Here is a 57,671-nt window from a genome sequence, read left to right as displayed (position 1 = left end):
CCGCTACATTCACTTTAGTGAAGATGTCACCTTTAGCGCTAGCAGTTGTAGCCACAACTTCTTTAGTAGCTGTGGTTGTGTCAATCTCTTTATTGATATTATATAAAAAGATCAAATCTGAAAGGCGTAAAAATAGAGCAGCTATTAACAGTTCGACAGCAAGTGCTAATCTTGAAGAGGTAGCAATTAATTTATTTAGTGAGTTGGGTTCCATACCAGAAAGGCTAGCAGAAGCAGGTGCGTTATATTTAGAGATGCGAAAGAGTGCTGAAAGCATATCAGAAAGGATAGGACATAAGCAGGAGTTTATTGAATCAAGATTTCAAAACATACAACAGAGCTTTGGTAGTTTCCAATCATTTAATAACACTAGAGATTCTAATATCTTTAAACGCATTTCTTCAGCGATTAAAGACGCTTTAAATGTATATTCAAACCTTCCTGTTTCCAATTTGCATTTATTGTCACTGTCCTATCATCTGTCATGGGAAATATTTAATGCCATTTTTCACGCAATAACTGACCCAACTCTTGCAAGCACAGTTTTAACTGCAATCAGAGAAAGAAGATGGCCTGAAGACAAGCATTGGTGCGACATATTGAGAAATACGGTACCAAATTTAATAAGAAATCAAGAACTTATGCAAAATGTTATTGTACCAACTCTTACTGACATTTTTAAGAGTTTGTCAGAGTCAGAAGAAGAAAGAAAATTCATGATCTATACTTTAGTTTGTCTTAAGGATGTGATCGATGAAGTTTATACAGCTTCAGCACAAGAATCATTACCTAGAATCTTAGGTACAGAGCTTGCAGGTAGCATTGATAATATAGCAGTAGCTATAAATGACTTATTAAATTGCTATGGTGAAGAAGAAATAGAACAAGCAAAAATTTCAAATGAATTGGACTATTTTATAGGAAAACTTACTTCTGAAGAAACAAGACAGTTTGTTACATATTTAGGAGGGGTGGTAAATACACTCGCAGAATTTCAAGGCCAAATTACGAATAGAGATAAACAGTCTATACGTAAATTAGTAGATTACTGCTTAGATCCAGAGCCTAATGACAAACCAGCCGCTGAGGAATTGTTAAAGTCTATACGTACATATGTAAAAAACAATGTTCGCATTGAACCCAATATCAACAGTAATTTACCTAGTAGTAGTATTGAACAGCTCAATACTACTACACGTGAAAATGTTTCTCTAGTTGCTGGTTTTAGATGTGCCGGTTAATTTTAAATATCTGTTGCTCATAGCGAACACTTCTTCATTTTTAGAAGTTAGTTTCAATATAGCAAGTATGTTGATAAACAATAACGCTGCTATTGAAATGTCAGCAACATCCCAGAGTAATTGAATCTTACCTATGGAGCCAAGCGGGATAATCATGGTAAAAATTACAATCCAGATCTTGGTGTATTTATCATTCATGGACAAATAGCGTATTGTCTGCTTTGAGCAAAAAAACCAAGTGAAAATAGTGGTAAATGCAAAGCAAAACATTATGGCCATAATTAAGTAACCAATATAAGGAGAGCTTATTGCCTTTTTAAAAGCAAATATGCACATATTAGTGCTTTCTAAATCAGTGGTCCAGGAATCTGTCACAAGTAGCACCATTGTTGTGACGAATGCTATAAGCGCAACTATAAATGGTGATATTATGGTGATTAAACTCTGCTCAATAATAAATTTATTATTATTTTTCTTCGGAATTATTGAAGAATGCACAATTCCTTCAAGACCAAGACCTATATCCGTTGCAAAAATGCCTCGCAAAGTTCCTACTTGAACTATAACTAATACTTCCAGAATTAATCCCAAAGATAAACCTGACTTAAAACTACTGGTTGTGAGGAAATTACTAATTATCAACTCTAGAGAAGGCAAGATATTTTCACTGAATTTAAATAATACGGCACCGCAAAGTGCAAGGTAACTTATTGTCATTATTGGAATCATAGCTGATATGACAATTTTAATTTTTTTTAAACTCAGAACTGTAATAATAAAAAAAATTGCAGCCATTGTAATTCCGCCAACAATTACAGGCACACCTATCATATCAAGTGGTATTGAAAGTGAGTTTACCTGTACGAGACTACCAACAGTGATTGAAGCTATCATCATAATAATTAGAAACGCAATTGTAGCTTTTCTAGAATTAAATGCATCAGCCATGTAAGTTATAGGGCCACCTATGAACCTTTTATTTTTTTCCTTTCTATTTTTTATACTCAGGTAACAGGTGACATATTTTATTACAGAAGTGATAACAATAATTATCATCATCCACAAAATGAACCCAGGCCCTCCTGTTTTGAGAGCAATAGCTGTGCCTGAAATGTTTCCTACCCCTAAATTTCCACCTAAAATTGTAAATAGAGCAGCTATGGAAGAAAACTTATTTTCTCCTCTTTTGGCTCCAATAAGCGAAAGTGCGTATGGTAATCTAAATATCTGCAGCCACTTTAGCTTAACAGAAAGGTAAATACCAGTGATTAACATCAGTAATACTGTCGGCAGTAGTAAAACAAACTTTACTATATCCATCTACGTACTAAAAACTAGGATTTTCACTCAGTATACAGGTAAAGTCTAGAAATACCTAAGCTTATTTTTACGAAAATTTATACCATAAAAGCTATGTAAGATTGATCACTCTTTCAAGTGGAGTTCAGATGTATTGGAAAATATTATTGACAGCTTATGGTAAATTATACTAGCATTACAAATTTAATAAACGAGGTAGTATAGTATGGATAAAGTTAGAGTGAAAAAACTGGTATTATCATTAGGGATTGGTATTGTAGTAGGAACTTTTTCATGGTACTTGATAAATTTTACAAGCCCATGCACAGTTGCCAGTGCAATTACTGGCGGGACTATTGGCACTTTGATGACAATGTTGATTATGTCTCACATTACAGAAAACACCACTAATTCAGAACAAGATTGGTTTGTTTTATCTGGAATGGGAGTGACAATTCTTGCCTTTGGTACGGCTGTTATTCTTAATCAAATTGCAAATTCTCTTTTTCCTAATGCTATATTATCAGGATGGCAGGGAGCTTTAACATGTGCAGTGGTAGGTGCTATAACCATGATGGTAGCACAATATATTGAGCACTTGGTTGAAGAAACAATTCTCCCTTTTCATCCAGAAAAAGAGCAACAAAGTTCATTAAGCGAAGTAAGAGTTGAAGCTGTCAATATTTCTCCAGTCAAAAAGTAGTACCACTAATTCTGGATGGATCAACGTGGAAAATTTTCCGGATTATGGCACTTCTTTTTATGCAGAAGTATTGAATTTTTCGCTTATACAGATCTTAATTTTGTATTTCAAGCATTCGGAAAGTTGAGTTGGCATACCATAATTTTTAATAAAATTAGTGCTAATATTAATCTATTAGAGGCAAGAAATATATATCATTCGCACTAGTTTTGGCTGGTATATACTAATTATGGAGGTAAAAAATGACAGATTTTACATTAGAGACTGACAAAGAACTAATCAGCGTTCTCAATAAAATATTCGCTGTCTCGGGTGGTGTAGTAAAGAATATAACCAATGAACAAAAGAACGCTTTATATGGTATTCTAGCTACACAATCGAAAGGCAATGTGCCACCGCCACCACCTCCTCTACCTATATCACTACCTAAAGGCGGTAGAGCTTCTTGGCCTGTTGTTGAAGGGGTGGAAGTGAAAGCAAAAGAGGTTAAAGCAGGAGAAAATGCTATAAAACCTCCTAAACCCACTTGGAAACAGCGTAACAATGAAACTGTGAATTCTATTGTACAGCAAATAAATCAAGGAATTAAGCTTAAGCCTGTAAAAACAAAAGAAAAAGATGGCAAAAAAGAAGAAGTTAATACGGTAAATAAGAAAATATCCACCCTTTCTATCACAACTGTACAAACGTCTAATTTAGCGAGAAAGTAAACTAAAAACATTAACCCTTGGTGTCATTCCAGCGCGTGACGCTGGAATCTAGCCTTTTCGTTATAGACATTATTTTAACATATGCTTCCACAATCTGTTGTTCATTTGTAAGGATTTTTATACCTGGATCCCAGTGTCGTAGCACTGGGATGACAAAAGGAAGATACTGGAATGACAAAAGGAGGAGACTGAGATGACACCCGGTAGTTGATACTTGACACACATCCTATCGCTTCAGGGGATGTTCTTACAGTTGTGCCCTTTCTATTAAGGATCACTGTAAACTGTGGAGACAAAGGATGATAATATGATAAAGGGGAAGTATGGCTTCCCTTTATTCTTAAAATTGTTTATCAAGTACAAGCATCAGCTCATCCCATTCTCTTTTGCTAATTCCACTTTCCTCTCTGGTGATTTTCTCTCCTTTAATTAACTTTCGAACTACTTCTAGCCCTTTTTTTGAAATACAGGCAGAGTCTAAATTGTATTCAACAAAGGCGCTGTAAGCCAATGGAACCCATTTTTTTACTATATCCAGCATAATTTTAGCATAGACTCTGATTTCATATTGGGCATGCTCATCAGCTCTGAGCCTCAAAAAATGAAGAAGATTATGCAGATCTATTTTCCAATAAAATTGTGTATAGTAATTGAGTGTTAGATTTGTACGAGCTATTTCTCTTGCAAGCCCTTGCTCAATAAGTTTTTCATAATGAGAATATACTAAATTAGAGTCAGTTGTGATAGAATCTATTATTTCACTTGAAGTATTCGAATCAAAAACTTCACCGCTACCTTGTTTATTATTATCAGATTGTTTTGCAACCTGCTCTGGTTTTGGTATATAAAATTCATTATCAAGTATTGAATACCTCGCTGAATATTCATTTACATTTGCAGTTCTATGCCTTATCCATTGTCTTGCAATAAAAATAGGAAGTTTCACGTGAAACTTAATTTCACACATTTCAAATGGTGTGGTGTGATGGTGCCTCATTAAATATTTGATGAGCGCTTCGTCTTGACTAACCTGCTTCGTTCCCTTGCCATATGAAACACGAGCAGCCTGAACTATAGCGCTATCAGAGCCCATATAATCTATTACTCGAATAAATCCATGATCCAGTATTTTGTGTTCTTCATATAGAATTTCATCTATCTCTTTTACTGTAGCGCGTTTAGTTGTATAAAATTCTTCATCCATAAAGTGACCTCACATAAAAACAGAAATATCAGCTCCACATGAATTGAGCTTTTCGTGCATTGCCTCATATCCCCTCAATAAGTGATTAGCATTGCTTATTACAGTCTTTTCTCCTGCTACCAAAGAAGCAAGAATCAAAGCTGCTGTTGATCTTAAGTCAGTGGCGCATAAACTAGCCCCAAACAAGCTTTTTACTCCAATTACAGTAGCTTTATTTTTTTCTATACTAATATTAGCGCCCAATTTTCTCAACTCATTTATATGGGTGAATCTATTTTCAAAGATATTTTCCTCAATTGTTGAAGTCCCGTCAGCAATACACATTACAGACATAAGCTGAGGCTGCATATCACTGGGAAAATTTGGATAAGGGTTTGTTGCAACATTAATAGAGTTAATATGGCCATTTTTTCTAGAGATGACAATACAGTCATTATGCGATTCAATGAATTTTTGCGGCTCTAACAAAAGATCAGTAGCTTGGTTTGATGTCATTCCAGTGCGTGACACTGGAATCCAGATGTTTTCTTTTTCTTGGATCTCAGTGTCAGCTACTTGGATGGCAGAAGATTCTGCAATAGGCTGGATATTAGCACCAATAGCCTCCAATTCATTTAAAATGCATTTTATATCTAATATACTTATTCCTTCTAATTTCAATTCACCACCAGTTATTATGGCAGCGAGTGCATACGTGCCTGCTTCTATACGGTCTGGTATTATTTTGTGGGTGCATCCGTTTAATTTTCCCACTCCTTTTATTGTGATGCTATCGTCATAAACATTTATATCTGCTCCCACTTTTTTTAGAAAGTCTATAAGATCAAGCACTTCCGGCTCAATTGCAGCATTATTTATCGTTGTTGCTCCTTCAGCAAGAGTCGCTGCCATGATTATATTTTCCGTTGCTCCAACACTGATTTTCTCAAATGTTATTTCTCTTCCTTGCAATTTTCCTTTTGCTGTTGCGACTATATTATTGCCGTCTATTGCAATCTTAGCTCCCATTTCTTCTAATGCCTTGACGTGCATGTCAACAGGACGCTTTCCGATGTTGCATCCTCCAGGAAGTGTTATCTTTGCTTCACCAAATTTGCTAAGCATTGGACCTAGCATTAAAAAAGATGCTCGTAATTGATTTGCAATTTCATGTTGTGCTGAGTAACTTCTGATATTGCTGCAGTCAATTTCCAAAGTATGATTTGCTTTATAATCTTTATTGTGAGTAAATTTCACTTCTGCTCCAAGGTTTTGTAGTAGGTTAATCATTATCTGCACGTCAACCAAGTCAGGAACATTAAACAAAGTAATCGGTGAACTACATAGCAAACTTGCTGCCATTATAGGCAAAACTGCATTTTTTGAACCATTAATCTTGATTTTTCCGACCAATGGTTTGTAGTTATTTCTTATGAATATCTCGTGCATTTAACTAAGCTAGTCTTATTAAATAAGTATAGTGTGTATATCATACCATCATACTCTGCGGCTGTATACCTTGGAAGGATACAAAAATCTGTGTAGCTGAATATTTATTAGATAGTAGGCTACATTAGCATGAAAGTATTGACTATTACATAAGCCCCATAGCGTGCCGAATGAAGCGTTTTTTAAGAAAATCTGAATTTTCAACTGCGGCCAAACCAAAATTTCTGAGTGCTTTAGCACAGAATATCCTATTGGAAAATATTCTATTTAAACCATCAGTTGCAAGCGCCATTGTGAAATTATCCAAATATCTATCACGTGATATTCGCTTTAATAAATAATTGCTACCAATATCAACACCAGCAGCTTTTGCAGCAGTTATGTGTCTTATAACACTTTCTACATCTCTCATTCCAAGATTCAGCCCTTGACCTGCAACAGGATGAATTGAATGCGCTGCATCACCAATCAGTAAAACTCTACTCCTATATAAATGCTTTGCAAAAGCAAAACTTAAGGGATAGGATTTTCTTTCACCCTCTAATTTAATTTCCCCTAAATAAGAACCAAATCTTTTTTTAAGCTCTGTAACAAATTCCTCTTCAGATAAATTCATGAGCATTTTTGAAATTTCAGATTTTTCCGTCCAAACTATAGAAGAAGTATAGCCACCTTTCATTGGTAAAATTGCAAATGGACCACCAGGGAAAAAACGCTCCACTGCAAGATTTTGGTGATGAAGTTCGTGTGCTACATTACATACTATACTGCTTTGTTTATAATTAAATTTTGTCATTGATATGGAAAATAACTCTGGTAGCTTAGAGTTTTTACCTTCAACGCAGATAAATAGCGATGATATTAACTTCTGATCGTTATCAAGCACAACTTCCACATACCCTGAATCACAAGCAACCGTTTTATAGGAATGCTCAGAATACACATTTAGTTTATTCAAAAAATTACTATTGATTGCATTCCATATAGCAGCATTATTCACCACATAACCCATTGGTTCTTCGCTAACCATCTTATGGTCATAATGCACAGTAATTGGGCTATTTCCATCCAGTATGCATATATCAAATATAGGTTCAGCTTCATCTTTAACAAATTGCCAAATCCCTAAATTTTCCAATATTTTTTTTGAACCTTGAGAGATAGCAAATGCTCGATTGTCATTAACTGCGCGCGGTAAGATGTTTTTTTCAATCACAGCAACTGATATTGAGTTATTACTGAGGCCAATGGCGGTAATCAGACCAAGTAATCCGCCACCTGAAATTATTACATCGTAATTCATCTTATCTGCCAATCTACTAAATAGATAATACTGAATATAGATGTAAATGATTTCAATTGAAAAACAATTTTTTTGCTATATATATCTACTATTCTAATTTAGGTAGTAAAAAATGGAAAGTGAGAAGTATAGCTTAGCTTTAAGAATAATACATTGGTTAATGGCTGTCTTCATGATAGGCATGCTTTCTGCAGGATTTTACATGAAAAGTTTACCAGTAAGCAACGAAATCAAATTCAGTATTTACGCTATTCATAAAGCTTGTGGAATTACTCTCTTAGGTCTAATTATAATACGCATACTCTTTCGTATTTTTACTTATGTACCTCCGTTTCCTGCAAATTCCCCAAAATTTATAATTACTATAACAAAAATAGTGCACTTAAGTTTATATTTTTTGATGGTATTAATGCCGATATCTGGTTACGTTATGTCTTCAGCTTCCGGTATAAAGATTAAGTATTTTTTTCATATTCCTTTAATAATCAATAAGAATAAAGAATTAGCTATTGCAGCAAATGAGCTACATTCGTTGCTTGCATATTCTATGATATTCTTTATAACATTACATATACTTGGTGCTTTAAAACACACACTAATAGACAAACAAAACATTTTTAAACGTATTATATAGAACGTATGGAGAAATTAAGTAATCTATGGAGAAAAGGAACAGATTTTCTCGGTAGTGAGTTTGCAATAATGGGTGGTGCTATGAGCTGGGTTTCAGAAAGAAACTTGGTTTCTGCAATATCAAATGCTGGAGGGTTTGGCGTTATTGCATGTGGTGCGATGTTTCCAGACCTATTAAAGATAGAAATTACAGAGACACAAAAATTAACTAGCAAACCATTTGGTGTAAATTTGATCACTATGCACCCAAGCTTGAGCGGATTGATAGATGTATGCATTGAAACGAAAGTTAGCCATATAGTGCTTGCTGGTGGGTTGCCTACAAAACCTAGTATAGAAAAAATCAAAAATGCCGGAATAAAAATTTTATGCTTTGCTCCAGCACTCAGCATTGCAAAAAGACTCGTCAAAATGGGAGTTGATGCATTGATAATAGAAGGCATGGAAGCAGGTGGACACATAGGTCCGGTTAGTACTTCCGTGCTAGCACAGGAAATATTACCTCATTTTAAAAACGAACAAATACCAGTGTTTGTTGCAGGCGGAATAGGAAGAGGCGAGATTATGATGAATTACCTTGAAATGGGAGCAAGTGGCTGCCAAATAGGCACATTATTTGTTTGTACAAATGAGTCAATTGCCCACAAAAATTTTAAGGAAGTATTTATAAAATCAGCTGCGCGTAATGCGACACCTTCTGTGCAAATAAGTGCTGATTTTCCTGTAATTCCAGTAAGAGCTATAGCTAACAAAGCAAGTGATGATTTTATAAAACGTCAAAAAGAAGTTATTGATGAATATAACATGGGAAATATTTCAAGAGAAGATGGGCAACTTGAGATAGAAAAATTCTGGGCTGGGGCTTTAAGAAGAGCGGTAATTGAAGGAGATATTGAAACAGGGTCTTTAATGGCTGGTCAAAGTGTTGGTATGGTTGATAAGGAGAGGCCTGTAAAAGAAGTTATAGATATGTTAGTTCAGCAGGCGAATGAATAGATTAGACTTCTTTCGAAGCTCTACTTCTGTGAGCAATTGCGTTGTTGCTCCGGTGCTCAAATCCTCATGTATGTTCAATACACTCCGGTTTTCCGCTCCGTGTGCTCCTAACACTTGCCTCTCAAAAGCGAGTTTCGAAAGAAGTCTATTGCTTATACACTGTATAACTTAAGGTCCACTCTACATCAGATCAAGTTATGATCTGCGAAATACTCAAGCAGGCCAAATTCACTGGTTACAATCGGATTCACATCATGTGCAACTTTTGCATTATTTTCTCCACAAACAATACTAACCTCAACTTGATAATTTTCACTTTGATTTAGTGATAAATAGTGTTCATGAGATGAAGAATGGTGAATTTCACTTCCTGTATGGTAATTCACATAATGGAACTGGCCATTTTGGTAGTAGCAAAACTCATCACTCAGCGTCCCAATTTTTTCGTTGGATGCAATTTCGTACACGTCAACTGCATAACATTGAGAACTAACTGCACCTGGTTTTAATATAAAATACGATCCATTCTGAAAATTAATCTTATTCAGAGTTTTAATTTGTTGTAAATCTAGAGATTTAAACTCGCCTGCAAGAGAAGAAAAAGCTGGGTCGTATTTCTTATATTCAAAAAGCTCATTACCCAATTGATTTGTGAGCACCAATATATACTGTGTGGGCATTTCTAGATTTTCCACAACTTTTAGAAGGTTAAATTCTGAAGGAACAGCTATGTCAACTCTAGTTTCAGGGTTATGTATGTGTAATTGGCCATTGCAAAAGTAATATCCGACCTTAGAGAATTTACCAATAACGCCTTTATCTTCAATTGCTATTTCGGTTGAATTATCATCACTTTGAATTATTTTTAGCTGATATTTTTTTTCTTGATATGCATTAGAATAAGGTGTTGTAGGTAGTATTCGCTGCTCTATATCTTTAATTTCTTCTTCTATATCCTTGATAGCTTGAGCGGCTTTTTCTGCATTTCCTTGAGCTTCACTTGCAGAGCTTTCTGATTTTTTCGCAAAATTTTGAGACTCATCTCTTGCATCTGCTGCTTCTTCTGCAGCATTTTCCGCTTTGATTCTTGAATCCTCCACTCTTTGTGCAACTTTCCTGCTTGTTCGTTGTGCATTCAGAGAGTCAGATCCTATTTGCTGAATACTTTGTTCAATTGCTTGAACTATTTCTTGAACCTTTTGTTGTTCTTCATTTACTTGCATAGAAATATCCTTAACTTCTGATTCCATGTGTATTACCTGCGAATTTATTTTTTCTATCTCTTTTACTGTTTTCTCTTCACTTGAGTCTACCATATTTTTTGTATCTCTTTTCACTCTATTTACTGATTCACTCATATCTTTTTCCAAAATCCTGCGTATATCGTGCATCGTTAGAATTTCTGTAGCTTCTTCACTCGCATTTTCTTCTTCCATACTTCTTTTGACTCTGTGCGCTTTTCTTGAGATATCGCTCTTATCTCTGTTTAAATTTGAGTAGCGCTGGGCAATTTCATGTAATGAACTTATTGACGAATCTCTTGCTGATGCGGCTACCTCTGCTGAACTCTTTGCTTGGCTTGCAAAACCTTTAGCTTCATCTCTAGCAGCTTCTGCAGATTTTTGTGCAGTTTCTGCTTTTTGCGCTGCAGCTTCAGCTTGCTTTTTTGCATCTTCAATATCTTTTTGGTTTGCACCAACTTGAGCTGGGCTTGCAGTGTGTGGAGCAGACTTTTGAATATCATCTTTCAATTCTTCAATAGCTTCTTCTGTCTGCTTTAAGCTACCACGTACATTTATGGCTTTTTGTGCATGAGATCTTTGAAAATTTCTTATAATAGATTCAATATCAACTTCAGGATATTTCTCCGCAAATGCTTTGATTATTAACTCAGTGTTGTTTGGATCTGTCAGAATTCCTATGATCTTTTGCTCAGCACTTGGACTCTTTTCTAAAAGCTTATCAATAAGTAGCAATGGATCGGTGATTTTATCACTAACAATATCTTTAGCGTTATTGCTTCCAACCTCTTGGACAAGTTTATCAGCAAATCTGTTTTTATTAACACCTTGAATCTTATCGTGAATGATTTGCTCAGCAGCATTGCCACCAATAGCTCCTATCAGCTCTTCTACAACTTTATCTGGATCTACTTTATCCACAACAGCCCGCATATCAACCTTATCTGTTACCTTCCTTACAGCTCTATCTTCTACTGACCTTTTATTTATTCTCTTTGCAACTTCTAACACTATGCTGTTGCCGCTGGTTCTATCAAGCAATTCATCAGCAACATTTTCTTGAAAATTTTGATCACCTTTGAGCAGGTCTTTAAGCCAATATGTTATTCGAGTTGACAAAGATTTATTTCGACCACTTGATTCTACGTCTATTATTGCTTCGCCCAGCTCACTTACCTTCTGAGTAACTAGTTCATCAGCTACTGCTTTAACAGTTGGACTTATTCCATCTCTTCCTGAAGCACCTTTTTGCCCCTCTTGTCCTCTTGGGCCTTGAATACCTGGATCTCCTTTTACGCTATCTCTAAAGCCTTGATCACTTTTTAGCAAATCTTTTATATTATCTTTAAAAACTTCATCTTCTTCAACTTGACGTTTAACTCTATTTACAATTGTGGATACTCCTTTTTCTTTAACTTGTGCAGTACTGAAAGCTGCAGAGTGTGAGTCTTCCAATTCTAATTTTTTTTGTGCGTAGTCTTCAATGCTTGCAAGTAGCGTTAATTGCAAAGGCTCTATATCTGGCAATGGAAATTTATAAAAATCTGATTTGCTAGTTTTATTACCATTTTCATCTGAAAAATAACCATATCGATTGCCATTTTTTGATTCTATAGTGAAATATTCACTATCAGCACCTGCATATTTTATAGCGGCATCACTAGCGTTTCCACCTCCTATAAACTTTATTTGAGAAGTTGCCGTATCAAAATAAGGATATACAACAGGCAATTCTCCTATTATTCCGTTATTTGATGGTGTCTTTTCATCAATATGTTGGACTTGTATAACATATTTACCTTTGCCAGATTCAAGCTCATTTCCTTGTACAAGTTTTAAATATTTTTGTGTGTGATCATAATCATACTGATCTACACCAACAAGTTTTCCATCCTTGCTTAGTATATTTCTCGTGTCAAAAGCGATTGAGACTAGTGCTTTAGTTCCCATTGTTACTGTATTCTGCGGTATTAACGAGCTGAATCTATATATTGCTAGCAATTCTTGCTCTTTTTTTACCCACAAGTAATCTGTGCCCTTATCAAGTAGATAAGATTGTATATCTTTTTCATCTGTTGTACTTGGATAACCACCAAGAAATTCATCTTTTCCTGGGTCTGAGTTGTCAAAATACCCCGGAGAAAAATTGAATATATCGCTAATACTAACGTTGCTTGCTAATGTGGTGATTTTTACCTTATCATGGTTCTCTTTACTTTGGTTTAAAGGTGTAATGCCAATCGTACTCGCACTATCCTGCTCTAACTTACAAACAATTTTGATATTATTGTTAGGAATGAACATTTTTTTAATCTATTCCCTATTAGCTTAAGAGAACTATTTAATATATAAATTGCTATGAAATTTTTATGAATGCTGTTTGTCACATAGCTTAGCACCATATGCGTGAAAGCGAGTGCGAAGCTTTGTTAAAACGCTAAGCAGTTTCAGAACTGTGCTTTATTTTCACGTTTACGTCTTGACCCAATACAACTAACAGATTAATCAAATATTCTAAGGAAAAACCCTCAATTTTTGCCCTATTGATCTGAGACACCTTAGGTTGATCGATGTTTAGAGCACTTGCTGCCTTTTTCTGTGTTGAATATTTCTTATTTATCAACCGTGCAACAAGCTTTATTAACTTTAATTTTGTATCTCTTATATCACCCAATTCTATTACTACAGGACAACCTGATTGTGAATCTTGCATAATAACCCTCAATTATGAAAAAATTACTTTAATTTTTCTTCTTTAAACAACACATGCTTTCTGACAACTGGGTCATACTTTTTGAATTCTAGTTTTTTAATAAGTTTTTTTGGGTTACGCTTTTTGACATAAAAATAACCTGTTAATTTTTCTTCACCATTTCTTGCTATTTTGGTTGCAGTGCTAACCAATTTGACAAGTAGAGAAGCATTTTTTTTAGCCATAGTTATATAATATAATGAATTTCACAAGAGTTTATTGGGCAAAACGCCAAAAGTCAATCGCTTTATACTATTGCAATAATGTGAATTGCAAAATTCTTGACAGTAAGCAGCGCACTCGGTAGTATACTCATTAATTTCAATGAGCAAAAGCAGACGGTATATAAGTGGGAAATAAGGGTAAAAGGTTACTATTGATAGAAAATTCTATCTGTTCTGATGAGGTAAGGGTTGTCTTATCTGTCAATAATAGGGTTGTAGAATTTGAACAGGAATTTAAGGAGAAAAAACAATTAAGGGGTAATATATATGTTGCTTATGTAAAGCGTATAGAGCCTTCTTTGCAAGCTGTATTTATTGAATATGGTAAAAATAAGCAGGGTTTTTTGTCTTTTTCTGAAATAGCCATGGATTATTTCAACATTCCAGAAAAAGAAAAGGAAGCTCTTTTTGAGCATTATTCAAGTGATAATTCTGCAGAAGAAGGTAATGACACTAAGGCAACTACTTCTTCAGATTCTGCCACTAGTAGTAAGAGCAGCAATGAATCCGGTAATGGTTTTGTTAGAGAGGTACCTTTATACAAGAAATATAAATTACAGGATGTTATTTCAGTAAATCAAAAGGTATTGGTTCAGCTCACTAAGGAAGAGCGGGGTAATAAGGGAGCATCGTTTACAACATACATAACTTTAGTTGGTAGATACTGTGTGTTTATGCCCAATTCGATGAGTAAAGGTGGGGTGTCGCGTAGGATTGAAGACTCTAATGTCAGAAAGCAATTAAAGGATGTGCTTGATTCACTAACTTTGCCAAAAAGGTCAGGTTTAATAATACGAACTGTTGGCTCAGGAAAAAGTAAGAAAGAAATTGAACAGGATTATAATTACTTATCTTCGTTGTGGCAGAATATCCAAAAAAATGCTTCTTCTATAGGGGTTTCATCATTAATTTATAATGAGGCAGACATAATTATGAGGTCTGTCCGTGATTTTTGTGGTAATGATGTAGAAATCATAATATCTGGTAAAGAAGCTTTCGAAGAAGTAAGAAAGTATGCTCAAAATGCATTAAAAGGTAGCAAATTACGCTATAGGTTATATAAGGGTTCTATTCCAATATTTACTTATTACGGGATTGAAGATCAAATTTCTGAACTCTATAGCAATAGAGTAAAGCTTCCATCTGGTGGGTCTCTGATAATAACTTTAACTGAAGCATTTGTTTCAATAGATGTAAATTCAGGAAAAATGACAGGAGAAGATAGTATAGAGGAAACAGCTTATAGAACGAATATGGAAGCAGCACCTGAGATATCCAGGCAAGTGAGCTTAAGGGGGTTATCTGGGTTAATAGTGGTCGATTTTATCGATATGCTAAGATATCAATATTGCAGAGCTGTTGAATCTGCTATAAAACAAGCATTTAAGGATGACAAAGCTAAGGTTCAATTTAGCTACATAAATGACTTTGGTTTAATGGTCTTTTCAAGACAGAGAATTAAACCAAACATACAGGAAGTTAACACTACAGAGTGTTCTTACTGCAAGGGACTTGGAAGGGTAAAATCCAGCGAAGCAATTGTGACGTCGATACTCAGGGAATTACAACACATTGCTAATAAAAATCGAAATAGATCATTTGATTTAGTCGCGCATGGTGCAGTTGTTGGGCATATTTTTAACAATAAACGGCAAACTGTTGCTACAATAGAAAGTGAATTCAATATTACACTGAATGTTAGTGTTGATAATAGCATGGATGTTGATGTATTCGTTTTAAAACAAGGAGACGACGTTCATTTACATGGCCACTCTGAAACAAACAAACCATTGGAAAATTCTGGATACCAAATTGAGAATAATAAAAATGTCAGCAACGAAAAGCCTTCTGATTTAAATAAGCTACAAGAAAAAACTGGCAGCTTTTGGTTAACCAAATGGCTTTCACGTCTTTTGAATTCGAAAGGCTAGATATACAGCTTTAGGTCTCAGTTTCATGATTGAGGCCTAAGATGTGGTTCATAGAGCAATACAAAATATTAGAGAAAATAGATAATTTTCAAAATGTTTAGTGACAATAGAAGCAATATGCTTATATCATAATTATAGCGCTAATTGAAAATTTAACTTATGAAATCGTTTCTAAAAAAGCTGATCAACAAGTTCCATCAGTTAAAGATGAGGAATAAAGTGATCATCATTTCTAGCATTGCTTTTATTCTGCTATTTTTTATCAACAATGTGTTTATAAAGAAAGATCAAGCGAGTCATAGTGATAACTCTGCTAGAAACTTCTCAGTAAAAATTCAAGAATGCAAACCACAAAATCGTATTATATACTTAAATTTTTCTGGTACGGTAAATCCAATGCATAGGGCCAGCGTTACCTCAAAAACAAGCGGTAAAATTACAGATGTTTATTTATCTGATGGGGAAAAGATAAAAAAAGATGATGTAGTACTAAAAATAGAAAATTATGACAGGATTGAGCAAATTGAGAAAGCCAAGGCTTTGCTGAGCCAACGCGAAACGGAGTATGATTCATCTAAAAAACTTAATAGAAAAGGCTATAAAGCACAAATATACGTAGATGCAGCTTTTACTGCGCTCAAAAGTGCAAAAGCTGACCTAAAAAGACTAGAGCTAGATTTAGAAAATACTGAAATTAAATCCCCTATAGATGGTTATATCGACAAAATTAATGCAAATGAAGGGGATTTTGTTAATGCTGGACAGAAAATAGCTGACGTAGTTAATTTTGATCAAGTCCTTACTGTGTTGTACGTTTCAGAGAGTGAAGTAGATAAAATCAAGCTAGGAAGTATAGCTAAAATTGATTTGCTGGACGAAAGAGAATTAGAGGGTGAAGTAAGTTTTATTAGTAAAATTGCTGAACCTAAAACTGGATCTTACAGAGTAGAGTTAAAGGTTAATAATAATGAGATGATATTTTTGCAAGGATTAACTGCAAACGTAAAGCTGCCTTCAGGTGAAAAATTTGCTTATAAAGTACCTTCTTCAGCTTTAAGCTTAAGTGATGATGGCACCTTGGGGATCAAAATAGTTGGCGACGATAATCGTGTAATCTTTACGCCAATTGAAATTGTTGATCATGAAAGTGATGGGGTTTGGGTGGTATTAAACAATGAAGATAAATCTATAAAGTTGATTGTGCTGGGTCACTTATTTGTTAGGGCTGGTGATAAGATTTAACATTTTATGCCACTGGTCTTCATCTAAAATTTCTATACCTAATTCCACTGCTTTTTTATATTTTGACCCAGGATTTTCTCCTGCAATTAGATAGTCGGTTTTAGCAGAAAGGTTTGAGCTGACTATTGCTCCTAGTGTTTCGGCTTTAACTTTTGCTTCACTTCTACTTGTAGTTGTTAATGTGCCGGTAAATACTACAATTTTATTGTTGAACATAGAATCTTTGTCGTAGGTATCCACAGGTAGAATTTTTATATGAGAAGTAAGGTTATTTAATGTTTCAACATTACGTTTCTCAGAAAAAAACAGCATTAAAGACCCTGCCATTTTTTTTCCTATTCCATCGAGGCCCACTAGTTCGGACATAGCTTCACTAGAACTCTCACAAATAGGTTCCGTAATAGATCTATTATCAGATGATAATTTTATCATAGAGTTATACCAATTTTCATAAAGCATATAATAGTTTGCAAGCAATTTTGCTGCACCTTGACCGATAAATCTTATGCCCAAGGAAAATATGAATCTATCTAAAGCTATTACTCTTTTATTTTTTATGGAATTGAGCAACCCAGTTATTGATTTTTCTCCCCACCCATGTTGTTCTTCCAAGTTAAACTCGCTTAATTTTTCTTCTAAAATGAAAATATCAGGAATTTGCTTTATCAGACCAAGATTGTAGAAAAATTCTATCTGTTTTTCACCAAGACCAACGATATCAAATGCGTCTTTAGACACAAAATGCTTTAGTTTTTCTATAATTTGAGCTTTACAGGTGAATTCTCCAGAACATCTTACTGCTGCTTCTCCTTCAATCTGGTGTGCTGCACTTCCACATTCAGGGCATACCTTAGGAAATAAAAACTCAGGTGAATTTGCAGAACGAGAATCTTTATCTACTTCAACGATTTGAGGTATCACATCACCTGCTCTTTTGACTATTACAATATCTCCTTCCCTTATGTCTTTACGCCTTATCTCATCTTGATTGTGAAGGCTTGCTCTACTCACTAACACTCCACCAATATTGATTGGCACTAGATCTGCAACTGGAGTTAAAACTCCTGTCCTACCGACTTGTATAAATATTTTGTTTAACTTTGTTTTTGCGCAAACTGCAGGAAATTTGTATGCAAGGGCTGAACGTGGTGCTTTATTAGTGCTACCAAGACGACTCTGTAATGCCAAATCATTTACTTTATAGACTACTCCATCAATATCATAACCTAAATTATAACGATCATTATAAATCTCATTATGGAACTCAAGCATTTCATTTAAATTATCTGCCAAACATTTACGTTCATTTACACAAAAACCAAGTGCTTCCAAGTTGCTTAGTACTTCATTTTGACTTTTCTCAATTCCACCAACTATAGAATAGGCAAAATATTTGAGTGGTCTACTTGCTGTAATACTTGCATCCAGTTGCCTTAGAGAACCAGCAGCTGCGTTACGAGGATTTGCAAACTCATTAGACTTCTTTCGAAACTCTACTTCCAGGGGTAACTGCGTTGTCGCTCCGGTGCTCAAATCCTCATGTATGTCCAATACACTCCGGTTTTCTGCTCCGTGTGCTTCTAGCATTTGTCCCCCAGAAGCGTGTTTCGCAAGAAGTCTATTATTTTCATTTAATTTTAAAAAATCATCGTTAGAGATGTATATTTCACCTCTTACTTCTAATCTGCCATGCACACCTTGCAACAACTTAGGAAAGCCTTTTATCGTTGCAACATTGTTAGTTACATCTTCTCCTATATAACCATCACCTCGGGTTGCAGCTTTAACAAATATTCCATCTTCATAAATTGCAGAAAATGATAGCCCATCAATTTTTGGTTCACACAATATTTCTATCTTATCATCGTTTAAGAATCTGTTTATCTTAGATAAAAATTTTTCTACACCTTGCTCATCATAAGCATTGTCAAGAGAAAGCATGGGTTCTATATGCTTTACTTTGGAAAATCTTTCATCAGGCGCAGCACCTACACTATTTTGTGTTTCATTAACTTCTGGAAGTTCTGCTGCTATTTTAGCTGCCTTTTGCTTAAGCTCATCATATTCAGCATCAGTAATTTTCGGTGCATTTTTCTGATGATACAAGATATTATGATAATTTATTTGATCTTGCAGTTTACTCAACTCTTCTCTCAGTTTTTTTAAATCAATCATACGTAGTTTATACTTGACATGCTAAAGTTAGTACATAAACATGATACCATATGGGTTACTATTTTATCGAAACCATAATTAATGGAAAATTGATAACTGTACAGGCATAATCTGTTATGTGATATTAGTGTAGAGGGAACAAATGGGCGAGGCTACAACAAATAAGCGTTCTGAAGGATCAACTGATAAAAATCCGTGGTTAACAGGTCATAAAAGCATAGAATCTAGTTCTGAAGAATCGGACTCATCAAATGCTGAAAATCCATGGTTAACAGGTCATAAAAGCATAGAATCTAGTTCTGAAAAATCAGACTTATCAGATGCTGAAAATCCGTGGTTAACAGGTCATAAAAGCATAGAATCTAGTTCTGAAAAATCAGACTTATCAGATGCTGAAAATCCGTGGTTAACAGGTCATAAAAGCATAGAATCTAGCTATGAAGAATCGGATTTATCAGATGCTGAAAATTCGTGGTTAACAGGTCATACAAGCATAGAATCTAGTTCTGAAGAATCGGACTTATCGGATTTTTCAGGATTGACAGAGAAGCAAAAACAAATACGTGCAAAGCTATTTGGTATTTTAGATGAGCTAAAAGAATCCTTCAGAACCTATGAATCTGACTTTTTTGAAGGTAGGTTTGGCAATGGAGAGCAGAATAATATTGAATGCCTGAAGAGTTTTTTAGAAGCTGAAAATAGTGAAGACATAAAAATCGTTCTGAATTTTTCAGATGAAAACGTAATGACAATATTACATGATGTTACAGAGTTTCATGATGGAGTAACAGAATTACTTTTGGGCGCAGGAGCAAATCCAAATATACAAGATATAAAAGGAAAAACTCCACTGCATTATGCTACTGAGTTCAAGTGCTTTGGAGGTGTTGAAATGCTTTTGGGTGCAGGGGCAAATCCTGATATACCAGATAATGATGGTAAGACTCCATTACAAATGGCAACTGATCTCCGTTGTTATAATGCTGTTGGCCTCTTTTTCGACGAGAAATTGAAGAGATTACCTGATAAACAGAAGAAATTAAATGAGGAATTATATGAGCTTCTTTGCGAAATAAACTATTCTTCAACTAGGGAAAAGTATGACTCAGAGTATACTATTGATAATGATAATATTAAAGATTTAAAAGAATTTTTAAAAAAAGAAAATAGTGAAGATTTGCAGTTTGTGCTTAATCTTCGAAGGGGGGAATTTGGGTCAACTCTACTACACAATCCTCAAAGTCTTTTCTATACTGAGACGTTAAATTTACTTTTAGACGCTGGTGCTGATCTGAATATACAAGATATAGATGGAAAAACTCCTTTACATATTGCTGCTCAATACGGTTATCAAGAAAGTGCAAAGTTGTTACTTAGGGCAGGAGCTGATCCTAACATTGAAGATATTGATGGTAATACGCCGTTTCGTCTTTCAATCATGAGCGAATGCTTGGACATTATACAATTCTTTTTAGAAAATAATGAAACAAATATTAACTTTCCGCACGAAAGAACCGGAGAAACACCTATTTTTGATGCTATTGAAGGCAAAGCAAATGGTGAAAATATTGCAGACATAATGATAAAAAGTGGGAAAAAAGTTGCTCTGAACATCAAGAATGCAAATGGAGTGACTGTATTACATAGAGCTGCTTCTATCGGACAAAGGGGTGCGATTCAATTGCTTCTTAAGCAAGGGGCAAGCGTTAGCGCTATAGATGATGAAGGTAATAATCCTTTACATTATATTATTTATAATAATCACAAGTTTTATGGCGCTGATAACAAAGATGAAAAACGCGAGTTTAATGATGATAATAGTGAAAACATTATTGCCATGATTAGTTCTTTTATTAACTATCATGTAAAAGATCATACCGAGCTTATCGATGAAAAGGTGCAAGAGTTATTTCAAACCATAGATGATGAAGCTTACGACCGACTTCATCGCGAAATATGCAATCTTGAACTGAAGCGTGCAGCTAAAGCAAAAGAATATGTAAATACCAGAAATCACAACGGGAATACTCCTTTGTTTTTTGCGGTTGAAAGCGGAAAGTGTGCTGTAATAGAGACACTACTTAAAGAAGGAGCAGCAGTGGCTATTACAGATAAAAATGGCTATACACCATTTCACTATGCTGTTAAAAGTAAAGATCCTAAGATATTAAAATTGCTTATTTCTTCTATAACTAATTCAGAAATAACACAAGAAAAATTTGAAGATGCGCTAAATGCACCTTCCCATATGAAATCCTTTTCAAACTTACTTTGGTATTCTATATCAAGTTCTATTAAGGATAAGATATTGGATCCCATCCTTCTTCACCATACCATGAATATCGATATAGACGCACAGATAGAAGCTATAATTCCAGATGTTATAAAACAAAATAAGAAATCTTATAATGCTGTAAAAGGTGAATTATCAGAAATTATCAAATCAGCAGTTGAAAAAACTCATGAACAACTGAGTGTTTGTGACAACGAAGGAAACACTCTATTACACCATGCAGTAAAATGGGGTTGTAGTGAAGAAATTTTAGATTTTCTCGTAAGAAGTGGCGTGGATGTTAATGCAAAAAATAAACATGGTGTAGCAGCAATTCATATTGCTGCTAAATATGGAAGTTCGAGCCAAATGGAATTTTTGATTAAAAACGGAGCGGATTATAATGTTCGGTGCGGTAATTTCACAAAAGCAGAGACTGAAATTTTAGAAAATCATGTTGTTATCGTCACAGAAAGTGATGGATATAGTAGTGTTGTAACTGAAGTGAAGAATGATGCTGAATATGCAGATGCAACACCTAGAGCTCTAGCTGCATGTAGTTTCAGGACAGATGCTGAACATGAATTAGCGTTAAAAAAAGCAAAAGTAAATGTTACAAACAGCATAGGAGCACCTCTTTTACATATAGTTGCTGCAAGGATCATTAACAAAGACTATGAAGAACATGAAAAAATAGAGGTCTATAAAATGTTTGAAAGGTTGATTGACCTTTCTACCAACGATCTTTTATGGTGTAAAAATTTTATAGAAATTTTTAGTGGTAATGAAAAAGAAGAGATTACCAAGATACTTGATAGAGCTATAGAAAATAGCAAAGGTGGTGAAGAACCAACATCTCAAATGAGCGAAGAAAGGAGCTCTCATGCATTTAATGAAAATTTTTACCATGAAATAGGTTCGCATATAAAAGAAGTTCCTGATCTTTGTATTGACACTGCTTATAATAAATTAAATGGAATGACTAGTGTTGATCATTGGATGAATGTCTGGGATCTTCAAGCTGATCATAATGAGTTAAAATATCAAGAGAGAACAACAACAAAACAACTAGATGATTCTGTATGGGCTGAAGCCACCTTAAAAACTGAAACGGACAGGGCTGTAACATTTGGTATTGAAAAATTTGAATGGGGTGAGCCAGGTGATATTATTCCAGAAGCGAGTGGTGCTGTGGTCTGGAATGATGCACCACAAAAAGGTATAAACTTGCAAATTAATCCAGATAATACCAATTTTGAATATAGTGAAAGTGATAAAGCTAAAAGTGCTGACACAAAAAGTGATGAAGAGCCTATAACCAATATTAAGCAGAAAGCACCTAACACTAGATTTTCAGACGTTTCTACACAAAAAGTACGTGTAGAAGAAAGAAGCCATCTTGAACAAACTAAGCTAATAAAGCGTGAAGAATTAAAGCTAAATAAATTTTTATATCTAGTATCCAAAGCTCAGAATATGCTTGAGCTATATAAAATTGTTGATGAAGCTTTGAAAGCTGGAGTCAGAATAAATTGTGCTCAAGGTAATAAAGATACATTTGCAAATGTAGTGCTATTTAAAGCAAGTCAGTTAAAGCTAGATCCAAAAATTGCAAGCGGCATTGTTTGCAAATTAGTGTCGAAAGGAGCAGTTTCTGGTGAAAGTTATAACAAAATAAATTACGAGTTAAAGAAATCAGAAATTTTTGCAGATCATGAAGTTAATTTGCAAAAAGCTACCAAAGAATTTTCTAAGCGTATTAATGAGTTTCAGAGAGTTATTGGAAGCGCAATAAGCCAAGGTAAATTAAATAAGCTAAACATAGACCACACTACTTTCTATCTGGAGTATTCAGAAGATAGTATAATTGATGTTACTAAAGTTATAAATGGAGCAGAAAGCTTAGGAGAGTCTGGTGGTGGTATAGTAAAAATTGGTGAAAATGAAATAGAGATCGAAGTAAATAATGGCATAAAAAACTACGCTAATTTTTCAGGCAACGGGTGTGTTATATTAACACTTATGGGATTAGAGGTCACGTTATATAATGATCTGCAGAATAAAGATAGAGTAATTGTAGAAGTAAGTGATAATGATAGAAAGAAACTCGATGAATTAAGTGATGAAGAAAAGAAAAAAGTATGGGGGAAGTACCAGCTTGGAAGGATGCCTATTTGTGATGCTATTAAGCAAGGATATTTTGAAAGATCTTGTTCTAGCAAACTTCAAGCTTCTGAAATAATTAATCTATCTGAAAATGTTATGGACAAAGCAAGTGAAATAGTAAAAAATTTAGACTCCAGCGATATAACAGCGCATTCTTTGGTGAATTCTTTAGTAAGTGGTGTGCAGCTTTCAAAGATAGCTACAGATCAAGGCAAAAGTAGGGCATGATAAGGTAAAATAGACCTTGCATCTTAAAACATCAGATGCTTTTGACAAGATATAAGGTCTATTCTGAGCTTCTCTTTGTTTTCGCTGCTTTACTTAAAACGTAAGAAATTTTATTACGTTATCTATTTTTTCTATACTTTTATATTCAAATATATCAAGCAGTAGCCTAAAAGATTTATTCTCAGTCATCATATCTTTTACATTATTATATGCAAGACTCAGCAGCTCTCTGTCTTTATATAAATCGGCGAATTTGAATTCCATACACCCTGATTGTCTCGTCCCTAAAATATCTCCACTACCTCTCAGCATCATATCCTTTTCAGCAATGTAAAATCCATCTTGTGACTCGCACATAATCTTTAGCTTTGAATGCGAATTTTTACTTAAAGCATCGTGTAATAGCACGCAAAAAGATGGCTTACTTCCTCGTCCTACTCTGCCTCTTAGTTGATGTAATTGCGATAACCCAAATTGCTCTGCATTTTCTATAATCATAATAGTTGCATCTGGTATGTCTATACCAACTTCTATAACAGTTGTTGCAACCAGCAGTGAAAATTCATTTCTTTTAAAAGAAAACATAACCTGATCTTTCTGATCTTGAGTTAATCTTCCGTGTATTATGCCAACTTTATCAGAAAAAGTTTTTTGTAACTCCTTAAAGCGCATCTCTGCTGCAGCAATATTAATATCCTCGTTTTCCTCTATGTACGGACAAATCCAATATGCTTTTTCACCTCTATTTATTGCACCTTTCAGTTTTTCAATAACGTCTGCTACTTTTTTGATATTGATAGTTACGGTTTTTATTGGCAATCTGGATTTTGGCTTTTCTTTCAAAATCGAGCACTCAACATCGCCATATATGGCTTGCTGCAGAGTCCTTGGAATTGGAGTTGCGGTGACAAAAAGTATATCGGCATTTTCTCCTTTTTCTACCAAACGATTTCTCTGCATTACCCCAAATCGTTGTTGTTCGTCTATTACTGCAAGTCCTAAATCCTTAAATATAACTTTATCTTGAAAAAGTGCGTGAGTGCCAATTACTATATCTATAATACCACACGCAAGCTCGTTCATAATCATCTTTTTTTCCTTGCGCGCAGTTTTCCCAGTAAGCAAAGCAACTTTTATGTGAGTAGCAGACAAAGTTTCTTCTATCCAGTTGTAATGCTGTTCTGCAAGAATAGTAGTCGGTGCCATAAGAGCAGCCTGCAGATTATTTTCGACTACATTTATCATTGCAAAAAGTGCAACCACAGTTTTACCACTTCCAACATCGCCTTGGAGTAAATTTATCATACGATACTTTGATTTCTGCTTCTCTGAAATTTCATCTATTGCACGAATTTGATCATTAGTTAATTGAAATGATAGTTCATTTAAAATTTGCTCTTTATATTTGTTTGATATTATAAATTCCCTTCCTCTCTCCTTTAGTTTGTCTTTCCGTGCAAATCTCAGTGCTAGCTGATATGCAAGCAATTGATCATAAGCAAGCCTTTTTCTACACGCTTCTGCTTCAGTGAGTGAGCTGGGTTTATGCAACCTTATGATACTTTCTTTCCAACTTAACCATCTTTTCTGCCCAATCAATGCATCATCTATCCACTCTGGCAAATCAGGCAGTTCTTTCAGATTAGAATTTATTATTTTTCTAATGCTCTTGTTAGTAATACCACGACTTAATTGATACACAGGCTCTATACATGCAATTTCTTGGATTTGGCTGATGTTAAGTGACACATAATCTGGATGAGTAATTTGCAAATATTCGGCAAAATTTTCAAGCTTACCACTGATAAGCACAGAAGCTCCAATTGGAAATAATTTGTGTAAATATTTAACTGAATAACTAAAAAAAACTATGAATACATATTGACCTTCACTTTCGACAATGATCTTATATGGCCTGCCTTTTAAAGTGGGTGGCTGATGCTCATGAACTTTTGCAATAAAGCTTGCAAATTCTCCAACTTGGGCATTAGATGACGACTTCCTTCTATCCACATAGCTAAGTGGCTTGTAAAATAAAAGGTCTTTTACTCTAATACCACCACAAAGTTTAGTTAATATTGCAGAGTGAAACTTAGGTATATTCTCCAAATTTCTACTTAAGAAAGCCAGCATGTCTAATTGTTTGTTGGTATTCATATATGTATCAAACTGCTTACCAATAATAACAAAAATTCTGGATTAGTAGCAAAACACTTTATGTTTTTCTACTCAACAATTTTTATAGTTCAGCCTGCTGTGAATTGAGATTAAAATAATTATTTAGCAAACAATAAGTCTCGTGTAGTGGCAAACCTATAACGGAAGAGTAGGAACCACGTAGAAATAATACAAACATTCCAGCAAGGCCTTGTATATTACATCCTCCGGCTTTATTCTCCCATTCTTTTGACGTCAAATAATATTGAATTTCTTGCTCACTTAAACATTTAAATTTTACTATTGTAACTACAGTCCTAAGATGCTGCTTAGCTCCACCAGTAGTTGATAAGCAAATACTAGTGTAAACCCTGTGCCTTCTGCCCGATAGTAAACGAATACATTTTTCCGCTTGCTCAATATTTTCAGCCTTAGGCAATATTCGTCTGCCACAAGCAACAACAGTATCAACACCAAGCACAAAATAATCAGGATTTAAGCTTTGCACTTTTTCAGCTTTACTTTTTGCGATGCGAATTGAGTAATCCTTTGGAAGTTCCTTTTTTAAAGGAGTTTCATCTATATCTGCTGGCAAAATTAAGCCAGGTTTAATATTAATTTGTTTTAATAAAGCTATTCGCCTTTCAGATGATGAAGCAAGGATGAGATTATTTAGATATCGTTCTTTCACTTGTGCCTTTAAGCCTTCTAATTATTCGACCTTTTTTTGCATTCCTATCATATATACTCATCTCAACTAACACCCTATCTCCTATAATGATGCGTATTTTACTCCTTCTTACTTTACCAGATACGTGACAGATAATCTCATGCTCATTATCCAATTTTACTCTAAATTCCGCTGCCGGCAGTAAAGCAGTTACTGCTCCCTCTACTTCAAAAATTGTTTTCGATTTCTCGTCTTTTATCATGTGTTATATTATAATTTAATAAATTTTTAAGTCTACCATAGATTTTAAATACTATAAATATAAATAGAAAACACTAAAACGAATTCTGAAACTGTGGCGCTAATTTTATAATGTTTGAAAAATAATCTTATGAAAAGAGTGAATATAGTATAATATCTAAAACAATATATTAAAAATTTCTTGATTACAGTATTTTTTTGTATATACTCTCAGTATATTAATATTTTATTATAAGGAGATAAGTTATGTCAACTTACGTAAATCATCGTGGTGAGTACCGCGGAACAAACATCGGACTTACATTTGGTGCTACTATAAGTACTTTATCTACGTTAGCAGCAATTGGAGCTGGAATAGCTATATTCATGAAACCAGCACTATTGCTCAGCATTGGTCTAACTTTACCAGCTACTTTGGTAGCTTTAGGAATTTTAGCTATTTCGCTTGCTGCAGTAGCTCTTTTAGCAATCTATAGTATCAGAAAAAACAATCAAATATCTGAAATGAAAGGTCCGAAGATTGTTGTTTGTAAAAGTCATGATGTACTTGTAGTAACAAGAGAAGATTATAAATTCATCGAAGAAAATCTAAAAAATTCTGATGACAATAGTGAATTTCGCATAGATCTTACTACTTCAAAAAGCAAGGGAGTATACGTTGCTGGCAAGTATGATAGTGCCAACAAGTTGGGTGATAGTATGATGATAAAGATAGATGTAAAAGGTAGTGATGGTAATGCAATAACTGGAGAACAATTGCGAAAAACACTAGGTTTTAAGGATGGAAGCTCTGAACTTCCAATTGACATACTTCCAAGTCCAAAAGTTGAAGCGCTAAAAGTTGAAAAACCAAAAGCTGAGGAACAAGCAAAGGAATCAGCACCTACTAAGTAATAAGTTAAAACTTTTAGAGGTAAAGCTAGCTTTACCTCTTTTTAGCTCTCCTCACAGCCTTCATGGTTGTTGTTTCTCGTCCACCACTTTTAAAACACACTCACACAAATCTTCATTGCATGATTTTGCCATTCTTGTCCCCATCTTTTAATTTAATATACTTTGATTGCCATAAAATTTGACATGGGAGACCTTTCTTAATTATCTATACCCAAAGTGACGGTATTAAAAATTCCTTGATTACAGTATTTTTTTATATATATTTAGGTATATTAATATTTTATTTAGAGGGAGTAAGTTGTGTCAACTTTCAAGAATTATCGTGGTGAATTCCGTAAAACAAACACTGCACTTGCATCGATCGCTACTTTAGCTTTTGCAACGTCTATAGTTTCTTTAGTGGCAATTTCAATGCCGTATTGGAATATTCCTGCACCTGCAACTTTTGCAATTTTAGCAGCTAATCCTTTTATCATGACTGGACTAGCTGTTCTTGCTGCATCGTTTTTTTTACTAGGCTGTGCGATAATATATGGTATCAGCAGAAACAATAAAATATCTGAGATGAAATGTCCAAAGATTATTGTTACTACTGATTCTAATCTTCTTGCTAATGGTTCTAATATAGTGCTATGCATAAGACAAGAGGATTATGAGTATATAAAAACAAATCATCAAAATAAAGATGACGAAGGTGAGGTTCTAGCAGGTGAATATCGTATAGATTTCATTAACTCACAAGGTGAGAGAATGTACATTACTGGTAGAAATTATCCCTTAGTTTGTTATGGCAATAATGTATACTTAGAGATAAATTCAGTGGCAGTAGAGAATAAGCTAATTGATAGTAAAGGTGATAGGCTAACAAAATTAGGCTTAGGTACTGGAACAAATGATATAACAGAACTGAACATTACATTTCTTCCAAGTTCAAAAGTTGCAACACCAAAAGCTGAGGAACGAGTAAAGCAAACAGTACTTAATAACTAATAAGTTAAAATTTTGAGAGGTAGAGCTAGCTCTACCTCTTTTTAGCACTGTAATTCCCATAGCAAGCACTCTTATTTCACTACAATTACCTTGGTAGCTGTATCAACTAATCACACTCTTCAGATATAAAATTCGACAGTACCGCGTACTTAAGTTTATTCTATAGACTAAAGAGTAAGGACTTTAAATATGGTAGAGTGGCTTGTATCTAATCAGCTTATTGATTATAACCATGCTGTAAAATTCATGGAAGAAAAAATTGAGCAGATTCAGAGTGGTTTAGCAGATGAATTAGTATGGCTGCTTGAGCACCCTTCCTTATATACAGCTGGAATCAGTGCAACAGACGACGATATTGTTGAAAAGTTATTTCCTATATATAAAACTGGCAGAGGTGGTAAGCATACATACCACGGTCCTGGTCAATGTATTATATACTTAATGCTAAATCTTAAAAAAAGAAATAAATGCGATATAAAACTATATATTAGAAATTTAAGCAAGTGGATTATAAATGTTTTGAAATATTTTAATATATTTGGAGAGTTTAAGGAAGATAGAATAGGCGTTTGGGTGAATAATGGCGGGGTAGAGAAAAAAATTGCAGCTTTTGGTATTCGCTTAAGAAAATGGGTCACTTATCATGGTATAGCGCTTAATGTTTCTCCTGATCTTTCTCACTATAAAGGTATAATTCCATGTGGATTGCAAGATTATGGTATCACATCAATAGAAGAGCTAGGAGTTAAAGTTTCGGTATCAGAACTTAATGATGTGCTGAAGCAAGAGTTTTATAAAATATTTTAATAGACTGCTTTTGAAACTCTACTTCTGTGAGAAATTGCGTTGTTGCTTCAGCGCTCAAATCCTCATGTATGTTCAATACACTGCGGTTTTCCGCCTCCGCGAGCTCCTAACACTTTCCTCTCAAAGCGAGTTTTGAAAGAAGTCTAAATGTGCCTATAGAGTGACTCTTACGGGATTTGAACCCGTGTTACCACCGTGAAAGGGTGGTGTCCTAACCACTAGACGAAAGAGTCAACGAGAACTAACTAATTCTATATCGATTATGCATGCTCAGTCAATTCAATTATTTGAGAGCAAAGGCAATTTTACGAGGTTATGTTCATTATACAACAAAAGTTTGACTTAAACAGGGTATGATTATCTAATTGAGTAGACTATGCGCTTGTAGCTCAGCTGGATAGAGCGTTGCCCTCCGGAGGCAAAGGCCGCGGGTTCGAATCCCTCCAAGCGCACTTTTAATTGAGTTTGACAAGAGTATTTTCATATAAGATAATAAGGAAGTTCATTTATAGAATAATTATGTCTAGTGGTACTGTAAATAAAGTTATATTGGTTGGTAATTTAGGTAAAGATCCTGAAATCAGAACTACACAAAATGGAAAGGAAATGGCAAGTTTTTCGATAGCCACGTCCGAAGGTTGGACTGACAAATCCACTGGTGCACGTTCTGAAAAAACAGAGTGGCATAACATTGTAATTTTTAGTGAAGGGTTGGTAAGAGTTGTTAAGGATTTTGCGCGTAAAGGAAGCAAGGTTTATATTGAAGGTGCTCTTAGAACTAGAAAATGGACTGATCAAAATGGTAATGAAAGGTATACAACAGAAGTTGTACTGCAAAACTTTAGCAGCGTTCTTACTCTCTTGGATTCGCGTAGTAGTGCTACAAGTTCTGATTATAAACCAAATGAATACAAACAAAATGAGCCAGAACAAAAAAATAAGTACGAAAATTTCAACAATGATATAAAAGATGAGTTAATTGATGATGAAATACCGTTTTAATAACATCACCTAAATAAACCGATATGCCGGATATAATATCAATTGCCTCAGATCACGCTGGTTTTGAATTGAAATCAGAAATCAAATCTTATTTGAAGATTTTAGGTTATACAGTTCTTGATTGTGGCTGTAATTCCAAGACAAAACATGTTGATTACCCAGATTACGTTACTAGCGTTGCAAAAGATATTATAAATAAGAAAGCAGATTATGGAATATTAATTTGTGGCACGGGTGCTGGTATGAGCATTGCAGCGAATCGTTTTGAATCAATTAGGGCTGCTTTATGTTATAATATTGAAATTGCAAAATTGTCACGTGAGCATAATGACGCAAATGTACTTTGCCTTGGTGCAAGGTTTACTGATAACAAATTATCGAAAGAAATAGTAAAACAATTTCTGGAGACAGAATTTTCAAAAGAAATTAGACACAAAGAACGCATTAACAAACTCAATAATATCAACTCTCAAAATAATGAGAAAAAAACTTATAATGAAGATGAAATATCAAAATTTGCTAAAATAGCAGGCGAATGGTGGAATGAAAATGGCAAATTTAAACCATTGCATATGATCAATCCTGTAAGAGCGTCTTATATAATTGAGAAAATAAAAGAGCTCAAAGAATGCGATTTAAAAGCAATATCACTGCTTGATATTGGATGCGGTGGTGGGATTTTGTCAGAATCAATGGCTCGTGTTGGCATCAACGTTACTGGTGTTGACGTGTGTAATGAAAATATCGAAGTAGCAGAGTCGCACGCAAAAAAAGTAGGGCTGAATATAGAATACATACATACCAGCATTGAAGAGCTAAATAGCAACAAAAAATATGATGTGATTTTGCTGATGGAGGTAGTTGAACATGTGGATAATTTAGAATTTTTCATGAAAAGAGCAATAGAATTACTCAAACCAGGGGGACTGATCTTTATATCCACAATAAATAGAACTATCAAGTCTTTCCTCCTTGCGATAGTTGGTGCAGAATATATATTAAACTGGCTGCCAAAGGGTACGCATAACTGGAACAAATTTATGAAGCCATCCGAAATTGCAAATCACTTACAAGAAAACAATGTGTCATTACATAATATGGCTGGCATGGAATACAGCGTGATAAAAAATGAATGGAATCTGACCAAAGGTGTAGATGTTAATTATATACTTTGTGGCAAGCTTAGTGATTGAGTCTTACATTTGACCAGTGGACAAATCTACTTAAGAAAATTTTTACTATGTTTATGTAGAATATGGCATATTTTTAAATGTAGGAGACAATTATGAAAAGCACAATACACTTCAAAAAGGTAAGTGATTACAACGTTCGTGATCACAATGAAAACGACATTTACCAAGAGATCATTCGCGGTTATACTATAGATTCACTGAAAAATACACATGATCGTTCCGAAGGAAAAAATTACTCTGCAACCATTGTCCTAACAAATGATGGGACGAATACTTTGGAGATAGAGACCGTTCTGAATGGATCTGAGTATCAGGAGAAACTGGTGATGAGAAATTTTCGCTTAATAAAAGAGCCTGAGTATTCTGAAATTGGTCGAGATGTAACAGTTGAATTAGAGGTGCTTCCTGGTCATTCCCAAGTTTTCAGCTATCAACATTGGGATTATTCGCCTCTTTTTGAAATTTATATTGGTTCATAGGTAACGCATAACCGCTTAAATTTAAATTTGTAGAAGGTTTATTGCAATTAATTGCCCTAAGTATTAGTTTATAGAACTAATTAAACCTTCTATAACTATCTGCCAAACTTTTTATATCCACTTCCATGATATCCTTTATATTCAATACTTTTTCTTCTGTCACTTTACCGATACATGAATAAACTATACCTTGAAATAATTCTTCGAACTTTTTCTGATTTTGCGGTGCAATAGTAACCAATATTCTGCTTTGTGACTCAGAGAACATTATCACCTTGTTCATCATATCTATATTTTGTATTTCCGCTGCTCGCACTAGTGAAAGATCTATTTCAGCTCCAAGATCACCAGCAATTAGCGACTTTGCTAAAGCTATAATTAAACCACCAAGGTTTGGTGCGATTGCAGAAGCAATGATACCATCTTTTATTGCTTGATTGTAACATTCGTACAACTTTCTAGCGCTTTTTGCGTCAACTTTTGGTACGTTGTTATTACCAGTTCCACTATATAGCTGATATTCAGATCTACCAAGTTCATCGTGAGTTTCTCCAAGTATATATATCAGGTCGCCAGGTATTTTGACATCAAGCGACACAGCATTTTCAATATTTTCTATAACCCCAATTGCTGAGATGAGGAGTGAAGGTGGTGCAGATATCATTACTTCTTCACCATTTTCGTTATATCCCTTAAAGTCGTTAAACATACTATCTTTACCAGATATGAATGGCGTTTTAAATGCAGTGGCGTAATCATAGCATGCCTCTGCAGCTCTTTTCAATTGCCACAATCTTTCCGGATTATAAGCATCGCACCAACAAAAATTGTCAAGTAACGCTAAGTGATTTATATTCCCTCCTGCAGCTACGTAATTACGTATCGCGGTATCAATTGCACATGCTGCCATGTGATAAGTGTCAATTTCTCCGTAGCTTGAGCCAAACCCTTGCGATTTTACAACACCTTTAATTGAGGAAAGAATTGGCCTTGATACAATTGCTGCGCTGCATACTCTGCCTTTACCTTGCAATGGTTTTAACACTGATGATCCTTGAACTTCATGGTCATATTGAACAACTATAAACTCTTTACTGCATATGTTTGGCCTGCTTAGCATTTCTTTTAGTTCAATAGCTTGATTTGTAGTATGCTGGATCCCAGTGTCCGCTACTCGGATGACAGAAGGAGAGAGTGCTGGAATGACATCAGAAGTTCTGGTTGGTGTCATTCCAGTGCTTGACACTGGAATCCAGTCTCCATTCCATGGCTTTGTTTTTAAATGCATTTTAGGATTACCATCGTGCAGAAACTCAGTTTCGATATCCATTATTGGCGGGAGTGATAAGACTCGAACCCTAGCCCTCATGCTATCATTAAACTCCCCGATCACAATGACTTCCACATCATGTTTTTTCATGATCTGCTGAAATGTAGAAAGATTTTCTTCCGGTACTGCTAAGGTCATTCTCTCTTGTGACTCCGATATCCACATTTCCCATGGAGCCATATCATCATTTTTCAATAGAATTTTGCTCAAATCCACTTCAAATCCATTTTGCCCCATTTCACCAACAGAGGATGATAATCCTCCTGCTCCATTATCTGTTATTGCATTATAAAGACCAAGATCTCTTGCTTCTATAATGGCATTGGATAATTTTTTCTGGGTTATGGGGTCACCAATTTGCACAACCGTTGAAGGACTATTTCCTGACAATGCCTCTGAAGAAAACGTCGCACCATGAATTCCATCTCTTCCAACCCTTCCGCCAATAATTACAATCTTATCGCCATTCTTAGGCCCTTTGATGTGCGAAGGTGCATTATTTATATTGCGTGGAATAATTCCTACGCTTCCAACAAAAACCAATGGCTTTCCGCAGAATCTGTCATCAAAATACACAGATCCAAGTTGTGTTGGAATGCCTGAGCAATTGCCCGCAACATTTACACCATGAATTACTTCTTTCATTATATATTTCGGTGGTAAAATCTCATCGGTGCACTCCTTATCCCTATAAAGTTCGCCTTTTACTTCCTTAGCAAAGCAAAAATAATAAGTATTCATTATAGGCTCTGCACCCTTACCAAAACCAACTATATCACGATTAACTCCAAGTACCCCAGTCATTGCTCCACCAAATGGATCAAGAGCTGAAGGGCTATTGTGAGTTTCAACTTTATCTACAATTAAATACTCGTCATCAAAAATTATTCCCCCAGCATTATCGGAGAAAACTGACACGCATATATCAGAGTTTATTTCACGTGTTGCACGTTTAATGTAGTGCGCGTACAGGCCATCTTTTATTTCATCAATAGGAGAACAAAAAATATTGTGCTTACAATGCTCAGACCAGGTTTGCGCTAGACATTCCAACTCAATATCATATGGATTTCTACCGAGCTTGTTAAAGTAATCCTTTATTGCTTTCATTGCAGGTAGTGAAAGTCCAAGAGTGCCATTACCATCAATTCCCTCCCTGCTAATTTTTTCAAGCTCCTGGTCACTCACATTTAAGTCAACAGGTTTGGCTTTACCATTAATGGTGTCATTTGAGTAGTTGGCACTGGAATTGACGTCTTTTCTATGGATCCCAGTGTCGGAGCACTGGGATGACAAATAAGAGAGCGCTGGAATGACATATTTTGACTTACCATAGTATTTCCAGCTATAACCACTACTTTCCTTATAGATGAGCGTACAATACTCAGTGATAGGATTAAACTGCTCTTTTATGTAGGCTTTAGTCGGAATCTCACCTTTACCAAAAATCAATTTTGAACTTTTAGCGCTTATCTCAATTGGTGTCATCCCACTACTCTCTCCTGCCAGCCCACTGCTCTCTCTTGTCATCAGAGTAGCTGACACTGGGATCCACTCTTCTTTTTTCTGGATTCCAGCGTCACACGCCGGAATGACAGAGGAGTCTTTACTTATTAAATACTCTCTAACAATTTGTCTTGCTGTGCTGCCTAAATTATCGGTCATGCCAGGTAAAAAACTTATTTCTAAGCCCCATTCAGCTTGTGGCTCTATGAATGCATATTGAACTTCCTCAAGACTCTTGTCGAAAATATAATAACGACATTCCTGTATAACTTTGTTATAAAACAGTCCGCAAATTTCTTCACATATTTCTTCTGTAAGATCTTTGTTTATATGAATTGAGTAAACATTAACTGCACCAACTTGTTCACATTTATTTAAAACTTCTATTCTTATGTTTGTCATATAATCCAGTGTACATTTTTCATCTATGATAACATGCTTTGCTGAAAGAGGCTTATGGTTTTTATTTAACGACTTACTTGTGAAAATCATGGTAGACGTTTGCATTGTTACATTTCTAATACGGAGCTATAGCTACTTCAAATTAACTATGCTATAATCCACATATTTTGTTAATAATTTTACGTTATAATTGTTATTTTCACAAAGGTAATGTTATGGCAGGCAGGGATATAAGATTCAAATTTCATGAGGATAAGTATGAAAAGCTTTGTTACGAAAAGTTTCCTCAAAATTCTTATTACGAAAAGTTTTCTAACGATTGTCATGGTTTTTTATTTAGAGCCGAAAGAGATTCTCAGACCTTTGCACTAAAAAAAGACTATTTATATCTTGAGTCTAATGGTACTAGTAAAGGGATTTATGGAACAACATTAATGAATCAGTCTGAAAAACTGCATCCTAATTTTGATGGGGAGGTAGGAGTTAAAGGCGAATGGATTTTTGAGATAAAGATACCAAAACAAGATTTTGATGATGTAGTAAGCGCAGCGCGTGGATTTGATTATGAACTTTTATAAGTAAAAAAAAGTTAATTAAAATATCCAGGTTTTACTCGTAAAATCCTGGATATAAAATGCTACCAAATTCTGTTTCCAAAAGTAAATAAGTTATGCATGAGTGTAGTGATTGTTACATTACTAATACGAAGCTATAGTTATTACACCTCTACCAAAATTATTTCAAATTAATTATACCATAATATACATATTTTGTTAATAACTTTACGTTATAATGGTTATTTTTACAAAGGTAATGTTATGTCAGGTAGGAATATAAGATTTAACTTTCAGGAGAAGGATTATACAGAACTTTGTCTAGGTTGTGATGATGCTTTATTTAGAGCCATTAGCGCTTCTACAATATTTACACTTGGGAAGAATGGATATTTGTATGTCCAGACTAATGATGTTGCTGAGAAATCGACTGAAAAGGCCAAATTAATGTATCGCAATGTGCAGAACGATAATGATCCTCAGGGACAAGTAGGATATATACCTAAATTTATTTTTGATATAAAAGTACCCGAAGAAGATTTTGATGATATAGTAACCTCAGCGTATGGATTTGATTACAACATTTTGTAACAAATAAATTAATTAAAAATATCTAGGTTCTATTGGTAGAATCCTGAATATACTATATTGGAGAATTCTACCTCCAAAAGTAAATAATTTACTAACGCTCGTGCACAAATAAAAAATAAATTATGCACGAGTGTAGCGCTATAAATACAGCGTGCTATATTAAAGCTTACCTCACTATTAAAGCTATCGGTCAGATTAGATTAAAAACCTAATCTGACCGGTTTCTCTATAACCCTCTAAACCCTGATATCATTATAGGTCAATTAGTTTAATTAGTGGTTAACATACAAATTGATTTTATCCATACGTTGAGATAGCATATAACATATTGATTTGAACTATCGTGCAGCTTTATAAATCGTTATTGTTACTTTTACTAGCTATATCAATAGTGATAGTTTTGAAATTACCTGAAAATTTAAGCAGCGCGTTAAATTGGTCTCAACCAATTCTAAGTTTTGATCTATCCTTTCGTATCATATTAATATCTTTTTTATCAGTTGCATTTTTAGTTGTTTTACCAGCCAGAACTTTAAGTTTCTCAGAGGTGATATCTTTTTTTGCTTATACTATTTGCTCACTTGGTGCAATTTTATCCAAGCAGATGATATTGGTTATAATATTCTGTGAATTAATGAGTATTAGTGCATTTTTTATCATCGCAGCGGGCTCCAAGGAAAGTGGACCAGCAATAAGGTACGCTTGTGTACACTTTTTTGTTGGAGTGATATTAATAGCAGGGCTAGCGCTTTTGCCTGGTCAAAATAGTAATGGATTAAATCTAATAATCATAGGACTACTCATAAACTGCGCTTGTTTCCCTTTTTCATTTTGGGTTGTTGATGCATACCCCGCTGCATCGCTGCATGGCACCACCTACCTCTCTTTATTTACTACTAAAGTCTCTTTTTTAGTGATGCTTTTACACACTTTTAGTTTATGGAAAAACCATGCTGAAGCATTAGCGTTATTAGGCTCTGCCACTACAGTTTATAGCATTATATTTGCTTCTCTTGAGAAAAATATTCGCAGATTTTTATGCTATAATGTTGTGGGGCAAATGGGTCTGCTAATTATTGCAGGAAGTTTGCTTGCTCCTTCAGAGAGCGCTATACCAATTCTTACATTACATATAATTTTCTCTCTTGTTTATCAATCATTATTATTCGTGGTTGCAAATTCAGTTATTGTGCGAACAAAATCAACTAGCTTTAATGGTATTGGTAAACTCGTGTCAGTGGAAGGCATGTGTGCTATAATTGCAATACTCTCAATGGCAGCATTTCCTGGAACTGCTGGATTTATTAGCAAATCATACATCGCAACTGAAGTAGGAATGAATGCTGCTGCTCTGACAGGGTATAAAAATTTATATAAGATTCTAAATTTACTGCTTTATTTGAGCGTAGGGCTGAAGTTCATTTATTACATATTTATTGCCAAAGGTAAGTCAAAACTCTCAGCAGAGAAAGAAAATAAACTACCTACGATCATTTTGGCGTTTATATGCGTAGTTGCTGGCAATCCTTATTTGTTTATTTACAATCAATCTTCAATTTTTGATCTGGTATACACCACAAAAAATATTTGGTCTCAATTTAATTTACTGCTGTGTACCACTTTATTGTTTATTCCACTCCGAAAGTTATTTTACCCAAGAATAAACTTTAAAATGGACGTTGATTGGATTTTTAGAGCTTTTGTGCCATATATTATCTCACTATTCAATAAATTGGCCTCTAAAATAAGAGAAATGTCTGCAATTGTATTGCAAAACTTGACTAATTTGCTTACTAGTCTATACTTTAATAATATTACTAAACTTGAAGGAGTGCTGAGTTATAATTCAGTGAGTTTTGTTTCGGCTGCTTCTCTCTTTTTAATTAGTGTTCTACTAGTGTTATTATGTTTAAATCATTAACCGATAGTTTAAATTCTGTATTTAATAAGCTTAAAGGAAAGTCAGTTATTTCCGAGGATGACTTTAACCTCGCTATGCGTGAAATACGTATAGCCTTAATTGAGGCTGATGTTGCACTCGAGGTAGCCAAACAATTTATCAATGATATTAAAGACAAGGTGATTGGAGAAAAAGTCATAAAAAGTGTTTCTCCAGCACAAATGATAATCAAAATTGTTCAGGATAATTTAGTTTCAGTTCTTGGATCAGAAAAAAGTGATTTAAATCTTACAACTAAACCACCTAGCGTGATTATGATGGTGGGTTTACAAGGCGCTGGTAAAACAACCACTTCAGGAAAACTTGCTTTAAAACTAAAAAAACAAAAGAAAAAAGTAATGCTCGCTTCACTGGACATTTATAGACCAGCCGCCCAAAAACAGCTTGAAGTGCTAGGTAAACAAATAGATGTTCACTCTCTGCCTATAGTAACGGATGAAAAGCCGCTCTTGATTGCGAAAAGGGCGCTGAAAGCAGCGAAAAACGATAATTATGATGTATTGATACTAGACACCGCAGGAAGGCTTCATATTGACGATAATATGATGAACGAACTGAAGGAAGTAAAAAAAGCCACTTCGCCTGCAGAAGTTATTTTAGTAGCTGATGCTATGATAGGTCAGGATGCAGTAAATATCGCAAAATCATTTAATGAGACAATAGGTGTAACTGGCATTATTCTCACACGTGTTGATGGTGATGCACGTGGTGGCGCTGCACTTTCGATGAAAATGATTACTAATTGCCCAATTAAATTTATTGCTTGCGGTGAAAAATTAAGCGACCTTGATGATTTTTATCCTGATAGAATTGCAAAAAGAATACTTAGCATGGGTGATGTTGTATCATTGGTTGAAAAGGCTGCAGAAATCGTCGGTCAGGAAGAAATTGATAAACTACAAAAGAAAGTAAAAAAAGGTAAATTCGACCTAAACGATTTAGTAGGGATGCTAAAAACCCTTAATAAAATGGACGGCATGGCTGGTATAATGAAGTTCATTCCTAATTCATTTACAAAAAAGCTAAGCAATGGTGTGCCAGATGATAGCAAAGTAAAAAAATATATAGCTATCATAAACTCAATGACTGAAAAAGAAAGGCAAAATCCAGATATTTTGAACGGAAAAAGAAGACTCAGAATTGCAAAAGGCTCTGGAACAAGCGTGCCAGATATTAACCTCTTAATTAAGCAATATGACCAAATGAGCTCCATGGTAAATAAATTCAGTAAAGTTGATCACAGCAAACTCAAAGAGTCTGATTTGATGGACATGCTAGGTAAAAAATAAAGAATTTACTAAATAGAAAAATTTCCTCTTAATTATATCTTTTTCCATGGGTAGCATCCTTTGATTTTTGAATATTTTTCATGTTTTTTCTTCTCTATATGGTGATAATAGGTATAACAGGTGGAATTGGGATAGGGAAGAGCTTTGTTGCTAGCTGTTTTGAAAAGCTTGGTGCTGCTGTGTTTGACGCCGATTCTGTTGTACATCAGCTTTACAAAGTGGATAAAGGCATAATAAGCCATGCAGAAAAAAATTTCCCTGGGGTAGTGATAGATGGTGAAATAAATAGAGCAGTACTATCTAAATATTTTTTAGCATATGACAAAAATTGGATTAAATTCCAATCTTTGGTTCATTCTGCTGTACTATGTAAATTAGAACTTTTCATTGAGTGTGAAAAAAAGATCAACAGGAAATTTTTAGTTTTGGACTTGCCGCTTCTATTAGAAACAAATATTCATTTATATTGCGATCTTATTATTTTTGTTCATGCGAATAGTGCTGTACAGAATCAACGATTAAGTGAACGTAATATAGGTAAAGAGAAACTTAATCTGATATCTAAAATTCAGTTGCCTATTGAGGTAAAAAGAAAGGCGAGTGATTTCATTATTAATACCGATGTAAGTGAAGAAGAAGTTTTTTCTCAAGTAAAGAAAATAGTAGATTCATTAACTTGAATATCTTGATAATTTTTGCTTAAATATTAATTAAGCTTAATAAATTTTCTTCTATTATGCAATTAATGGTACATTGGATTGTATCATTATTGAGGTTTTTATTATCATGTTTTATAAATGGATAAGCAATAACCTTTTCATCTTTTCGTACTACAGGCAAAGAATAAAAAACTTCAGTGCAGCAGTTATAATCCTTTAAAAATTCAGGAATCTTTTGTGTCTTCTTGAGCGGAGCGATGGTAACTGAGCACTCCTGTCCCCCCAGTATTGTACATCTGAATCTATTATCCCATTGAATAGATTCACTCATTGGCAAATTTATAGGCACCTCTTTGATTTTTGATGCTTCTCTAATTATCAAAATGCTTTCTCCGTATTTTTTTATTTTACATTCAGAAAGTGTGTGATTAATATCACAATCTTTTTGTAATATTTTATTAAATATAAAAATAAGGCTGTTGTACCTTGGTTTATAGTTTTTACTGCCAATTACCATTATAGAGTAAAGAAGAAGCCTCAAAGCTATCTCCTCTGGTAATTGATGAAATCTACTTAGCTTTATCTCAATAAATCCAAGTTCATGTATAGTGACGCAATCACTAAATGCAAGGCGTGTGTAGTGCATTAACGCTTTTGTAGCTCTTTGCATATGAAGAGCTGTAAGACATATTCTCTCCGTTAAAATTTCTTGGTTATCACTTGCTTTAAGTAGGTTACGATATAGAGTGCGCCTGTATTTTAAATCTTTATTGCTTCTATCCTCAACATATTTTAACTGGTGGAAATTTGCATATTTTTCTATATTGCTACGACTAAAATTCAGTAATGGTCTAAGTATACAAACATTATTCATGAAAGATTTGTAATGCATCGATGATAATCCATCTGTGCCACTACCACGCTCAAGTCTCAGCAAGAAAGTTTCTGCTTGATCATCTTTGTGATGAGCTACAAATAAATACCTAATATTATTACTTTTGCACCATTCTGTCAGTAGCTTGTAACGCGCTTCTCTTGCCCGCAGTTGGACGTTACCTGTGATATCTTGTTTTTCCCAATTTAATATAAACGATTCTAACCCAAGCTTTTTCGCATAATTTACAACAAAATTAGCTTCTTGTTTGGACTCTGGACGCAGCCCATGATCTACAGTTAGTGCTATAGGAAGAGGATGATGTTTTTTTTTTGTCCAATTAGTAATTAAATGTAATAAAACTATGCTATCTATACCACCTGATACTGCAACTGCAATTTGATCACTATGAACAGCAAAACTGTCGATTACATTTTGAAATAAGGTACAAACAGTGGTGTTATTCCAGCAATCCATAAATTGTCATCCAAGTAGCTTCCTGTCATCCCATCGCCCTCTTCTCGCCATTCCAGCGCTCTCTTCCCGTCATCCGAGTAGCCCATTCCTGTCATCCCAGTGCGTGACACTGGGATCTAGATATAAAAATATTTGCAAATTATAAATTGGTAAAGGATTCTACGAGCATATAATGTCCATAATGAAAATAAGATAGATCCCAGTGTCACGCACTGGGATGACAAAATAATGACCACTGGAATGACGAGTCTGCTCCTTTTGTCATGCAAATAGGATGACTACTTGCATCCAGAAAAACTATTTTCTTATTCCAGAAACCAAAATTTCTACTCTACGATTTTGAGCATGCTTTTCTTCATACTTAGAATTTCTAGTATCGTCTTTTACGTTAACTAAAGGCTCAACTTCACCTTTAGAAGCAGTTCTTATTCTCTTTTCCAAATAAGGCGTGCAGTTAACTATGAATTTTTTAGCTGCATCTGCTCTTCTAGCACCTAAAGCAAGGTTATATTCATGAGAACCACGATTGTCAGTGTGACCTGTCAATGTAACTTTTGCATCAGGATTGTTTTGTAAAACTTCAACTAGATCGAGTAACACATCGGCACTTACTTCAGTGACATTAGCTTCATCATAACCGAAGAAAACCTTTTTATTAACTACTTTGTTACCTACTTGCTTAACAACAGGATTCATTTTATTTATTATGTTTACCGCTTTCTTTGGGCAAGAACTCACACCCGTAAGCAGCAAACAAAAACAACACATTACAACCAGTCTACTCCACATTACTAAACCTCCATAATTTTAAATAGTACGTGACTTTAATTTCATTAGCTAATAATCTCTCCATATCGCAATACAGTCAAGAAAAATAAAATACTAAATACTTTTTCTATAGCTTTATAATTAATTTTCCGATAATGTGCCCGACTTCCCGTCGAAAAACCCAATAACGGCATAATTTTTTATTGTACTTTAAGTAAATATACTTTTAATTTTATTGTTAATCTATTACGATATTAAATAGATGTTTTTTAAATAATAACAAGAATTAATAAATATGAAATCTTATAAATTTTTAGAGGAAGTGCTATATAAAGTAAAGAATATTGAGAATACATTAAAGGTGTTAAATCAAAGCCAAATAAGTGTAGAGGATAAAGTTGAACAAATAAGTCTTCTTGAGGAGATTAGGTATGAAATCATCTCTCATGATTTGATAAAGGAGTCATTAGCAGATGCTTTAAGTATGAAAAATAATACAAATAGTTGGCAGTTAAAATTAATAGAGAAGATGCACAAAAGCACCAGCGCTATTCCTGTTGATTTGGTAAAATCTTTATCAAAAGCTAAAATTGAATGCCAACATTTATGGAAACTGTCTCGTTCTGAAGCTAGTAACTTAGTGAATCTAAAAGAACGTTTTACTGATTTAATTAAACTTATTCGTGAAGCAGCTTCTATAAAATCTGAGCAATTAAAGTGTTCAAAATACGATTCACTACTTGCTGACCATGATTCTGATATCACAGAAAAAGAAATAAAAGAGATATTCCCTAAAGTAGGCAAATTTTTTAGCGAAAGTGTAGGTAAAATAATTGAAAAGCAGAAGAAGAATAAAATTACTAGTATACAAAAAATTCCCACTCAAAAGCAGGTTGAACTTGGTTCAGCATGCTTACAGCAAATGGGCACTCAGCTGAGCGGAATTTGTACTTCTTATGATCACGTTAACTTACCAATAGAATACGATGAATCTGACTTTTGTTCCGGTTTATTCTCGCTTTTGCGTCATAGTGGTTATGGAATTTATCAAAAATATTTAGCACAAAACAATATAAGCAGCCAAATCACAGGGCGTGTTATGTATGAAACTCAAGGGCTGTTTATGGAAAAGATGATTGGATCGTCCAGAGAATTCACTGAATTTATTCAGCCTCATATACAAGAGAAATTTGCTGTAAAAGGTAAAGTCGGTGCAAAAGCCACCAGTGGTGAGAATTTGTATTTAATTTTTAATAAAGTAAATCTTTCATCTCCTTTCAAAAATGCGGATGAATTCACTTTATTGGCGCATATTATGCTAAGAACTAAACTAGAGCAAGATATAATAAACGGTAAATTAGAAGTTAAAGATTTACATGACGCATGGCTGGAAGGTACGAAGCATTATAAAATTCCGGTTAAAGTTGAAAACGAGATGGACACTTATTTTCAAGATGAGTATTGGGCAAGTGGTATTGTAGGTTATTTCCCACTTAAAATTATAGCTTTAATTGCTGCTGCGCAGATTTTTTCTTTCATTAACAAGAACCACAACGAATCCTTAAATGCTATAATAAAAGGAGATTTTAGTTTACTTATCAGTTGGTTATCTCAAAATGTATACAGTGCAAAGTGTGGGATTTTAGATCTCCTAAAAAATGTAACAGGTAAAGGTTTAGACGTTGAGTCTGTTACTTATTACTTATCTGAAAAGCATGGTTTATCTGAGTAGCTTGAGTTGTATATGAGTTTTGTTCGAAAATTAACCGGAAAGTTTTGCAATCTTTTTGTTTTCAAAAGTTTATTTGCTAGTGATATTGCTATAGACCTTGGCACTGCAAATACTTTAGTTTATCAGAAAAATAATGGAATAGTACTGGATGAGCCGTCAGTTGTGGCAAGAATAAAAGAAAAAGGAAATTATGTTCCATATGCCTTTGGTAAAAAAGCTAAGATGATGCTTGGGAAAACTCCTGGAGAGATAGAGGCAATCAGACCTTTAAAAGATGGGGTCATTGCTGATTTTAAAAGTGCAGAGGAAATGCTAAAACATTTCATACGCAGCGCAAACACGAAGTTTACCATTAATAAACCTAATATTATTATATGCGTTCCATCTGGTTCAACTCCAGTTGAAAGACGTGCTATACAAGATGCAGCAGAAAGCGCTGGTGCAAATGAAGTGTTTTTAATTGAAGAGCCAATGGCGGCAGCAATTGGAGCTGGTCTTCCAGTCACCGAACCTGAGGGCTCCATGATCGTTGATATAGGAGGTGGTACAACTGAAGTTGCAATCATTTCTTTAGGCGGGATTGTATATTCACGTTCTGCCAGAGTAGGTGGTGATATTATGGATGAAGCGATAAAATCGTATATTCGTGAGAATCACAAATTGCTCATTGGTGAAACAACAGCTGAAAAAATTAAGAAAAGCATAGGTTCAGCTAGCTTGCCTGGTGAAAGTAATAAAGAAGGAATGATGATTAAAGGCAGAGATTTAGTTAGCGGCATGCCGAAAGAAATGCTTTTATCCGAATATCAAGTTGCAGAAAGTTTAATAGAACCTGTACACCAGATCATTTCTGCTATTAAAACAGCGCTGGAGAGCACTCCACCTGAACTTTCTTCTGATATAGTGGACAGAGGAATAGTTTTATCTGGTGGTGGTGGGTTACTGCGTAATTTAGGTAAAGTTATCAGTGAAACAACAAAATTACCAGTACGCGTTGCAGACGATCCACTTTGTTGCGTTGCCTTAGGTAGCGGAAAAGTCCTTGAAAACATGGATTATTTCAGCCATGTTTTGTTCAAGCAGGACTAAGGAAAGTATAAGACTTCTATATCTATTTATAACTTTACTAATGACAGATCCTTCAGCTCAAAAATACAGCCTGCCTTTTCTGCAAGTTGGTGATTATGAATCATTACAAGCATAGATTGATTTTATGTACTAGTAGCTCCTACTAGTGTATGCTTCAGGCTCTTCTACATCACTAAATTTACTTTGTACTTTATCAATAATTTTATCAACAGCCCACATTAGTGGAGTGATAACCAGCGCAGCAGCCCAAACAATAGCAGCACAAGCATAATTAAAAGCTGCAGTGAAAAAGTCTATAAATTGACGAGTAACATAGTCATATGCTTTACTTCTTAGAATACTTGAATAATCTACCAGCGATTTTGTTAAGCTTTTTGATTCATTATATGGACTTTTTAAATCAAATATTTTTGTTAATAACTTTGCTGGCCAGTATGTCGAATACGCAAGCGCTAAGCATAAAGGTGCTAAAACAATACTGAATGATAAGTGTGTAATCTGGCCAATAAGGGAAGAAATTACACTTTGTATAGGACGCACAACACTATTAATATAGTCTACAGACTTATAAAAACTATTTTGTGGAACTTCATTTCTACTATTACGATTATACCTACATGGAACAGTGCCATACTTAGAATATGTCTTGAAATTTTCATATATACTTGATTCCCTAGCTGCATAAGCGGTACATTTCGCTAGACCAGTGTAATTACCTTTAAACATTCTACCCTCCATATTAAAAAATCATACAATAATCAGCATAGTCTAAATTTGGGATAATTGCAAGCTTTATAATTTCACTAATGACCGCTCCTTCAATTGAAAAATACAGTCTGCCTTTTCTGCAAGCTGATGGTTATGAGTCACTATAAGCATAGAGTGATTATTTTCCTTTATATATGAATATAATAGCAAAAATACGTCTAAAGAATTTGTTGGATCTAAATTTCCTGTAGGCTCATCTGCGAGTAAAAGTTTTGGAGAGTTCACGATACTTCTTGCTATTGCAATCCTTTGCCTCTCTCCACCAGAAATTTCAGATATCATGCTATTTCCTTTGTTCTCCAGCTTGAATTTTTCTAGTATTCTTTGTGAATTTTTTTTTGCTTCAGTTTTACTCTTTCCTGCAATAAGTTGAGGAAGCATAATATTTTCAAGTACAGATAATTCTTGCAGAAGGTAGTGGAATTGATACACAAAGCTAAGGAAATTTCTTCTTATGTCGGTCTTCTGTTTATTGCTAGCTTGTGTACAATTAACTCCATTTATTGCAACCACACCAGAAGTTGGTTTATCCAATAGGCCTGCAATCTGCAGCACTGTTGTTTTTCCGGAGCCTGAATCACCGATCAGCGCAACTACCTGTCCTTTTGCAATACTTAAATTGATATCTTTTATAACGGTGGAATTATCCTTGAAGCTTTTATTTATAGAAGAGAGCTTTAGTGCTATATTATCATCTGTCATCGCAGTAATCCCAATGGTGTCATTCCAGTAGCCTTTCCTCTTTAATCCCAACGCCTTTTTTCTTGTCATCCCAGCACCTTTTTTCCTGTCATCCCAGTGCGTGACACTGGGATCCAGTTTTCTTACTTAACAATTTCATTATATCAATCTTTTACGCTCACTTGCAGTTATATAAATATAATAACCTTTCACATATAATTAACAAATTAACTAGATTCCAGTGTCAAGCACTGGAATGACACCCTTGGGGCTGCGCATAGTACTTGCGCCTTCAAAATTAGAACGCTTGTACAGGAGTGTGTCCGCTACTCAGATGGCAAAAAACGACCATATGAATAACACTAATTTTTTACTAAACTGAGAAACTGCTACCACACCCACATTGAGACTTAGCAAGAGCATTCTTTATTTGAAAACCAGAACCACTTAAATCCTCAGTGTAATCTATAACTGAATTATTTAAAAATTTCGCTGAACAGTTATCGACCATAAGCACAGGATTTCCATTTTCATCCTTAATTACTATATCTCTGCCTTTTGCGTTGAAGCTGGAGTGCCTTCTATAATCTTCTTCGTCATCAAAATCTTCATCATCTTCATCTTCATCATCACCGTAATCATCATCATCATCGTCATCACTCAAAGATAGATTTTTGTTCATTTGATCTATAAGAAAATTATATTTAAAACCAGAACATCCGCCACCTGAGACTGCAATTCGCAAAACAGAACTCTTATCCTCTTCTTGATCTACAAGAGAGTGAATTTTTTTTAATGCATTGTCAGTTAAGTTAATGTTGTAATTTGTTGACATAGTCACCGCCGTTTATTATTGATCAGTTTATTATAGTGGAAATTTTACATGTCAAACAATAATTTTCTATTAAGTTATGCATGCTTTCCGAATAAAACAAGAGGAAGGCACTTTAAAGAATCAGAAAATGACGATCGTAGTTGTTTTCAACGTGATCGGGATCGTATTATACACTCTAATGCATTTAGAAAATTAGAGTACAAAACACAAGTTTTTATTAATTATGAGCATGATTACTATCGTACACGACTCACGCATAGCCTTGAGGTTGCACAAATTGCAAGGTCTATTGCACGCAGACTTAGTTTAAATGAAGATATTACCGAGTGTATAGCGCTTGCACATGACTTGGGTCACCCACCATTTGGTCATGCAGGTGAAGATGCACTTAAAAAATCAGTAAAAGATTTGAATCTTGATAACGAAAGATATGAGTTTGATCATAATGTTCAGGCTATAAGAATTTTAACCTATCTTGAGCAAAAACATGCTGATTTTGATGGTATGAACTTAAGTTGGGAAGTTGTTGAAGGAATTGCAAAGCATAACGGACCATTGCTTGGAAAATATGCAAACTCTTCTACAAATAATCAGTTATTATTAGAATATAATGAAAAATATGATCTAAAACTTGAAGAATTTTCAAGTATTGAAGCGCAAGTTGCTTCAATTGCTGACGATATTGCTTATAATGTTCACGACCTTGATGACGCATTAAGGGCAAATTTAATCACCATTGACGATTTGCTGGATGTTCCGTTAATTGGCAAAGTGTTTGAGGATATAAAAGATAAATATTCAGAATTGCCTCAAAGCAAACTTATACATGAGTCACTGAGTAAAACAATAGGTATAATGATAAGTGATGTTGTTTCTCAGACTGAAAAAAACATCAAGGATTTTAACGTGCAAAATGTAGAAGATGTAAGAAAATTAGATAAAATGCTAGTCACATTTTCACCGAAAATTGAAAATGATACAAAAGAAATGAAAAAATTCAATATGGAGAAAATATATAGGAGTTATAAATTGAACAGAACAATGAACAAAGCAAAACGTATAGTGCAGGAACTTTTTCAATGTTTTTATGAAAATCCTGGTCTACTTCCAACTGAGTGGAGCAAGCTCGCTTATGAATCGCAGCGTTCATTAATAATATGTGATTATATTTCTGGCATGACAGATAGATTTGCTATACATGAGCACAGACGCATTTTTGACACCTCATATGAAATGACTTCTTTCTGATGCTTGATGATAATTTCATGTCCATTGCACTCAAGCTTGCAGAAAAGAATCTTGGAAATGTTGCGCCAAATCCTGCTGTTGGATGCATCATTGTAAAAGATAATGTTGTGGTTGGTGAAGGATATACAGAAATCGGTGGACGCCCACATGCAGAAGTAGTTGCTTTGCAAAATGCAAAAGGCTTAGCTAGTGGCGCAACTATGTACGTCACTCTTGAGCCATGTTGCCATCATGGAGTTACAGGACCTTGCACCTCAGAAATCATTGATGCTGGAATAAAAAGAGTAGTAATTGCAACTATTGACCCTGATGAGAGAGTTTTAGGGAGTGGAATTAAAATTTTGCAAGAAGCTGGGATCGAGGTCACATGTGGGATTATGCAAGAGGAGGCAGAAAAACTAAATATCGGGTTTTTCACCACTCAGAAATTACGCAGGCCATTTATAACTTGTAAAATTGCATCAACTCTTGACGGAAAAATCGCAACATTTGCAGGCGAAAGTAAGTGGATAACAAGCGAGGACACGAGAAATTGGGTGCACGAGCTTAGAGCAAAATACGACGCGATTATGATAGGAAGCAACACCCTTGTTAATGATGACCCACTACTCACTTGCAGATTACCAGGACTTGAAGACAGATCACCAATAAGGCTGATTATAGATAGCCAAGATAAATTGAAGGAAGGGCATAATATTGCAAAAACTGCAAGTCCAAAGCCAACAACGTACCACTCAATGTCATTCCAGTGCTCTCTTTTGTCATCCCAGTGCTCCGACACTGGGATCCAGATTCCAGCGTCACGTGCTGGAATGACAAGAGGCTCAACGTGGGTGATCACAAATAAAGAAGTAAAAGAAAAGATAAGAAATATTCACTACTTAGTAGTCAGTTCAAATAATGAAAATAAAGTCTGTTTAAAAAGCACTATGTCAAAACTTGTTTCAGAAATTGGAATAACCAGGCTATTAGTTGAAGGAGGGGGTATATTAATTACCGAGTTATTAAAACATAACTTAATCGATAGATTGATAATATGCCGCAGTGGTAAAATTTTAGGCAATGACGCCACTCCTTTTATAGCGAATTTAGGGATTGAGTCCATTAATCAGTGCTATAAGTTCAAAAAGGCAGAGATAATAGACTTTAGTGATGATGTAGTGGAAGTGTGGGATAAGCTGCCTTGAAACACAACGTGCAAGTGTCATACTGTAAAGGTCAACTAATTCATTGACAAATTTTGCAGAAAGCCCAAAGGAGTGATACCTCTAAGATTGAATAAGTAAGATTTCCCGACATCATACCGCGATTTATTCCACAACTGTACGAACCTCTAGTTTAATGCGTATAATTGCGATGTCATTCCAGTGCTACGACACTGGAATCTAGTTTTCTTACTTAATGATTTCATCATATAAATCTTTCCAATCTTGGTTTTCTTGTTCAATCAAATCAATTTTTCAAACTCTCTTCATTAAATTTGATGTTATACCAGCACATAAAGTACCATTACGCTCACTTGCAGTTATATAAACATAATAATCTTTCATATATAATGAATAAATTTACTGGATCCCAGTGTCGAAGCACACAACTGTACGAACGTCTAATTTAGCGATAAGATAGGAAAAAAATTAGGGTGTGAAGTGTGTTTTATTACAAAGAAATAATATCAAAATTGCCGAAAGCAGTGTTAGATGAAATAGGCAAAGCGGTTGGCGTTGATTACAAAGTGGGCAAACTTACGGGAGAAAATATATTTAATTTACTGCTGTACAGCATATTGGAGAAAAACGAGCTGAGCTTGCGGACTATCGAGGAAAATTATCGTCGGATGTTTTGCCTGAATACGCGCCATTCATCGGTGGCAAGCCGCTTAAAAACGATACCAATTAAGTACTTCGAAAGAATTTTTTCGTTCGTTTTACAAAGTTTTTGTAACCAAAAAGACCAAGAAAAGCTATTAATTATAGATTCCACAACCCTGCAGTTATCGAGCAAATTACTGCAATCTGCAATACCATGGCGTGGTGGTGCAAAGAATATGGTAAAGTGCACCGTTGCCACTGACGGCAGGTTTGCAAAGTTGCTGAACTTGTATACTCAAGCCAAGGGCTCCTCTGACAGCACATCGTTCCGGGAAATGATTTTAAATCACGGTCAAGAGTCGATTTGCATATTTGATCGAGGACTGCAAAAACGTGCAACTTTCGAGGAGTTTATAGATAAAGGCATACATTTTATCACACGTGGCAACGATAATATTCGTTATCAAATTGTGCGTATCCACGGAAAAGTTGCAGGCATGCAGACTGGAACGCTTGAGCTAATGGAAGATGTAGTAGTCAGGCTGGGGCAAAAAGGTTCAAGATTTTTGTCGTTTGAAATCAGGCTAATTAAAGCGCAAAATCGACAGAATGGCGAAGTTCTCACATTTTTGACTAATATTTATGAAATGTCTGCTGAAGAAGTCTGCGCTCTTTACAAAAGGCGCTGGTCAATAGAAGTTTTCTTCAAATTTATCAAGCAGGAGCTCAACACGAAGCATTTTCTTGGACATAGCAAAAACACAATTTTGGTCACACTATACATGATTCTTATTGCTTCGGTTTTATTAACAGAATACAGAAAACGCAGCGAAATCAAGAGTTATAAGTTTGCAAGGAGAGCTTTTATGAATGAACTCAGGCTTGAAATCCTAAAACCTGTCATTGAATATTGTGGTGGAAACCCAGAAAAAGTCTACGATTATTACCTTTTTCACTTTCCATAACAAACGTTCGTACACTTGTGTGTCGAAGCACTGGGATGACACCCTTAGTTGAAACTTAACACCCGTCCTATCGCCTTACGGGATGTTCGTACAGTTGTATGCCGGAGCACTTGGATGACAGGAAGAAGATATAGCTGGAAATGCTTGCAGAGTATAGACCTTCTTGTTGGTAAAGCTATTATGGAGATTTACCATTTGGTTTAGAAAGCACTATAGTTTCGCATTGGATCTGACTGAGCGTAGATATAAACCTACGCTCAGATGCATCTAAAGTAGCACAAAAGGGTCATAATACGGTCTAAGTGTACTTTTAATAGCACTGATCATAACAGCAGTAATACGACTTTTTGGTATGCTATCCGTACGTTTATTTGGTCGTTTTTCAAAAGAAGAAGTAGTGGTTTCAATAGCTTGCTTCTTTTGAGGTAAATTAGTTATTGCTTTGTGCTCAGTAGAAGAAAGCGCTGTTTTGTCTTCATTATCTTTAATATCAGTTTTGGCTCCTTTGTCCAAAAGAAATTTTACTGTTCCAATGCAGCCACGAGCAGAAGCAGAATGTAATGCTGTTTTGCCTTTATTATCTTGAGCATTAATATCAGCACCACGTTCCAGAAAAAGATTCGCTATATTTTTGCGACCAAAATCCAAAGCGGTATGTAATGCAGTTTGACCTTGATTATCTCTTGCATTAATATCAGCACCTCTTTCCAAAAGAGTTTTAACTATATCAGGTTTATTATACTTGGCAGCAAAATGTAATGTTGTTTTGCCTTTATTATCTTGGGCATTAATATCAGCACCATTTTTGATACATTGTAGCACCTGACCATAATCATTTTGACTAGCTGACTCAATCATTTGTTTATTTTGTAATGCAGTGATTATTTTTTCATTCTTAGCAAAAAAAAGTGGTTTTGTACCATTATAATCCTCGGTATTATGGTTAGCACCTTTTTCCAAAAGAAGTTTAACTGTATCAGGGTTATTAGCAAGAGCTGCATAATATAACGCAGTTTGACCTTTATTATCTTTGGCATCAATATTAGCGCCTTTTTCCAAAAGAAGTTTAATTGTATCATGGTTATTAGCAAGAGCTGCATGATGTAATGCTGTTTTGCCTTCAGTGTTTTTAGCATTAATATCAACAATACCAATACAATCATTGAGATATTTTAGTACATTATCATAATCATTATTCTGAATTGATTGGGCTAATTCATCCAATAATACAACGCGATATTCATTAAAGCACTTCTGTAATTCATCTTTTATTGTTTGCTTTATTTTCTTGTCTAGATAAAACTCTTTTATAGGGCTCCTAGTAAGCGGACATGTCCCTTTTTCTTGCATCCATCGTAAAATTTTACGATATTCATATACGGTAGTTGAGCGTATATCATTATCATATACTATTCTAGCGGGTTCTAATATTAATTCTCCACTTATTAGACATATTAGACCACTCTCTGTAAAGCGGCTATCGGCTTTCTCAATAGCTTTTTCAAGATGCCCCCCTATTAAACGCTCATCGTTTGTAAGTCTATTATTATTTTCACGATATTTTTTTAAAATTTTATATAAATCATAACGCTCAATATTGCTTAACATAATTTTACCTTCACTATTAAAATGCTAATATATATACTTATAGTTGAGTTTGCAAGTATTTTTTCTAATTAAAAGACGCAATATTCTAATTTATTTTATTGAGAAAAAAGTTGTTACTTTCCAGTTTTATTCTTGATTAATTCTAAGGCCTTTTTCAGATCTATGCTTTCAACATCTACATCCTTACCTAAAGCAACATTTATTTTTTCACATTTTATATAAAATCCGTATCTGCCTTTACAGATAAAAATTTCTTTTCCTTTTTCATTAAATCCGAGAGACTTCAGCTCTTTGCGCGGGCTATTTGCAATGATTTGCACTGCTTCATTTAATTCGGTGCTCAGCACTTCATTAAAGCCCTTTTTAAGAGAAAAATATTTGCCATCACAAAAAATATAGTATCCAAAACGCCCAAGACCGACTTTTACTTCTTTTCCAGTTTCTGGGTGCTCTCCGATCACTTTTGGCAAGGAGAGTAACTTAGTTGCAGTATTCAGATCAACATCGTTAACGTTTATGTCTTTTGGTATAGAAACTATTTTTTTCTTTTCTGACTCACTACTAAGTTGCACATAAAGCCCGTAAGGACCTTTTTTGATTAGCACTTCTTGTCCCGTTACATCATCTACACCCAAACTTTTTGGATATTCTGAGGCTCCATTAGTATTCACAATTTCTTTTGTATGGTGGCATGTAGGATAGTTAGAACATCCAAGAAATACTCCACCTCGCCCAAAGTTCAATTTTAATATTCCATCCGAACAAATTGGACATTTTGTATCAACATATTTTTTCCCTTCTTCTGAACAAAACCAATCAATTATCAAATCATGAATGCCACTAAAAACCTCATCATGCGTCATTTGCTTGACAGAGCTTACATGATCAAAAAATGGCACCCAAAAATGGTCTAATTCTTTCTTCCAATCCGCATGCCCATTTGAAATTAAATCAAGCTTTTCTTCCATTTGTGCTGTAAAGTCGTATTCTACACAACGATGAAAAAATACTTTTAAAAATATAGTAACGATTTTACCGCGACTGCTTGGAATAAATCTTTTGTTATCTAGCGTAACATACTCACGGTCCTGTAATACAGAAATAATTGCTGCATAGGTTGACGGACGGCCTATACCGATTTCTTCCATTTTTTTGACGAGACTTGCTTCACTGTAACGTGGAGGTGGTTGAGTGAAATGTTGTTTTGGATCGACTGAAATAAGCTTACATGCTTCCCCTTCTTTCATGATGGGTAGCAGGCCTTCATTTGCATCCTCTATGTTGTCTTGATAGACCTTATAAAAGCCATCAAACAATATACTTGATCCATTTGCTCGCAGAATCACCTGATTATCAGCAGAGCTGATTTCAACTACTACTTGATCCAGTATTGCTGATTCCATCTGGCTTGCTATGGTTCTTTTCCAGATCAAATCATACAATTTAAATTGCTCTGGTGTTAGGTAGTCTTTAAGACTTCTTGGTGTTCTGTTGATATCAGTTGGCCGGATTGCTTCATGTGCTTCCTGAGCGTTTTTTACTTTTTTAACATATTGACGAGGAGACTGCGGCAGATATTTATCGCCATATAATGACTTAATCGACTCCCTAATAGAGCTTATAGCGTCATCTGCAATGTGAAACCCATCTGTACGCATGTAAGTTATTAAACCAACGGTTTCTCCACCAATATCAATACCTTCATATAAATTTTGAGCTATGCGCATAACGTTTTTCACATAAAAGTGCAGCTTATTTACTGCATCTTGCTGGAGACTAGAAGTAATAAATGGAGGAAGCGGGTTTCTCTTAACCTGCTTGTGCTCTATTGTTTTTACAGCATATTGCCTTGATTCAATTTGCTTAACTAAGTCTTTTGCTTCTTCTTCATTCTTAATATCAAATTTTTCTAGCTTCTTATTATCATAGTGGCTCAGCATAGCAAAAAAAGCTTCATTTTTGCTGTTTTGCATTTCTGCTTTTATGTTCCAATATTCCTGTGATATAAACTTACTAATTTCATCTTCTCGTTCGCATATAAGCCTTAATGTGACAGACTGCACACGTCCTGCAGACTTACTACCAGATAATTTTGTCCATAATAATGGTGATATATTGAACCCTACTAAGTAGTCCAAAGCCCTACGCGCTTGCTGCGCATGGACTAAATCCATATTTATTTCACGTGGATTTTTTATTGCTTCTTGTACTGCTTTTTTGGTGACCTCGTTAAATACTACCCTATAAATGTTATTCTCATTACTGATTGCTTTCCTTTCCTTTAATGCCTCAACCACATGCCAAGCTATTGCTTCTCCTTCTCTATCTGGATCTGTTGCAAGATATATATCGGCTGTTTTACTTGCTTCCTTTACTAATTGACCTAAATATTTTTCTGCTTTCTCAATGATTTCATACTTTATAGCAAAACCATTATTCGGATCTACAGAACCGTTTTTTGCTGGCAGATCTCTTACATGTCCAAAAGATGCAGCTACTTTAAACTCTTTACCAAGATATTTACCTATTGTCTTTGCTTTCGCAGGCGACTCCACTATTAATAATGCCATAATCGTTAATTGTTAGTACTTAAAGATAACATATTGACAAATATACAATGAAAAGTAAAAAAATGCTTTAATAAACAGTTCATATTTTCCAAAACAACGTAGTGCGTACGGAATTACTTTGATATGTTAAATTAACTTAATTATTTAAATACCAAGAAAGTTTTAATTAAATTTCGACGGAATTTATGTATATTGAGTCGCTTTACTTTTAGAAAGAAAGGCCAAAAGCTATTTCAATATTTTTTTTAGTCGACTGATTTCATCAGCAAACTTTGGATCAGTCTGTATAAAATTTTCTATTTGTTTTACTGCATGTATGACGGTAGCATGATCTCTGCCACCAAAGCTCCTTCCAATATCAGGTAGACTTTTTTGCGTAAATTTTTTAGCAAAATACATAGCTACTTGCCTTGGCCTTGCAAGATTGCGTGTCCTTCTATTGGATTGCATATCTGAAATCTTGATATTGAAAAACTCTGCTATTTTCTTTTGTATTTCTTCTATTGTGATCGACTTATGGTTTGATCTAAGTAGGTCCATGAGGGTTTCGCTGGCTGATTCTACTGTCATGCTCCTTCCAATTAATGAAGTATGTGCAACTTTATTTAATGCTCCTTCTAATTCTCTTATATTGGATTTTATGTTTCTTGCCAAAAATTCTAACACATCCTTTGGAACATACATGTTCATTTGTTCTATTTTTGCTTGTAGTATACCGAGCCTCAGTTCAAAAGTTGTTTCATTAATGTCTGCTACTAATCCCCAACCGAGTCTTGATTTTATCCTTTCTTCTACACCATCAAGGTCACTTGGAGATCTATCAGCTGATATAACCAATTGTTTATTTTGATCTATTAATGCATTGAAAGTATGAAAAAACTCCTCTTGTGTGCTATCTTTACCACTAATAAATTGCACATCATCCACCATCAGTACGTCCACTGATCTAAATTGCTCTTTAAATAACATGATATCTTTGCTTCGGAGCGCCGTGATATACTGATACATAAATTTTTCTGCTGATAAATATACCACTTTTCTTTTTACTGATGTGGAATTTACTATGTGCCAAGCTATGGCATGCATTAGATGTGTTTTACCAAGCCCCACTCCGCCATATAGGAACAAAGGATTGCTTCCTGATATTGGATCCACAGATTCCGCTACACGCTTTGCAGCGGTAAATGCTAATTCATTTGACTTTCCTACTACAAAATTATCAAAAGTGAATCTTGGATCCAGTGGTGAACCAAGATTACGATTACTTTCCTCTCTGTTTTTCAATATGATATTAGAGTTTGAATTCCTTTCTTCAGCAACTTGAATATCAATAGAATGTATGTTGGTATCTTCATTTTGCCATAATGATAATATTTTCTCCATATAATGAACTGTAATCCACTCTTTTATAAATCTCGTTGATACAGATAATAAAACTTCACCGTTCCTGGTGCTAATAAATTTAAGTGAACTTAGCCAGCTATTATATGTTGCTTCTCCATAGAGATTATAGAGACAATTTTGGATTTTCTCCCAAGCTGCGTTGTGATCTGTTACTGTAAGAATTTGGTCAAAAAACATAGTAGAAACTCTAGGATTAGTTAAGTTCATATACCACACCAAAAAAAAACAATAATTAGAAAATGCAAGATTATCAATAGCTTGTTGCAAAACGAAAAGCTAGTGCTACTTAATACACACTGAAAATTATGGTGATTTTTTGACGAGTTGTAAAGGGTATAAAAACACTAAAATT

The 57,671-nt window shown here is 34.7% G+C and carries 47 protein-coding genes and 2 tRNA genes (1 of these 49 running past the window's edge); 25 read left to right on the top strand and 24 right to left on the bottom strand.

Annotated features, from left to right (window positions below; translation table 11 throughout):
- Positions 1–1,241, top strand: partial view of an ankyrin repeat domain-containing protein gene (locus ASM33_RS00235; protein ID WP_110409554.1) — the 3' portion only. Its footprint begins 1,561 nt before the window's first position; 1,241 of the gene's 2,802 nt are visible here — the last part of the coding sequence; the start codon falls outside the window, past its left edge; the stop codon is at positions 1,239–1,241.
- Here the strand turns inward: ASM33_RS00235 and ASM33_RS00230 are convergent.
- Positions 1,212–2,561, bottom strand: a complete 1,350-nt coding sequence (locus tag ASM33_RS00230; RefSeq protein ID WP_110409555.1) for an alanine:cation symporter family protein — start codon at positions 2,559–2,561, stop codon at positions 1,212–1,214. The genes ASM33_RS00235 and ASM33_RS00230 overlap by 30 nt on opposite strands.
- A gap of 205 nt (positions 2,562–2,766) precedes the next feature.
- Between ASM33_RS00230 and ASM33_RS00225 the strand changes: the two genes are divergently transcribed.
- Together ASM33_RS00225 and ASM33_RS00220 are read left to right on the top strand one after the other, a co-directional pair.
- Positions 2,767–3,243, top strand: coding sequence for a hypothetical protein (locus ASM33_RS00225; protein WP_110409556.1), 477 nt, complete (start codon positions 2,767–2,769; stop codon positions 3,241–3,243).
- Between the two features lie 242 nt (positions 3,244–3,485).
- Entirely contained in the window at positions 3,486–3,953 is a 468-nt protein-coding gene (locus ASM33_RS00220; protein ID WP_110409557.1) for a hypothetical protein, read from the top strand.
- A 10-nt stretch (positions 3,954–3,963) separates the two neighbouring features.
- Here ASM33_RS00220 and ASM33_RS08260 read toward each other — a convergent pair whose 3' ends face one another.
- From ASM33_RS08260 to ubiH, 4 genes are all read right to left on the bottom strand, one after another.
- Positions 3,964–4,176, bottom strand: a complete 213-nt coding sequence (locus ASM33_RS08260) for a hypothetical protein (protein WP_157956337.1) — start codon at positions 4,174–4,176, stop codon at positions 3,964–3,966.
- Between the two features lie 117 nt (positions 4,177–4,293).
- Positions 4,294–5,157 carry an FAD-dependent thymidylate synthase gene (gene thyX, locus ASM33_RS00215; RefSeq protein WP_110409558.1) on the bottom strand — a complete coding sequence of 288 codons (864 nt, stop codon included), beginning with the start codon at positions 5,155–5,157 and terminating at the stop codon, positions 4,294–4,296.
- A 9-nt stretch (positions 5,158–5,166) separates the two neighbouring features.
- Entirely contained in the window at positions 5,167–6,585 is a 1,419-nt protein-coding gene (locus ASM33_RS00210) for a UDP-N-acetylglucosamine 1-carboxyvinyltransferase (protein WP_110409559.1), read from the bottom strand.
- A 145-nt stretch (positions 6,586–6,730) separates the two neighbouring features.
- Positions 6,731–7,888 (bottom strand): 2-octaprenyl-6-methoxyphenyl hydroxylase, encoded by a 1,158-nt coding sequence (gene ubiH / locus ASM33_RS00205; protein WP_110409560.1) that lies wholly within the window; start codon positions 7,886–7,888, stop codon positions 6,731–6,733.
- A 112-nt stretch (positions 7,889–8,000) separates the two neighbouring features.
- On the opposite strand from ubiH, the gene ASM33_RS00200 reads away from it, so the two are divergent.
- Both ASM33_RS00200 and ASM33_RS00195 read left to right on the top strand, forming a co-directional pair.
- A complete protein-coding gene (locus ASM33_RS00200) occupies positions 8,001–8,522 on the top strand; it encodes a cytochrome b (RefSeq protein WP_110409561.1) in 522 nt (173 codons plus the stop codon).
- 5 nt (positions 8,523–8,527) lie between these two features.
- On the top strand, positions 8,528–9,517 hold the full coding sequence (locus tag ASM33_RS00195; RefSeq protein ID WP_110409562.1) for an NAD(P)H-dependent flavin oxidoreductase: 990 nt from the start codon (positions 8,528–8,530) through the stop codon (positions 9,515–9,517).
- On the opposite strand, the gene ASM33_RS08255 is transcribed toward ASM33_RS00195, so the two are convergent.
- The 4 genes from ASM33_RS08255 to rpmG form a co-directional block, all read right to left on the bottom strand.
- Positions 9,494–9,631 (bottom strand): hypothetical protein, encoded by a 138-nt coding sequence (locus tag ASM33_RS08255; protein ID WP_157956336.1) that lies wholly within the window; start codon positions 9,629–9,631, stop codon positions 9,494–9,496. The two genes, ASM33_RS00195 and ASM33_RS08255, sit on opposite strands and share 24 nt — an antisense overlap.
- A 71-nt stretch (positions 9,632–9,702) precedes the next feature.
- A complete protein-coding gene (locus ASM33_RS00190; RefSeq protein WP_110409563.1) occupies positions 9,703–13,062 on the bottom strand; it encodes a hypothetical protein in 3,360 nt (1,119 codons plus the stop codon).
- 133 nt (positions 13,063–13,195) lie between these two features.
- On the bottom strand, positions 13,196–13,471 hold the full coding sequence (locus ASM33_RS00185) for a helix-turn-helix domain-containing protein (RefSeq protein ID WP_110409564.1): 276 nt from the start codon (positions 13,469–13,471) through the stop codon (positions 13,196–13,198).
- Positions 13,472–13,494: 23 nt separating this feature from the next.
- Entirely contained in the window at positions 13,495–13,695 is a 201-nt protein-coding gene (gene rpmG / locus ASM33_RS00180) for a 50S ribosomal protein L33 (protein WP_110409565.1), read from the bottom strand.
- A 164-nt stretch (positions 13,696–13,859) separates the two neighbouring features.
- Here rpmG and ASM33_RS00175 point away from each other — a divergent pair, with 164 nt between their 5' ends.
- Together ASM33_RS00175 and ASM33_RS00170 are read left to right on the top strand one after the other, a co-directional pair.
- On the top strand, positions 13,860–15,665 hold the full coding sequence (locus ASM33_RS00175) for an Rne/Rng family ribonuclease (protein WP_110409566.1): 1,806 nt from the start codon (positions 13,860–13,862) through the stop codon (positions 15,663–15,665).
- A 159-nt stretch (positions 15,666–15,824) separates the two neighbouring features.
- Positions 15,825–16,907: an efflux RND transporter periplasmic adaptor subunit gene (locus ASM33_RS00170; RefSeq protein ID WP_110409567.1), complete on the top strand. Its 1,083-nt coding sequence runs from the start codon at positions 15,825–15,827 to the stop codon at positions 16,905–16,907.
- Here the strand turns inward: ASM33_RS00170 and ligA are convergent.
- The gene (ligA, locus tag ASM33_RS00165) at positions 16,878–19,082 is read right to left on the bottom strand and encodes an NAD-dependent DNA ligase LigA (protein ID WP_110409568.1); all 2,205 of its coding nucleotides are present in this window, start codon (positions 19,080–19,082) and stop codon (positions 16,878–16,880) included. The two genes, ASM33_RS00170 and ligA, sit on opposite strands and share 30 nt — an antisense overlap.
- A gap of 142 nt (positions 19,083–19,224) precedes the next feature.
- Here ligA and ASM33_RS00160 point away from each other — a divergent pair, with 142 nt between their 5' ends.
- Complete coding sequence (locus ASM33_RS00160; protein ID WP_110409569.1) at positions 19,225–23,748, top strand: ankyrin repeat domain-containing protein; 4,524 nt, start codon at positions 19,225–19,227, stop codon at positions 23,746–23,748.
- 93 nt (positions 23,749–23,841) lie between these two features.
- Here ASM33_RS00160 and recG read toward each other — a convergent pair whose 3' ends face one another.
- The 3 genes from recG to infA form a co-directional block, all read right to left on the bottom strand.
- Positions 23,842–25,905, bottom strand: a complete 2,064-nt coding sequence (gene recG, locus ASM33_RS00155; RefSeq protein WP_112477178.1) for an ATP-dependent DNA helicase RecG — start codon at positions 25,903–25,905, stop codon at positions 23,842–23,844.
- A gap of 82 nt (positions 25,906–25,987) precedes the next feature.
- On the bottom strand, positions 25,988–26,596 hold the full coding sequence (locus ASM33_RS00150; protein ID WP_110409570.1) for a Maf family nucleotide pyrophosphatase: 609 nt from the start codon (positions 26,594–26,596) through the stop codon (positions 25,988–25,990).
- Positions 26,574–26,837, bottom strand: a complete 264-nt coding sequence (infA, locus tag ASM33_RS00145) for a translation initiation factor IF-1 (RefSeq protein ID WP_110409571.1) — start codon at positions 26,835–26,837, stop codon at positions 26,574–26,576. The genes ASM33_RS00150 and infA overlap by 23 nt, the downstream gene beginning before the upstream one ends.
- Positions 26,838–27,082: 245 nt before the next feature.
- On the opposite strand from infA, the gene ASM33_RS00140 reads away from it, so the two are divergent.
- From ASM33_RS00140 to lipB, 3 genes are all read left to right on the top strand, one after another.
- Positions 27,083–27,730, top strand: coding sequence for a type IV pilus modification PilV family protein (locus tag ASM33_RS00140; protein ID WP_110409572.1), 648 nt, complete (start codon positions 27,083–27,085; stop codon positions 27,728–27,730).
- Positions 27,731–28,030: 300 nt separating this feature from the next.
- Positions 28,031–28,720 (top strand): hypothetical protein, encoded by a 690-nt coding sequence (locus tag ASM33_RS00135; RefSeq protein ID WP_110409573.1) that lies wholly within the window; start codon positions 28,031–28,033, stop codon positions 28,718–28,720.
- A gap of 189 nt (positions 28,721–28,909) precedes the next feature.
- Positions 28,910–29,527, top strand: coding sequence for a lipoyl(octanoyl) transferase LipB (lipB, locus tag ASM33_RS00130; protein ID WP_110409574.1), 618 nt, complete (start codon positions 28,910–28,912; stop codon positions 29,525–29,527).
- 161 nt (positions 29,528–29,688) lie between these two features.
- Here the strand turns inward: lipB and ASM33_RS00125 are convergent.
- A tRNA-Glu gene (locus tag ASM33_RS00125) sits at positions 29,689–29,760 on the bottom strand.
- 145 nt (positions 29,761–29,905) lie between these two features.
- Between ASM33_RS00125 and ASM33_RS00120 the strand changes: the two genes are divergently transcribed.
- From ASM33_RS00120 to ASM33_RS00105, 4 genes are all read left to right on the top strand, one after another.
- A tRNA-Arg gene (locus ASM33_RS00120) sits at positions 29,906–29,979 on the top strand.
- Between the two features lie 67 nt (positions 29,980–30,046).
- Positions 30,047–30,529 (top strand): single-stranded DNA-binding protein, encoded by a 483-nt coding sequence (gene ssb, locus ASM33_RS00115; RefSeq protein ID WP_110409575.1) that lies wholly within the window; start codon positions 30,047–30,049, stop codon positions 30,527–30,529.
- Positions 30,530–30,552: 23 nt separating this feature from the next.
- Entirely contained in the window at positions 30,553–31,722 is a 1,170-nt protein-coding gene (ubiG, locus tag ASM33_RS00110) for a bifunctional 2-polyprenyl-6-hydroxyphenol methylase/3-demethylubiquinol 3-O-methyltransferase UbiG (protein WP_112477176.1), read from the top strand.
- A gap of 92 nt (positions 31,723–31,814) precedes the next feature.
- On the top strand, positions 31,815–32,201 hold the full coding sequence (locus ASM33_RS00105) for a hypothetical protein (RefSeq protein ID WP_110409578.1): 387 nt from the start codon (positions 31,815–31,817) through the stop codon (positions 32,199–32,201).
- 76 nt (positions 32,202–32,277) lie between these two features.
- On the opposite strand, the gene ASM33_RS00100 is transcribed toward ASM33_RS00105, so the two are convergent.
- A complete protein-coding gene (locus ASM33_RS00100; protein ID WP_110410539.1) occupies positions 32,278–35,439 on the bottom strand; it encodes a phosphoribosylformylglycinamidine synthase subunit PurL in 3,162 nt (1,053 codons plus the stop codon).
- A gap of 215 nt (positions 35,440–35,654) precedes the next feature.
- Here ASM33_RS00100 and ASM33_RS00095 point away from each other — a divergent pair, with 215 nt between their 5' ends.
- The 5 genes from ASM33_RS00095 to coaE all read left to right on the top strand — a co-directional run bounded on the left by ASM33_RS00095 (position 35,655) and on the right by coaE (position 40,513).
- Positions 35,655–36,017: a hypothetical protein gene (locus ASM33_RS00095; RefSeq protein WP_110409579.1), complete on the top strand. Its 363-nt coding sequence runs from the start codon at positions 35,655–35,657 to the stop codon at positions 36,015–36,017.
- A gap of 240 nt (positions 36,018–36,257) precedes the next feature.
- Positions 36,258–36,584 carry a hypothetical protein gene (locus ASM33_RS00090; protein WP_110409580.1) on the top strand — a complete coding sequence of 109 codons (327 nt, stop codon included), beginning with the start codon at positions 36,258–36,260 and terminating at the stop codon, positions 36,582–36,584.
- Between the two features lie 343 nt (positions 36,585–36,927).
- Complete coding sequence (locus ASM33_RS00085) at positions 36,928–38,505, top strand: proton-conducting transporter transmembrane domain-containing protein (protein ID WP_110409581.1); 1,578 nt, start codon at positions 36,928–36,930, stop codon at positions 38,503–38,505.
- Positions 38,490–39,833: a signal recognition particle protein gene (ffh, locus tag ASM33_RS00080; RefSeq protein WP_110409582.1), complete on the top strand. Its 1,344-nt coding sequence runs from the start codon at positions 38,490–38,492 to the stop codon at positions 39,831–39,833. The genes ASM33_RS00085 and ffh overlap by 16 nt, the downstream gene beginning before the upstream one ends.
- 101 nt (positions 39,834–39,934) lie before the next feature.
- Positions 39,935–40,513, top strand: a complete 579-nt coding sequence (gene coaE / locus ASM33_RS00075; RefSeq protein WP_110410540.1) for a dephospho-CoA kinase — start codon at positions 39,935–39,937, stop codon at positions 40,511–40,513.
- A 19-nt stretch (positions 40,514–40,532) separates the two neighbouring features.
- On the opposite strand, the gene tilS is transcribed toward coaE, so the two are convergent.
- From tilS to ASM33_RS00065, 3 genes are all read right to left on the bottom strand, one after another.
- On the bottom strand, positions 40,533–41,843 hold the full coding sequence (tilS, locus tag ASM33_RS00070) for a tRNA lysidine(34) synthetase TilS (RefSeq protein WP_110409583.1): 1,311 nt from the start codon (positions 41,841–41,843) through the stop codon (positions 40,533–40,535).
- On the bottom strand, positions 41,795–41,953 hold the full coding sequence (locus ASM33_RS08250) for a hypothetical protein (protein WP_157956335.1): 159 nt from the start codon (positions 41,951–41,953) through the stop codon (positions 41,795–41,797). Before ASM33_RS08250 ends, tilS begins: the two co-directional genes overlap by 49 nt.
- Positions 41,954–42,140: 187 nt before the next feature.
- Positions 42,141–42,632 carry an OmpA family protein gene (locus ASM33_RS00065; RefSeq protein ID WP_110409584.1) on the bottom strand — a complete coding sequence of 164 codons (492 nt, stop codon included), beginning with the start codon at positions 42,630–42,632 and terminating at the stop codon, positions 42,141–42,143.
- A gap of 274 nt (positions 42,633–42,906) precedes the next feature.
- Between ASM33_RS00065 and ASM33_RS00060 the strand changes: the two genes are divergently transcribed.
- Together ASM33_RS00060 and ASM33_RS00055 are read left to right on the top strand one after the other, a co-directional pair.
- Positions 42,907–44,343: a gluzincin family metallopeptidase gene (locus ASM33_RS00060; protein WP_110409585.1), complete on the top strand. Its 1,437-nt coding sequence runs from the start codon at positions 42,907–42,909 to the stop codon at positions 44,341–44,343.
- A gap of 12 nt (positions 44,344–44,355) precedes the next feature.
- Positions 44,356–45,432: a rod shape-determining protein gene (locus tag ASM33_RS00055; RefSeq protein WP_110409586.1), complete on the top strand. Its 1,077-nt coding sequence runs from the start codon at positions 44,356–44,358 to the stop codon at positions 45,430–45,432.
- 129 nt (positions 45,433–45,561) lie between these two features.
- Here ASM33_RS00055 and ASM33_RS00050 read toward each other — a convergent pair whose 3' ends face one another.
- The 3 genes from ASM33_RS00050 to ASM33_RS00040 all read right to left on the bottom strand — a co-directional run bounded on the left by ASM33_RS00050 (position 45,562) and on the right by ASM33_RS00040 (position 47,716).
- Positions 45,562–46,158: a hypothetical protein gene (locus ASM33_RS00050; protein ID WP_110409587.1), complete on the bottom strand. Its 597-nt coding sequence runs from the start codon at positions 46,156–46,158 to the stop codon at positions 45,562–45,564.
- A 66-nt stretch (positions 46,159–46,224) separates the two neighbouring features.
- Positions 46,225–46,902, bottom strand: a complete 678-nt coding sequence (locus ASM33_RS00045; RefSeq protein ID WP_110410541.1) for an ABC transporter ATP-binding protein — start codon at positions 46,900–46,902, stop codon at positions 46,225–46,227.
- 352 nt (positions 46,903–47,254) lie between these two features.
- A complete protein-coding gene (locus ASM33_RS00040; protein ID WP_110409588.1) occupies positions 47,255–47,716 on the bottom strand; it encodes a HesB/IscA family protein in 462 nt (153 codons plus the stop codon).
- Between the two features lie 48 nt (positions 47,717–47,764).
- Here ASM33_RS00040 and ASM33_RS00035 point away from each other — a divergent pair, with 48 nt between their 5' ends.
- The 3 genes from ASM33_RS00035 (at position 47,765) to ASM33_RS00025 (ending at position 51,737) form a co-directional block, all read left to right on the top strand.
- Positions 47,765–48,964, top strand: coding sequence for a deoxyguanosinetriphosphate triphosphohydrolase (locus ASM33_RS00035; RefSeq protein ID WP_110409589.1), 1,200 nt, complete (start codon positions 47,765–47,767; stop codon positions 48,962–48,964).
- Entirely contained in the window at positions 48,964–50,151 is a 1,188-nt protein-coding gene (ribD, locus tag ASM33_RS00030) for a bifunctional diaminohydroxyphosphoribosylaminopyrimidine deaminase/5-amino-6-(5-phosphoribosylamino)uracil reductase RibD (RefSeq protein ID WP_110409590.1), read from the top strand. Before ASM33_RS00035 ends, ribD begins: the two co-directional genes overlap by 1 nt.
- Before the next feature lie 461 nt (positions 50,152–50,612).
- The gene (locus ASM33_RS00025; RefSeq protein WP_110409390.1) at positions 50,613–51,737 is read left to right on the top strand and encodes an IS4 family transposase; all 1,125 of its coding nucleotides are present in this window, start codon (positions 50,613–50,615) and stop codon (positions 51,735–51,737) included.
- 267 nt (positions 51,738–52,004) lie between these two features.
- Here the strand turns inward: ASM33_RS00025 and ASM33_RS00020 are convergent, their stop codons facing one another.
- The 3 genes from ASM33_RS00020 to dnaA form a co-directional block, all read right to left on the bottom strand.
- The gene (locus ASM33_RS00020) at positions 52,005–53,345 is read right to left on the bottom strand and encodes an ankyrin repeat domain-containing protein (protein ID WP_110409591.1); all 1,341 of its coding nucleotides are present in this window, start codon (positions 53,343–53,345) and stop codon (positions 52,005–52,007) included.
- 113 nt (positions 53,346–53,458) lie between these two features.
- The gene (topA, locus tag ASM33_RS00015; RefSeq protein ID WP_110409592.1) at positions 53,459–55,915 is read right to left on the bottom strand and encodes a type I DNA topoisomerase; all 2,457 of its coding nucleotides are present in this window, start codon (positions 55,913–55,915) and stop codon (positions 53,459–53,461) included.
- Between the two features lie 228 nt (positions 55,916–56,143).
- The gene (gene dnaA / locus ASM33_RS00005) at positions 56,144–57,526 is read right to left on the bottom strand and encodes a chromosomal replication initiator protein DnaA (protein WP_110409593.1); all 1,383 of its coding nucleotides are present in this window, start codon (positions 57,524–57,526) and stop codon (positions 56,144–56,146) included.
- Between the last annotated feature and the right edge of the window lie 145 nt (positions 57,527–57,671).

The organism is Wolbachia endosymbiont of Folsomia candida, assembly GCF_001931755.2.
Classification (GTDB): Bacteria; Pseudomonadota; Alphaproteobacteria; order Rickettsiales; family Anaplasmataceae; genus Wolbachia.
Note: the sequence above shows the minus strand (reverse complement) of the source record. Positions and strands in the feature narration are given on the sequence as shown.

Coding starts and splice junctions, on each gene's coding strand:
- ASM33_RS00230 (WP_110409555.1), bottom strand. CDS start 2,561: ATGGATATAGTAAAGTTTGTTTTACTACTGCCGACAGTATTACTGATG.
- ASM33_RS00225 (WP_110409556.1), top strand. CDS start 2,767: ATGGATAAAGTTAGAGTGAAAAAACTGGTATTATCATTAGGGATTGGT.
- ASM33_RS00220 (WP_110409557.1), top strand. CDS start 3,486: ATGACAGATTTTACATTAGAGACTGACAAAGAACTAATCAGCGTTCTC.
- thyX (WP_110409558.1), bottom strand. CDS start 5,157: ATGGATGAAGAATTTTATACAACTAAACGCGCTACAGTAAAAGAGATA.
- ASM33_RS00210 (WP_110409559.1), bottom strand. CDS start 6,585: ATGCACGAGATATTCATAAGAAATAACTACAAACCATTGGTCGGAAAA.
- ubiH (WP_110409560.1), bottom strand. CDS start 7,888: ATGAATTACGATGTAATAATTTCAGGTGGCGGATTACTTGGTCTGATT.
- ASM33_RS00200 (WP_110409561.1), top strand. CDS start 8,001: ATGGAAAGTGAGAAGTATAGCTTAGCTTTAAGAATAATACATTGGTTA.
- ASM33_RS00195 (WP_110409562.1), top strand. CDS start 8,528: ATGGAGAAATTAAGTAATCTATGGAGAAAAGGAACAGATTTTCTCGGT.
- ASM33_RS00190 (WP_110409563.1), bottom strand. CDS start 13,062: ATGTTCATTCCTAACAATAATATCAAAATTGTTTGTAAGTTAGAGCAG.
- ASM33_RS00185 (WP_110409564.1), bottom strand. CDS start 13,471: ATGCAAGATTCACAATCAGGTTGTCCTGTAGTAATAGAATTGGGTGAT.
- rpmG (WP_110409565.1), bottom strand. CDS start 13,695: ATGGCTAAAAAAAATGCTTCTCTACTTGTCAAATTGGTTAGCACTGCA.
- ASM33_RS00170 (WP_110409567.1), top strand. CDS start 15,825: ATGAAATCGTTTCTAAAAAAGCTGATCAACAAGTTCCATCAGTTAAAG.
- ligA (WP_110409568.1), bottom strand. CDS start 19,082: ATGATTGATTTAAAAAAACTGAGAGAAGAGTTGAGTAAACTGCAAGAT.
- ASM33_RS00160 (WP_110409569.1), top strand. CDS start 19,225: ATGGGCGAGGCTACAACAAATAAGCGTTCTGAAGGATCAACTGATAAA.
- recG (WP_112477178.1), bottom strand. CDS start 25,905: ATGAATACCAACAAACAATTAGACATGCTGGCTTTCTTAAGTAGAAAT.
- infA (WP_110409571.1), bottom strand. CDS start 26,837: ATGATAAAAGACGAGAAATCGAAAACAATTTTTGAAGTAGAGGGAGCA.
- ASM33_RS00140 (WP_110409572.1), top strand. CDS start 27,083: ATGTCAACTTACGTAAATCATCGTGGTGAGTACCGCGGAACAAACATC.
- lipB (WP_110409574.1), top strand. CDS start 28,910: ATGGTAGAGTGGCTTGTATCTAATCAGCTTATTGATTATAACCATGCT.
- ssb (WP_110409575.1), top strand. CDS start 30,047: ATGTCTAGTGGTACTGTAAATAAAGTTATATTGGTTGGTAATTTAGGT.
- ubiG (WP_112477176.1), top strand. CDS start 30,553: ATGCCGGATATAATATCAATTGCCTCAGATCACGCTGGTTTTGAATTG.
- ASM33_RS00105 (WP_110409578.1), top strand. CDS start 31,815: ATGAAAAGCACAATACACTTCAAAAAGGTAAGTGATTACAACGTTCGT.
- ASM33_RS00100 (WP_110410539.1), bottom strand. CDS start 35,439: ATGACAAACATAAGAATAGAAGTTTTAAATAAATGTGAACAAGTTGGT.
- ASM33_RS00095 (WP_110409579.1), top strand. CDS start 35,655: ATGGCAGGCAGGGATATAAGATTCAAATTTCATGAGGATAAGTATGAA.
- ASM33_RS00090 (WP_110409580.1), top strand. CDS start 36,258: ATGTCAGGTAGGAATATAAGATTTAACTTTCAGGAGAAGGATTATACA.
- ffh (WP_110409582.1), top strand. CDS start 38,490: ATGTTTAAATCATTAACCGATAGTTTAAATTCTGTATTTAATAAGCTT.
- tilS (WP_110409583.1), bottom strand. CDS start 41,843: ATGGATTGCTGGAATAACACCACTGTTTGTACCTTATTTCAAAATGTA.
- ASM33_RS00065 (WP_110409584.1), bottom strand. CDS start 42,632: ATGTGGAGTAGACTGGTTGTAATGTGTTGTTTTTGTTTGCTGCTTACG.
- ASM33_RS00060 (WP_110409585.1), top strand. CDS start 42,907: ATGAAATCTTATAAATTTTTAGAGGAAGTGCTATATAAAGTAAAGAAT.
- ASM33_RS00055 (WP_110409586.1), top strand. CDS start 44,356: ATGAGTTTTGTTCGAAAATTAACCGGAAAGTTTTGCAATCTTTTTGTT.
- ASM33_RS00050 (WP_110409587.1), bottom strand. CDS start 46,158: ATGTTTAAAGGTAATTACACTGGTCTAGCGAAATGTACCGCTTATGCA.
- ASM33_RS00045 (WP_110410541.1), bottom strand. CDS start 46,902: ATGACAGATGATAATATAGCACTAAAGCTCTCTTCTATAAATAAAAGC.
- ASM33_RS00040 (WP_110409588.1), bottom strand. CDS start 47,716: ATGTCAACAAATTACAACATTAACTTAACTGACAATGCATTAAAAAAA.
- ASM33_RS00035 (WP_110409589.1), top strand. CDS start 47,765: ATGTCAAACAATAATTTTCTATTAAGTTATGCATGCTTTCCGAATAAA.
- ribD (WP_110409590.1), top strand. CDS start 48,964: ATGCTTGATGATAATTTCATGTCCATTGCACTCAAGCTTGCAGAAAAG.
- ASM33_RS00020 (WP_110409591.1), bottom strand. CDS start 53,345: ATGTTAAGCAATATTGAGCGTTATGATTTATATAAAATTTTAAAAAAA.
- topA (WP_110409592.1), bottom strand. CDS start 55,915: ATGGCATTATTAATAGTGGAGTCGCCTGCGAAAGCAAAGACAATAGGT.
- dnaA (WP_110409593.1), bottom strand. CDS start 57,526: ATGAACTTAACTAATCCTAGAGTTTCTACTATGTTTTTTGACCAAATT.